This window comes from Flavobacterium quisquiliarum (assembly GCF_019308285.1).
In the GTDB taxonomy this organism is placed as follows: domain Bacteria; phylum Bacteroidota; class Bacteroidia; order Flavobacteriales; family Flavobacteriaceae; genus Flavobacterium; species Flavobacterium quisquiliarum.
In genome coordinates this window covers 1-57,671 of the sequence record NZ_WWEM01000019.1, presented here as the reverse complement: position 1 = coordinate 57,671, position 57,671 = coordinate 1, and the positions used below count along the sequence as shown (strand labels likewise).

Sequence of the window (57,671 nt, the reverse complement as noted above, 5' to 3'; positions counted from 1 at the left end):
TAATTAAGATTTAAAAAACAAAAAAGCCTTTCAACTATTTATGAAAGGCTTTTTCAAATAAATTATATCATTTTATATATAAGCCAGATCACTAAATTCCATAGCAATGTTACAGCACATCATACTGCTGCTATAATAATTCTTCATATTCTGGTTGTTATTTCTCATTGGTGCTGCAAATTTAAACAGTAATTTTCAATTTTAAAGCAAAAATCTTCAAAACTTTTATTTCCCTATCAAAATTATAGACTACTGAAATAATTGATTACCAAAATAAAAAGCTTCAGATTTCTCCGAAGCTTTTTATTTTTTATTTTATTTCAGTTAATTATTCTGTTCTGCAATTGTAGATTTATTCAGTTTTACAATTCGAATTTTCTTATTGGTATTATCCGATAGGAATAGCAAATTATTAAGCTGCGCTGTACCCACAATAGTTCCAAATGGATTTTGGCCTAAAATATCAGAAACATTTACAACCGCTTTATAATTCTGTTTAATAAATTCATCTTTTGGATACAATTTTAAATAAGAAATATTCCCAACAATTTCTGAAGTCACAGCCCATTCAGAACTGAAATTCACTGCAATTGGTTTTATATCTAAAAATTGTGTTTTCTCAGGCTCAATTGGCGTTGTCAATGATTTTGCCGCATTGGCTTTAATATTGGCAATATTGTAATACAAATAGCTTTTTGCATCTCTTCCCGCTACAACCAAATTGCCGTTATAAACATCCATTGAATATACTTCTGTATAACCATTCAATGTGTTTAATTTCGCAATGGGCTCTAAATTCCAATTGCTTGTTTCTGTAATTTGAGAAGTTTCAAAAACTTTAATTGACTTCTCTTTTTCTTTTACAAACACCAATCCGTCTTTTACGGCAACACCAAAAACGTGCACAAAAGTCTGCCACCATTGGCCGTTTCCAACCGTACTGATTCCGATGTTTGTGGTTTCATCAAAAACAAATAATCTCGATTCTGTACTTCCAACATAAATTCTTCCATTGTCAACAGCAACCGAAGTCAGACTTGTTAACGGAATTGTAGTAGAACCTTTTACATATTCTTTAATCGTTTTAAGATGAGCAAAAGTAACGGCATTAAAAACTTCCAATACATTTCCATTTATCACATACAATTTCTCTTTTGAAATGGCTATTCCTTTGGGATCAAATGCTTCCGTACTTCCCGGAATATTTTGTGCTGTCAAAGTCGCTTCCTCGGTTGGATAATAATAAGTATAATCTTTTGAAGTTATATCATCTTTACTGCAATTGGTAAAAAAGCAAAGTACAAGAATTAGGGGCAAAATATGTTTCATCACTTTTTTATATTTTAATTCCATTTTCCTTCGCCTTTATATTTCAGCAAAAATGGATTTTTCGGATTAATGGTAAATACTGGTTTTTTATAAGTTCCTTTTACATAATTGGTTTTGGCATACGTTTTTAAAACTTCTGGATCTGTAAAAGGAAGATCATTTAGGTAAATCAGATATTTATAAAAATGAGTCAGCATTTCCTGTTGTCCACCTCCTTCTCCGCTGTTAGCCAAATTACTGCTGTGATTGAAACCAATATGATGCGAATATTCATGTGACCAAACTGACATTTCACCAACCCAGTGTCCCGTTACATAACCTGATTCCCACTGCGACGCCAGATTTCCTCCACCCCAGGCAGAATCTCCTCCAACCATTGCCATCCAAACGGTTCTCTTATCCAGATAATTCCAATATATTTTTTCGATTTCTGCTTTTGATAGATAATCGTAAACTCCATTGACATCATCAGCATTTCCATGCCAGTTCAATGCTCCGTTTACCGCTGTACCAGCCAATGCAGCCTGTTCTTCTTTGAATTTATCAAAATTGGTAAAAGTGCTATAATACATTGGATGACTTAAGGCATACGAATAATTGATAATCATCGTAATTGCTTCTTTTGCCAAAGCGGGATTCATTGGCAGAAATTTACCCAGTTCATTAATATGATAACCATCGTGAAACTGAACTAAATGTGTCGATTTTATTTTTTTGAATTTTTGAAATAAAGGATCATCAGATTCTACAGAGAATTGAATAGCTCCAGACGAAAATCCTTCAATTTTATCGATTGTTACTGTATTTCCTGTTTCTAACAAATAATCGTTTTTCTTTTCTGTTAGAGGAAGTTTATGAAACGAACGATGAAATGCTGGTACTTTGGAAAAACTGTAAATCAGAAAACGTTTATCATAATTGGGTAACTTGGCATAAACTTTCACATCCGAAAGTCCAACAGGCGAATAAAGTGAAACTTGAACTGAATCTTTTCCTTTCTGAATAACCTGAAGCGGTTCGTTTACTCTAAACCATCGATCTGTTTTATCGTACATTTTCGCAGGATCTTCATTGTCTTCGAACATTGTCATCGGATGATTTTCGGTAGGTAAAGCAGTGGCATCTATACTTGGCAGGTAATTGGGTTGGTACGAATTTCCGTCGTCACTGCAACCAAAAATTATACTTGACAGAATAGCAAGTACAAAGAAGCGGGTATTTCTTCTCATTTTAAGTAGGTAGGTTTGGGGTTAAATATTACGTACAAAACTATCAATATGCTTTTTAAAAACAAGCCTATTGAAAGAAAAGTATGAAATTAAAATATACAAAAAGTAAATTTTCCCCACACAATGATACTTAAAGATCAGATTTAAAAGACTCTGCTTTGTTTTAGGATGTTAAATCTAAAGTTTCAATTTGAGATAAATCAGGATTAAATTTTACAAAAGCGGCAGGAAAACCAGCTTTAATTTTTCCCACTTTATCCTGCATTCCAATTGCAGCCGCTACTCTTGTAGTGGCCATTTTTATAGCTTCATCTACAGAAACATTCAGATGATTGTAAGCATTCTGGACCGCTTCTGTCATCGATATGGTAGCTCCAGCGAGATTACCTTCATCATTTCTATAAAAACCATTTTCTAAATGAGCATCAAAATTATCCCATTTAAATTTTTCAACCTTTCGACCTAAAAAAGTAGCATCGCTGATTAGAAAAAATTTATCTTGTTTTAATTTGTAGGCAATTTTTGCCGCAGCGTAATCACAATGTGCACCGTCAAGAATAACTGGCGCATAAACTGCTTCGTTTTCTAAAACAGCTCCAACCAGACCTGGTTCACGATGCCCAAACTGTGTCATAGCATTAAACAAATGTGTTACCAAATTAATTCCTTTTGCAAAATAAGGTTGTGCTTCTTTATGAGTAATAGTAGTATGTCCAATCGAAATGGTAATACCGCTTTCAATAAGTTTATTTAATTGTTCTTCTGTAAAACATTCTGGAGCGATTGTAATGACTTTGATGACATCTTTTCCTTTTTCGATAATCTCTTCCAATTCTTCATCAGTCGGTTTTCGCACTTGGTCAATACTGTGTGCACCACGTCGTAACGGATTTAAAAATGGTCCTTCTAAATGCATTCCAATTACTCCGTTATCATGTTTTTTCATGTAAGCTCGAACGGCTTCAATTCCTTCTAAAATGGTTTCTTTTGAAGAAGATATCAAACAAGGTAAAACATGTGTTGTACCGTATTTCAGACTGGCATCATAAATGTCTTGAATCGTTTCTTCGTTTGGAGTCTGGCTGAAATAAAGTTTTTCTCCGCCATTAATCTGAATATCAATAAATCCTGCCGAAAGATGATTTCCGCCCAAATCAATTTTTTCAATATCGCTTGGAATTTCCTTTTGCACTGAAATAATTTTTCCGTTTTCTACAATTACAACTCCGTTTTCAATTATTTCGTCGCCTGTATGTACAACAGCATTTACAATTGCTTGCTTCATGTTTTTTAATCTTTCTTTATAGGATGATTTATATTTCCAAATTTAAGATGGAAGATTGAATTAATTTATGTTCAAAGCAAAATAATTACTTTTTACATAATCTTACCTCTTTGGTGTTTGAAAAAAAATCGAAAGAAAAATTAATCTGCCCCGCCATCAACACTATCAAAGGTTTCGCGTTCTTTTGGTTTAACACTGTATTTAAGAGAAAACATTGGGCCATAATACACATCAAATTGAGTTCCGTTGGTACGTAATTGCATCTGCCCGATTACACCTGCAAGGAAATGAAGATTTGGTGTAATTCCTGCACTGTAATAAACCGACAATCTGAAAATATCGAAATGCTCATCGGCATAATCTTTAGAAGCAAATTTCAGCATCAATTCCGTGTAATAGCCAATATTGGGTGCTAAAAAAATAGGTTTCTCTTTGTTTTGTCTCAAAAAATGATTGACACCAAAACGCGCTCTTAATCTCGGTATCGTTTGATGATTTCCGTTTCGGTCATCAAAAAATTTGGTTTCAAAACGTACCTGTTCAAAAATAGATCCTTTAGGCATGTTTTGAGAAAGTGTTCCCATTATGATCAATCGGTTTTCTAAAGTTTTATAATTTCCTGCTTCTTCAACTGCATATTTCTGATTGTGTGCATATCCGAGCCATAATTTTAAATCTTTAAAACCCGAATACATCAGCCAAGGTCTAATTACTTTTCGCTGTGTGTATTCAAACGGATTGTCGTTTGTGTAAGCTCCTTGTGTAACTAACTGCACATCGACTTGACCGCTGAGATGCCATTTTTCGATTAATGGAAAAGCTACATCTACTTCTTCAATAGAAGCTGGAATAAATCCCATTGAGTATGGAGCATCCTGCGCTTTTAAAAGCGGAGATATCAATATGAATCCAAACAAAATCACACTTCGCTTAAATAAATGCATGGCATTCCTTATTTAAATTATTGATTACAAACAGAAAACGCATCAAATTTAAAGAAAGAAGCAGAAAACTATTTAAAAAAGCGGTTTCATATTATAAAATGAAACCATCTTTAAACTGTATTCCATAAAAAACAAGATTTCTTAAAAAAGAGCTCTCCTTTGCTAGCTCAGGAGAAGCGAAATATTTATAGAATAATTTACCTCGCTGGAGTTATGCAGATAATTTATTGGTCTCAAAAATAGTTTAAAACTATGCATTTAGTGCATTTCGCTTTCAGCTTCTAAAAAACTTTATAACCACAAATTGCACAAATTTTCACAAATTAATTTGCGAGAATTTGTGCAATTTGCGGTTTAATTTCAACATCGTAAACTTTCAGTCGATAGTGGTTTAGTTGTAAATATTTACACCTAATGAAAGAGGCTGTCCTTTTGAGACAGCCTCTTTAAAAAAAAATAAACTCTGAAAATTAATAGTATGCAGACTGGTACGAACTGCATATCATTTATAATTAATCTGGATTTGCCAGGATTTTATACAATTCGGCATTCGAAATATAGAACTGATTCTCTAAACTAATCTGAGATAACTTAGCGCTTACCAAATTATTTTCTCTTGAATTGATTAAGAAAATCGAACTTTCTCCAAATGAGAATAGTTTTTCTTCTGAGTTTAACATCGTCATATAATCCGTCACCAAATTATCAATTACGATTTTTTGTCTTCGTAAAGAAGCAATTTCGGTCTGCTGTGCTTTGATTTTATTTTTAAGTTCTAAACGCTGCTGACCAATATCAAACTGTAAATCCTGAATCTTTAATTTTGCCATTTTTAAGTTTCCTCTTTCTTTTCTTAAGAAAATTGGAAAGCTGAAATCGATATTGAATTTATAATCATCGGCATTAAATGTATTCCAATAATTCGGTTCAGAAATATAATTATAACCTACGTTTACTTTTGGCAAAAGCGAGTTGGCTTTCAACTGTCGGTTTACTTCCAAAATATCCATTTTGGTTTCCAAAGACTGTATTTTAGGATGTGAATCCAAAGATTCCACATCGACCATCATGGCATCCGTTCTTAACGTTTCTTCGATTGTCTGAATTAAATTCTGCTCTGGTTTTACCACATCGCCTAATTCAACTGGAACATTTTCGATCCATAAAAAATTAGACAATTTCAGTTTTGCTTTCGCTAATTTCAAATTTCCGTTCTCCACATTTAATTCTCTGTTTCTAACGGTAATTTTAGCTTCAACGCTGTCAATTGCAGCACCATCACCCGCATCAATAAGTTTTTTAACGCCTTGAAAACGAGTACTGGCAAAACCTAAATAATTTCTATACAATTCAGCTTCATTATAACTTCTTCTCCACTCAAAATACGCTTCGCTTGCCTGATACAAAACTTCGATAGCTCTTAGTTTTCGCTGTGCGTCACTTAATTTTATGTTCAGTTTTCCTTCTCTTACATCAGCCATACGCTGATTGATAAACATTCCCTGACCTAAAGCAACAGTAATTCCAAGCGAAGCTAAACCAGCTTCTGGCGTACGATTCTGCGGATTGTAATATTGTCCGTCTGTATCATCAAAACCTGCTTTGATCTCTACTCCGTACCAAGTTGGAATTTTGAAACTGCTGTTTAATAACGAATAATATTCTGTTCCTTTAAATTCTTTCTTATTGTAATCTACTTCAATTTTTGGATCAAATCCGCCTCGCGCTGCCATTAATTTAGCCTGCGCATTGGTCACTTCAAGATTGGCTTGTTTTACCAGCGGATGGTATTTTTTGACATATCCCAAAAACTCGCTGAAAGTAAGTTCTTCTTGATTAAAGTTCTGACTTTGAAGCGAAGAAAAACTGAGCAACAATAAGAAAGAAAACAATTTTACAAGATTTCTCATTTTACTTTTTCTCCTTTCCTTTTGCTTCTTTTTCTCCTGAATTATAATAATTTGGCGGGAAACCATTTAAGTTTCGCCAAATCTCATACCATACCGAAACGGTTTCCAGCAATGCAATACTTTGCGCACCGGCACCAATACTTAGTTCTTTTGGCCAGTGACGATCTTCTCCATCCGGCGAAACTAAAATTCGGTATTTTCCATTCGAACTGATAAAGTTTTCAATTGCAACCACTTTACCACCGTAAGTTCCGTAAGATAATCCCGGCCAACCAGAAAATACAATTCGTGGCCATCCGTCAAACCAAACACGAACCTTTGCGCCTCGGTGAACTAATGGTAAATCGATAGGATCTACATAAGTTTCTACCGCAATATCATAACTTGCAGGCATGATACTTACAACTGGAGTTCCTTCTTTTATCGTTTCTCCAAGACCTGCTAATAAAGCACGGTTTACATAACCGCTTTGTGGTGCTGTAATGTAATACAAACCATTTCTTAATCTGTAGTTCGTATACTGATTTTCTAACTTATTTACCTGAGCTTCTGTATCGTATTGGGTACTTAAAGCTGTAAATTTATCACTTCTGGATTTTGAAATTTTTTCCGCATATTCAGCTGTAATTCTATTGATCTCCACTTTCGCATTGATCAATTCATTTCTGCTACTCAATAATTTATTTTCCTGCGTAATAATATACGCTTCAGATTCTTGCAATTTTAATCTTTTCTGCTCGACATCTGTCATTGGCTTTAGGCCTTCTTTATTTAAAGCTGTCGAACGATCAAATTGTGTTTGTGCAATTCGGAGCTGCGTTCTTACCGCAACCAAATCCATACTGTCGCTTTTTATTTTAAGTCTTGCTTGTTTTATTTTATTTCCAGCTTGTTCTAATTTCAATTGTCTTTCAGTATTCAGAGACTGTGCTTGAACATCAAGAGAGTTGACTTTATCGCCGTACGATTCAACTGCCATTTTTTTAGCATCAACTTGTTGTTTGGTATTTCCAACCAAATTTGGATCCAGGTAATCTTCTTTGATCTCCGAAATAAAAAGGATTGTATCTCCTTTTTTGACATAATCCCCTTCTTTTACAAACCATTTTTCAATTCGTCCTGCAATAGCATTATGAACTGTCTGTGGTCTTTGATCTGGTTTTAAAGTAGTTACAGAACCGCTTCCCGAAATATTTTGTGTCCACGGCAGAAAAAGGCAGCAAACGCAGAAGATCAAAAATCCGATTATGACTTTATTTAAAATTCTATAATGAGGTCTGCGGGCAACACTCGTAATCGATTTGTATTGACCCGGAGTTATAAGTACGTTATTATCTTTAGATATATTGAGCATGATTAAAGCTTTATGTCGTTAATAATTTTTCCGTCATCAATCGTGATCATACGACTGCATTTGCTCTTCCAAACATCACTTTTAGAAGTTACAATTACGGTCCAGTCATTTTCTTCGGAAAGTAAAAAATCAACAATTTTATTCGAAGTCAATTCATCCATTTTATCCACTGGATCTTCTAAGAATAAGATATTTGGTTTACCCACAATACTTCTTGCCAAAAGAATTTTTTGCACATCAGAAGCAGAAAGTTCACGTCCTCCCGGATGAATTTGATTTTCTAATCCATTCTCAAAAGTTTTGATGTAAGGCGTAAGCCCAACATTATCTAAAGCCCATTTTAAATCGTCGCTGTTTAAAGTTTCATTTCCAAAAACAATATTCTCGCGAATTGTTCCTGCAAATAAGGTATCGCCCTGAAGAAACGTTCCTGCCTGAGCTCTATAGGTATCTTCAGTTAAACGGTTCATATAATTGTCAGTCACATACATGGCACCACTTTCTGGTTCTAAAACTCCAGACAGAAGTCGCAATAAAGTACTTTTTCCAGCTCCATTTGTCCCCGTAAGAATGATTTTTTCTCCCTGAGAAATTTTCAGGTTAATATTCTTAAGCGACTTTTTGTTGTGATCTGGATAATTATAATTGATACTTTCGGTTTCAATGTTGATTCCTTTTTCTGTTTTTCCAGAAGTTTCTGGAATACATGAAATTTCCATATCCGTTACCTGACCAATTTTTTCAACTGAAGTTAATACATCGTAGAAAGATTCTAATCCGAAAATAATTTTTTCTACCGAGTTGATCAACAATACAATTACGATCTCAGCTGCTACGAACTGCCCTATGTTCATTTGGTGGTGAATTACCAGAAAACCACCGATCGACAATAAGGCAGCAGTAACAATAACTTTAAAAATAGTCAGCTGTATATATTGTTTTTTCATTACCTGAAAGTGCTTTTCACGGTAATTTACGTAGCTGCTTACATAGCCGTCATTTCTATCCAAAGCATAGTCAAAAGCTGCTTTTTTGCGGAAACTTTCACGGTTGCGTGCAATTTCTTGAAGCCAAGCCGCTACTTTATATTTAAACTTCGATTCGTTCAAACTGGTTTCTAAACCATCTTTATAAGAAAATTTAAAAATAACCCATAAGATAACTATGAAAAGAAGTCCGATTACCATAAAGAAAGAATGGTAGAGTACTAATAAAATAATTCCCAACCCAACTTGGAGAAATGCTGTACAGAAATCAAGCAGTAATTTTGCCGTTCCCTTCTGCACCATCAAAGTATCGAAGAAACGATTGGCTTTTTCCGGCGCATATTCCGTATACAATTCCTTAAATTTAATTAAAGGCATTCTGTAAGCAAACTCAAAAGAAGAACGCACAAAGATTCGTTGCTGCAGATTTTCTACAATACGCAATTGTAAAATAGTTAAAACCCCGCCAAAACCAACTCCAATTGTAACCAGAATTACAAGAACAATCCAGGAAACGCTAAGCTGTCCGCTTTGAATAAAATTTATAATAGCCTGAATTCCTAAAGGCAGAGAGAGGTTTACTAAACCCGCAAATGCAGCATAGAAGATAATTTGATATACATCGCGCTTATCGAGCTGCAATAAGTTGTAAAATCGTTTAAATGGTGTCATGAATTTAGATATAAATACAAGATTATTACATAGAATAAATATACGGCAAAAACCGCATTCGAGATTAAGATTTTTTCGTCTTATCCCTAAAAAACAAGTATTTATGAGTTCACCCGAGGAGGCGGTATGTCTATTTTACCATGAAAACCAAATGAGAAGTTTGTATTGTCAATATATTTTTTTCCTTTCTGTTCGATTAGAAAATACAGGTTAGGCATTAATGATTCTGCAGAAATCAAATATTCCATTGCTGGGATTCCTTTTCCTAATTTGGCCGTTTTGGTATCTTTTGTTTTGTAGTCGTCCAGTTCTTCTGGAATACCATCACATTTGAATATTTTTTTCAGAAAATTACACGTAATCCCTTTAACGGTATAGGTTTCGGCATTAGCGTTGATGATTCGGCTAACACCATTCGAGATGTTTAAACTGCTGATTAAAAAATAGCCGACTAGTAACACCTGAAGGCATTTACATAAAAAGCTATTTTTAATTTTATTCAACATACTCTAAAAGGCGGAAATTTAAATTAAACCAGTGAAATTGAATTCCAAACTCCAATGATTTAAGGCAATTATCTTGATTTTTCTGAGCGCGCAAGTTAGAGCCATTTTTTTTTTAGAACATTAAAATAACATTAGAATTTAGAATCATTCAAAACTTTACAAAGAAATTAACAAGGTATTCTTACACTACGCAGTTGTCGAAATTATATAACAACCAACCATAATTCTATAACTCATAAAGTGGATTGGATTCTACTTTTGGATATCGAAAATTCGACGAAGTATAATCCCGAAATTTAAGATAAGTGTTACCCGAAATAGAAACCCGATTTACAAACCATTTAATAGATGATCTCAATATGATTTATGCAAAAAATGATTTGACCCGATTTTTAGATGCCCAAAACAAATTGTACTTAACTGCTTATTCTGAACTTAAGAAAGGTAAAAAAGAAACCAATTGGATGTGGTTCATTTTCCCTCAAATTCAAGGTTTAGGAAAAAGTACTCTTTCTGATTATTATGCTGTAGCTAATTTAGAAGAAGCAACAGCCTACCTTAATCATCCCGTTTTAGCAAAACACTTAATTGAGATTTCGAAGTTATTACTGACTTTAAAAAAGAAGTCTGCTGAAGGAATTTTAGGTGAACTCGATGCACGAAAACTGCATTCGTCTATGAGCTTGTTTGTTCAGACAGAAAATGCCGACCCTGTATTTCAAGAGGTCTTGGATACTTTTTTCTATGGTCATTTGGATCAGATGACTTTAAATTTTACTCAAAAAACTGTTGTCCTGCCAGAGACAGTACTTTCTTAATACTCTTAGAACAAAAAAGGGAACAGCTTAAAAACTGTTCCCTTTTTTTATGCATTTCTTTCTATTTGATGCTCCAAAAAAGAGGGCTGAATAGCAAAAAACAACCCTCTGAAAATCCACTAAAAATTACATTTACTTACTAACTCAAAATAATAATGATAGGGAATAATTAAACTATTTATTAAGCTTAAATCAGAATAAACGTTTTGAATAAATAAACATATTCGAATATTTATCCTTTCAACAATTTATCCAATTGCTCTCTCAATTCAGGATTTGAAGGTCGCATGGCATCTGCACTGATTATGTTTCCATTGGTGTCAAATAACAAGAATCTTGGAATGGCATTTACATCATAATTTTTGGCAACATCTGAATTAAAATCTTTATCGGCCATTAACTGAATACCTTTTAATTGTTCTTTAGCAACATAATCTTTCCATTTTTGAGCGTCTTTTTGTTTATCTAACGAAAGGCTTATGAAAACAATGTTTTTTCCGTGATAATCTTCTTCTATTTTTTTCATGTGTGGAATTTCTGCTTTACAAGGCCCACACCAAGTTGCCCACAAATCGATATACACATATTTTCCTTTAAAATCTGAAAATGAAACCGGTTTATCATTGATATCATTGTAAGAAAAATTTATACCTTTTTGTCCCACACTTTTATGAAGATCTTTTTCATAATCTACCAAAAAAGCCTTGCTGGCATCTGAGATTAAATAAGGTCTTATTTTTGGAGCTATTTTTTCGTATTCTTCCAGTTTAAGACGAAGACTGACAATACCATCACGAAGAAAAGCATCTTTTAAAGCCGGATCTGTAATATGGTTGATTGCTTCTGGCAAAATATCTAAACGAGCTGGTGGGGTTTCTGTATTCGTAGCTTTGTAAAAGAAATAATTTGCCATCAGGGATACACCATTTCCTAGTTTCAAAATTTCCGGATTCGTAAATTTCTTGTCTGTAATCCATTGTTTTAGTACTGCTGGGCGATCATTTTTCTCAGGAAATACATTTCTTGGCATTCTGAAAAATAAATATGTTAGATCTTCAACATCAGTGGCTACAGCTAATTTTAATAAACTATTAAATGTTTTATCTTTTGTATTGATGCTGTTCTTAAATACTTCGGCTTTGGCTAAACCTCCATCAATAAAGGGATAAAAATCTAAATATGACTTTAAATTACCTATTTGAGAAAAACCAGCAAAATCATTGTAAATCTCATTTGCTTTTTGAACCAAAGCATTTTGCCCTATATTTTTACCTCCTAAAATATAATTTTCTTCACTAATTTTAAGATCAATGTCTAATTTAGGTTCCAGATACAAACGAATTAATTGTTTTTTGGCTTTAAGTTGTCCGTAATCAATATAATAAAAACCAGATGTTGTAATTGGCAATAAAAAACCAAATTCGCCCAAGGGATTCACTTTTGATGTTGCTGCTACAACCAGTTTTCCTTGTTCTACATTGTGAATAGTAATTTCTTTAATTTCAGGGATTGAAATTGTTCCATGAACAAAAGCATATTCAGTAACTCCCGAAGCAAAACTAAATTGCGCGATAAGAAAGGTTACTAAAAAAAGATAAATAGTTTGTTTTTTCATATTTTTTAAAGTTTAATTGTTTTTTTATAATGAGATACGCAGGGATTGATTATCCTGTTCAATTATCATATCTTTTTCTGTTGTATTTGATTTGAGTGTTGTAATATTTTCCTGTTTCAATAAATCTTTTGCTTCAAAATCATTGATTTGCATTACTTTGGAACCAATTTTAAGTTTTTTCAAATCTTTATTATCGGTATCAAAAATCTTTTTAATTATTAAGTTGTTTTCGCTGTCAAAATCCAATACAAGTCCTGAGATATAAAATGATGAAGGCTTTTTAAAATTTTTATTGGGTTCTAAATAAATGGTTTTATGAACTAAATCAATTGTAAAATTGAAACGTTTAATAAGATCAATTCCTAGCGAACCATCAGCTGCAGCCCATTTTTTATTGTTTTCCTGATATTCCTGCAGCGCAATTGATACATCTAGAAAATTATTTCCATCAATTGCTACATTTGGTATTGTCCCATACACAATTCCGGTACGACTTCCTAAACTATGGTTTGTAGAAGTATAATCGGTTTTTAAACTCGTTTGCAGATTATTATTGTGATTAAAAGGTCCGTAAACAATCAAATCGTAACCGGCTCCGGTGTCAAAAGTAAAATTGCCTTCGATTTTTTTATGATCAGGAAAAGTTAAATTAACCTTTACTATTGGCACACCGGCTTTGTAATCGAAAATTAGTGGTTTTGCTTTTCCATCATAGACATAATTTCCAAAATTGTACAAATCGATCGTTTGAGTATCAAAGTTTACTTTTGTGATATACTTACGAAGTAAATTGGCTCCGAACAAACCATCGTAAGCACTGTTTTTTGGAAAAACAACCAATCCCTGATTTTTTATAACCTGATTGCCAATATAAATGGTATTGTCTGCAGCATATTGTACTTCCTGGTTTCCTCCTACTACTGATGCTGATTTGGTTTTTGTAACTACAACTCCTGCTTTGTATGCACTATCTGGATTTAATGCCATCCCATCTGCTCCCGTGTCGAATAACATTACAAAATCTCGGTCACTTTTATTAAGTTTTATTTTAACGGCAATTTGGTTTTCCAGAATTTCAAACGGAATACTGGCGACTTTTTTAACTTCGGCATTTCGATCAACATTATATAATCGATCAAATGAGGTCACATAAAGCATTTTATTGTCCTGATCAAATACTATTTCAGACGGTTCTTTTTCTCCTCCTTTAAAAAAGAAATTTACGGCTGCACGTTTTTCAGTTTTAGTCTTTGCAATTTTTCCAATCTGTAAGGAATCTAAAGCAGGAAAAGCATTAAAAATGGTCGTCAAGTAAAACTCATTTGAGGATGAATCCCCATAGCCAACAGTAAATTGCGAAGCCAAAAGATCTTTAAGAGAATTATAATCTTTATTCTGAAAAGATTTTTCGAAGGTTTTAATCGTTTCCTGAATACTTTTCTTTTGAGCATTTAAAATACATGCAAAAAACAACATTGATAAGACCAATATCTTTTTCATATTGAATTATTTTATATTGTTTAGGGATTTGATATTTTTGTACCACCAAAGTCTTTTAGTAAAACATCCGAATATCTGGCCCATTCTTCTGGCGTATAAAATTCTTTTGCGTCCTCTAATAATTTTTTGAATGCAACTAAATCATTTGTTTTTTCAAATTCTTTTTTCTTACGTTGTAAAATGGTAAAAATATGGTTTACAACACTTGATCTTCCATAATCTAAAGCTAATTTCTTGCTAGAGAAAAGGAAAGCATCATCGTATTGTTTGCCTGCTTTTAATCCTGTTATGATTACAAAAGAAACTTCCTCAGATATCGATTTAGATTTTAAATAAGTATCTATCACTTCAATAGGAACATTTCTTTTATTTGCCATGTAAGCCTGAACATAAAATTCCGGATAGTCTTTTTCATTAATTTGCGGACTGTATTTTTTAAAAATTCCTTTTGCCGCTGCTTCTTTTGCATTTTGAAGCAATCCTGTAAATTGATCCACTGACTTAAAACCAGAGGCAATATCAATGACTTTTCCATCAGAATTCAAAAATAAAAATGTTGGAAAACCGGTTACACCATATTTCATGCTTAACTTTTTACCAATTTCTTCTTTCATAATATCTGATTTGAAAGTGATAAAATTCGCGCTTAAAAATGATGCTACTTTTGGGTCTGGAAATATTTCTTTGTCCATTTCTGCACAAGGAGCACAACCTGTAAAATACAAATCGACAAAAATCAATTTATGCTCTGCAGCAGCTTGTTTTTTAACTGATTCCCAACTTTCATCTGCAGATAATGTTTGTGCGCTTGTAACAGATACTGAAGCAAGCATCAAAAATGTGATTATAATTTGAAAAATGAATTTCATAAAGTACTTTTTATAAGCCGAATGAATAGTAAATATTCATTCGGCTTTTGTTTTTAAACTTTTAATTATCGAAGACGATAGGCTACATCTACAATTTTACACAAACCAGGATAAGAATTAGTCAAAACTAAATCACCGTTAACAGGAGGTACTGTATAGAGTTCAAGTTTACCAGTTGTACCATAGCTTCCTACAATTAATTTCTTGGCAAAGGTTTTTGAGTTAGCGTTGAAGTTAAGGTAAGTTATTTCATCTGTTCCTTTGTCAATCATCAATTTTGCTGATTGAATTCCGCTGTCATATTCATATACTTTACCTCCAACTGAATAGAATAAATATCCAGAATCTGGGCTCACAGCAAAGTGGGTCGCTTTATTAAAATCGGGTGCATTAAGAATTTCTTTATAATAAGTTTGAATAACTGCTCTGCTAAATCGCAACAAATAGTATTTACCACTTGTATTGTTTTTTAAGACGGCGAAATTTTCACCTACATTAAATGCAGAAGTAACCATATAAATCAAATCAGAATTAGTATTATTCCAATCCAATACAGTGTCTGATCCTACAACTGATGGCATTGCTGAACATACTGCTCCTGTAGTGCTATAACGAACAAAACGGTGCAAATCTTTATCAAAAAGGACAGGCATCCCTTTACTTCCAAAGTTCTCAGCAATAAATGGTGCCGCATAAAATGTCTTAGTTTCTGTGTCGAGCTTGTTTTGAGGAAGCCCATATTTATACTGAAAAATTTTAAGATAGGAATAAATATTGCCTTTACTGTATATCAAATTTTCACCTGCGTCGGCAGATTTCATAAAATCTACTCCAAAATTAGTTGGCAAAGCACCTCCAACAGATTCATACGCAATATTTTGCGATTGTGTCCATGCAAATGAGTTTTCTTCAATTCTTGCTGTACCAGATTCTGAGGCTGTAACATAAATTCCGTACATCAAGGGTGTATTTACCGGATTTTTAAAACAATATACATTTACTGCTTTACCTTTTAATTTTAATGCTGAACCTGATGCATCCAGAACATCATTAATAATACGTGGTTCCGCCACACCCGGAATGATAGAAACCATATCTAGCCGTGCTTTTCCATCGACATCACCAATTACCAGCCAGCCTTCATAAATGGCTGAAACTACATTTAATACAAAAGGCTTTTGCTGCCAGCTGACTCCTGTAACTTTATCCTTGACAGAATAATAGATATTATATTGTGCAGGTGGCAATTTCAAAATTATATCCAAATTTTTTGTGTTGGCTATTACTGTCTTAGGATTTGCGACTCCTAGTATTGGGTTAAAAGCCATCCATTCATAAGTATAACGATCTGGATCACTACCATTATCTAGTGTAGCATTTAAAGTAGGTGTAATTTTAAATTTATCTCCTGTATAAACCGTATAATTTTCTTCTATACCTGTTGCTTTTATTTCATTAATTGCTTTATAATTATAATTCCCTTCATCTGTATTACAGCTCCAGTTTAAAAGAAGGAACATCGAAAAAACCAATTGTATCTTTATATTTTTTAACATTGTTATCTTTTTTTAAGTTAGAATTAAGGAAAGAACATTTCTGTCCCGTCGTCTTCGTAAATTGTATTTCCTGAAGCCTTTTGATCGGCCAAATAACGTTTCATAAAACTATTGCAATATGAGATATCGGCTATTGCTAATTGTTTTGTAAAAATTTCGGGATTAAGCTGCATCACATCACATATTAAAAACAATTTTTTAGAAGTAAATTTTCCTAAAATAGGTTCATACCACCCTAGTGGCTGTGATAAATTATCGTTAAAGCTTAACTTAAAACGAGCGAAATTCATTGTTTTACCAGTTAAAACATTGGTAACTACAGTCTGCATTTTGGTTGTAAAAAATTCATTTTCTTCCAAATTCAACACCAATGTAAAAGTTTTAGTTTTCAAAGATGGAGCTCTTAAAACTGTTACTGCAAATGTGTCGACAACCTTGCCTGCATGCAAAGTGATATTTTCTGGTAATGTAAAATGAGTTCCTGCAACAGCGGTACTCGACGGATCTACAGAAACTTTTACTTTTCTATCGACATTACTCATTTTTCCTTGTACACGAAAAGGAATTTTAAAAATTCTTTGCGTAACTACTTCTTTATCAAAAGCAAAACTAAATCCGGTGCTGTCAATTAACGGAGCACCTGCACCATTTGACGGGTATACGGCATTAGAAAAATAGATGTTATCAGTACCACTATATGTTTCAATTGCTTCCTGATTACATGATGCAATTCCTAAAAAGGATAAAATGACAACACATAAAATCAATATTTTTTTCATCTTTATTTATATTAAATTATTGAAAATTAATTTCAGAATCTGGCAGTGGCACCACATACTGAAGTGGTCCCATTGTAATATTTCCTGATGCAGCTGATCCATTGGGAATTGCGGTTATGTTGTTTCTCTTATAATAAAAAAACAATTGACCTTCGCCTATAAACTCTTTTTTATACTCTTTGGCTATTTCAGTTGTCAAAACTGCCGATGTTGACAAATTAACCAGACCTCTATTAAAACGTAACGTATTCAATAAGGCAATACCGTCTGCAGGCACTGTAGAAGTCTCTGCTGCAATTAAATACATTTCTGAAAGTTTAAGGATTGGAATTTGTAAACGAAAAACTTTAGCCTTATTAGGAACGTCTTCATATTTAAAAAAAGTCTTCATGGTTTTACCACCTGTAATTGGAACCTTCCAGCTTGGCAAGCTTCTGTAATCATTATCATTGGATTCAAAAACAGCATTCAACCTGCTTAACAATGGAGCATATATGCTTAGATTATCTAAACTGGAGTCAAATAATTGTTGCTGTTTTTGGTACAAAGTATAATCACTGAGAGAAAAGAAATTTTCTGAAGAAAAAGTACGATCAGGACTTTCTGAATTTGTGGCTTCGAGATAAGAAGTCCACGGAAAAAAACTGGTTGTTTTTGTAAAAGCAATCACTTCGTTTGCCACAGTTGATGCCCCTACTTTATCGCCAGCATATAAAAGAACACGTGCTTTCAAACATTTTACCGCCAAATAATTTAGTCGTTGACCTCGGTTTGCAGAATAATAAGGATTCCCATCAAACGCAGTTGTAGCCTTATATTTTCCTGAAGTAAGTATTGGGTCATTTTTTAAGAGCGTCAAAGATAAATCCAAATCAGCAAGTACTTTCGTTATTACCTCTTTTGCCGGTAAAATAGGATTGGCTTTTGTTGTAGCAATATCATAATAAGGCACAGCAGGATTTGAAGGTGCCACTTTATAAATGGGACCAAACAATCTTAACATATCAAAATGCAACATAGCACGAATCGCTATGGTCTCACCTTTTAACTCATTCATTTTTTCAGTAGAAACAACACCTGGATATTTATCTACACTTTCTAAAAATCTATTGCAACCCAAAATAGTGGTATAGGCTTTTTCCCAAATAGCAGTAATAGTTTGTTTTGGCACTGCTTCACTATAGGCATAGCTCGCCATTTTATTTTGTATATAAGATGTTGGCATATTATATTGTTGTCCCAAAACTTCAACAGCATCCATAGTGAGCTGTCTGCCATAAAGTTCGTTGGCCGTTAATTGAAGATAAAGACCGTTATGTGCATTTTGAATTCCTGCCTCATTACTGTAGGTTTGATCTTCTAGAATTTTATCTTGTGGTACTACATCCAAAAAATCGCTGCAGCTAATAGCTGTAACCGATATAAGGAGAACCAAAATAATTTTGTATAAATAGGTTTTCATGATGACGATATTAAAATGATAGGTTTAAACTAAATGAGTAAATTCTTGAAAATGGATAATCAATTCCTCGTTCTGCTTTCATAGTAGATACACGAAAAAATTCATTTGCCAACGCATTAAAGCCCAATGCAGTTAATCCAGCTTTTTTTAACCACATTCTGTCTGTTATCTTGTATCCTAAACGGATAGATTCGCCAGACAAATAATCGTCTTTTTGAATAAATCGTGATGAAATAGGAGTTGTCTCTTTTGTACTGATTGCCTTAAATTCTGCCAATTGACCTGGTGTAGTCCAACGATCTGTCAAGGCTCTGACATCCTGATTGTCAAATATCGATGTAGAGGTAATATTTTCTACTTTATTATATAAAGCGCTATTAAATCTGTCTGCACCAAAACTGTAACGAACATATAACCCAAAACTAAAACCTTTGTAGTTTAAGTTCGTAGAGACAACTCCAGTTGCTGTTTCTCTAGAGTTCCCCATTATGACTTCATCTTTTTTATCAAAAATAAAAGTCGTTTGACCGTCTTTCTTTAAAAAGACTTCCCTTCCTGATGCAGGATCAATTCCTAGAGAGGGTACTGCCCAAAGGTCATTACTGCTAGCTCCATCATAATACCTGGTTAAACTTCCTGAATTTTGCGCAGCAGTATTTAAAGATGATAATGCATTACTAAAACCTCCCAGTTTGTTGCCATTTGATGTAGAGGTTAAGCCAATGCCCCAAATAAAGTTTTCTTTTAAATTATAAATAAAATTATAATTCATTTTCAGTTCCAAACCTTTTGTGGTCAGGTAACCAATGTTTAGAGGATATGAATTGACACCTGTAGAAGCAGCAAGATCGATTGCTACAATTTGTGGTGTAGTTTCACGTTGGTAAGCCCCAAACGTAAACGTTAGTCTGTTGTTGAACATAGCCAGATCCAATCCTAAAGAGACATCTTTGGTTCTTTGTGCTTCTAAATTTGGATTTGCAAGTTGAGAAATACCTAAACCAACACCAAAAATATTAGTATTTGGATTATACCCATAGACATCGTAAGAAGCAAAACCTACTAAATTTTGATTTCCTGTCTGACCAACATTGGCACGTATTTTAAAAACGTTGACAATATCCTCGTTCATTTTGAATTCGTTGTTTAAATTCCACCCAAAACCAACTCCCCAGTACGGAGAATACTTTTTATTTGTTCCAAAATTGGTAGCTCCGGAAATAGTTTGTGTAAAGTCAAATAAAAATCGTCTGTCGTATGCATAGTTGATTTGGTTGGTTAGATCAACACTTCGAATAAGTTGTGTAAAAACATTAGGTTTTGAATAAGGATCGTATCCAAATGCAAATGCAGGATTTCCATCTACTCCAAGTGGAAACCCTCTCAATGTAGTACCATAAGAATTGTTTTTTGTTTCTAAAGCAGATGCTCTAATCGTGTAATTGAAAGAATGGAGCTTATTAAAAACATTAGAATAAGTACCGCCAATATTGGCATTCCATTTATCTGTTATATCTTCATTGTTGTAATAAATTCCTTTTTCAGTTGGAATGTTCGTCATAAAACGAGTATCACCTGGCGAAACAAATATTGTCGAATAATCATTTATTCTCGAAACTGATAGTGCTCCAGTTGTTTTAATATGAGGACTCACATCATAATTTAGTGCAAAATTATTGGTGAAATTATAGTTTTTCCCTTTATTGTAACTAGGCAGAAAAACGTTGTACAAAGGATTTGGCAACTGATTTATAACGCGTTCAGTATCCAGTGCTGGTATAAATGTACCATCTAAATAAGGGGTTATAATACCATTTTCATTATGTTTAGGATAGTAAGGACTTGTTTTAGCCCAGGTCGAAAAAGAACCATAAGGAGATTCCTGATTGTTTCCACCTGATATAAAGAAATTATTACTGATGTTTAACTTGTTTTTTCTATAAGTCAAACTAGCATTATAGCCCCAGGTATTATGCTCAGATCCCTTCATTGTTCCGGTTAAAGTCTTATAATTTCCGGTCATATTAAACCTGAATTCATCTGTTCCTCCCCCAAGTGACAAGCTGTGTCCTGATGTAATTCCTACCTGAATTGGTTCTTTTAACCAATAAGTATTTACACCTCTGCGCACATCGGCCAAATGATTATTATAAGCTTTATCCCATTTAAACTGCATTTCACTATTTCCAGCACCAAGCTGAAAAGCATTCGAAAGTCTTTCAAATTCCAATTTTTGTTCCGCATTCATTAAATTATAAACGCTTAGATCTGCTGCCTCAAAAGCAGAATTATAAACATAAGAAAATTGTAATTTCCCTGCAGTTGGCTTAATAGTTTCAATAACTACAACTCCATTGGCAGAACGAGAACCATACAATGCTGTAGAAGCTGCATCTTTTAATAAAGTGATATTGCCAATTCTATTAATATCTAAATCTACAACCTGCTGTAAAGTGGTTGGAAAACCATCCAAAATAAATAAAGGCTGATTTGGATCATCCTGAAATTGGCTCTGTACCTGATTGGTAGTTAAACTGGTCTGTCCTCTTACCTCAATCGTTGGCAGTACATTTGGGTTTGATCCTGCAATATTATTATTCACAACAATAAAAGACGGATCTAATGTTTTTAATGCCTGAACAACGTTTTGAGTCGAAATTTGTCTTAACTCTTCTCCTTTATATATTGATACGGCACCAGTGATTAATTCTTTTTTCCTTACCGTAATTCCAGTATTTACAACAATTTCTGTCAACTCTTTTGTTTCCTCTTTTAAGGTCATGTTAATTACTCGTCTGTTATTAACAGATACCTCTTCAGGTTTATAACCTAGATAGGTAAATAAGAGAGTCCCATCATTTGGAGCTGTAATTGTATATTTCCCATCATAATCTGTCTGAACGGCAACTTTTAATCCTTTAACAATTAAATTAACTCCAGGCAGAGGTTCTTTTTTCTCATTGGTTACTACTCCTTTTATTTCTATAGATTTTGACTGTTCGGTTATTGCCGCTTTTTGTTTTACCACAATAGTATTATTGTTCGTAAAACTAAAATTGAAATCTTTTTCAGGAACACTTTTTTCCAAAAGCTCGCCTACCTTTATTGTACCTTTTTTTAAGTATACTTTGGGCAGTTCTTTAAATAAATCTTCCTGATAAATAAAAGTATATTTAGTTTGTTGCTTAATCATATCAAAGACTTCGTCAACAGTGACCATTTTATCAGCAGGAATTACAATTTTTGCATTTTGTGAAAAACACTAGCAGGCGAAAAACCAAAAATTGTGGTGCAGAACAAGAAGATAAAGGTTCTCATGACAGTAATAATTAGTCTTTTTCTAAAATAGAAAAGAACGTCGGTTAATTTAAATTTCATAGATTTACATGTTAGTTGGTTGGTTAATTTTTAGAATTAATTAATAGGCTCGCATTACAAAAAGGGATAAAGTGCAGTACGGTGAGAGGTCTAAACTTTATTCCCTTTTCTTTTTTACTTAATGATTATGGTCTTGTCTTTTATTTCATAGGCATTAATAAAATTACTGTTCTTGATTGTGGCTACTATTTCTTCGAGTTTCTGGTTTTTATTTAAAACTCCGTTAAACTTTACATTTCCTAGTTCTGGATTCGCAAAAACAATATCGGCATCATACCATCTTGACAATACTTTTGCGATTTCTTTCAATGGCATTCCTTTGAAAACAAAAAGTCCTTTTCGCCATGAAATCACATTATCTACATCTACTTTTGAAATAAGAATATCTGTATTATCTTTCCTAATTACTGACTGTTCATTTGGCATCAAGAATTCTTTTGCTTTTGCATTATCTATGGCTACCTTTCCTTTTACAAGAGTGGTATAAATGGTATTTTCGTCTTTATAAGCTTTAATATTAAATTCTGTTCCTAGAACTTCAACATGCTGCATTTGCATTTTAACATTAAATTTTGCTCCTTTATGTTTGGTGCTTGGCGATACTTCAAAATAAGCTTCTCCGTAAATCAATTCTACTTGCCTTGTCTGTCCGTCAGTAAAAGCAACCGGATATTTTAATTGCGATTCAGAGTTCAGCCAAACTTTTGTACTGTCTGCCAATTGCACAAAAAACTGACCGCCTCTTGGTATTGTCAATATGTTGTTGGCTATTTTCTCCGATTTACTTTTTGCATCATAAACCAGTTTTTCTCCATTGCTCGAAACATTTCCTTTGCTATAGGCTTTTCCTTTTTCAAGGGCTACAACAGACCCATCTTCTAAAGTCAATGTAGCTTTGTCGCTTCCTATCGAAATGTTTTGGACTGCTACTGCTGGTAAAGTCTCTGGTATATCTCTTTTTTGAGTTTCGTTTTTAAATAGCGAAGCAATAGAAATCAATAACACTACAGCCGCTGCAGCGGTAATTTTGAAAATGGTTCTAGAATAAAATGGCTTGAACGATATAACTTTATCTTCTTCGGCTTTTAAACTCTCTTGAAGTCTTAACAGCATTCTGTTTTCCAGCTCCTCTTTTGAACCTAATGATTCATCCCACTCGTCATTTGTTTGAAAACTTTCATAATAATTCAATAATTTTTTATACTCTTTGCTATTGGTTTCACCAGAATTAAATCTTTGCAGCAATACCAAAAATTTGTCTTTTTTCATTTTGTCTTGTTCGTTAATTGGGGGCTATTTTAAGTAAGTGTAAAAAACACCTCTTATCCCCTAGTGGAGATGGCACTTTTTTTATTTTTATTTTTGAGAGAATTAAAAAAATAATATGTAAAGCCTGCTATTCTTAAGAATAACAGGCTTTTTCTTCTATTAATTTAAAGGCGTGTAAAAGAGTAATCTTACTTAAAAAGATTTTTGGAAAGCCAAAAAACCATTGCCACACTAGTACTAGTTCCCATTGATAAACGAATGGCATGAAGCGCTTTTGTAACATGATTTTCGACTGTTTTTGCAGAAATACCTAATCGCTCAGCTATTTCTTTGTGACTAAGCTGTTCTTCTCGACTCAGCTTATAGACCAATTGGCATTTTTCAGGAAGATTGTTTACAACCATATTAATATGCTGTACCAATTCGTCATGCATCAATTGCGTCTCGGGTGTGGTATTTTGAAAACGGGTATTTAAATCTTCAAAAAGTGCAACGCGAATTTTGTCCTTGTTCTTTTTGATTTGATTAAAAACCTGATATCGGGCACAAGCATACAAATAACTTTTCAGCGAAGTATGAATTTCCAGTTTTTCGCGATTGTGCCAAATATTCATAAAAACGTCCTGAATAACGTCTTCACTTAATTCTTTATCTTTTAAAACATTGTAGGAAGCCATAAATAAAGGTTGCCAGAAATTAGTATACAATTCTGTCAAAGCAGATTCATCACTATTTTTCAGACGATTAAGTATAAGAATATCTTGATTTAGGTCCTGTTCTAACAATTTACTTCAATTTTAAATAAGTATAAAGTCACGGAATTTGCCAATATTTCGAACCCGTTAAGATTCAGCATAACAGTGTCTAAACTATTTACAAATTATGTCTGTCGTGACTAAAAACACAATTGATTCTAAAGAATATACATTTTATAATTCTTAAAGCTATTTTTTCTTTATATTTTAAAACATTAAAAATCAATTATTTACGATACGAAATTACACCAAGCTCGCTTATGAGATATTCCGTAAAAGTTTAAAAAACAATAAAATAAGTTTTATTTTTCAAGGAATTAGTATTGAATTGTTCGGTAAAAAATTTAAATTTGGACTACCAAGAAATTATTTTAAATCCAAAATAACCAGTCCAGATGCTTCGTCCTTGGCCCTTAGAAATTCAGCTTGACAAAAAAACAGATAAAGCGATTTACCTTCAAATTGCCGATGCGGTAATTGATGCCGTAAAAACTGGAAAGTTAATTGGAGGAAATGCTCTTCCCGGAAGCAGACAGCTTGCCGAATTACTAAAAGTCAATCGAAATACTGTAGTGGAAGCTTTAGACGTTTTAATTGCCGAAGGCTGGCTAATCTCGGTTGACCGAAAAGGAACTTTTGTAACGCATTCACTTCCTAAATTTTCGCTTCTTTCTGAAAACAAAAAAGAACAAAAAACTGTTATTGAAGAATCTAAAAGTTATTTAGTTTTTGATGACGGACTTCCCGACAGCCGTCTTGCGCCAATGAATGATCTCGCGAGAGCCTACAGAGAATTATTCAGCCGAAAATCACGCTGGCAGATTATGGGTTACAGCAGTGAATTAGGAAATCCCGAATTCAGAAAAGCGATTGCCCAAATGCTGAATTTTAAACGAGGTATGAGCATTTCTCACGATCAAATCTGTATTACGCGCGGCAGCCAGATGGCTATGTATCTTGCTTCGCATTGCATTTTAAAATCGGGAGATTTTGTGTTAGTTGAAAATCCTGGCTACAAACCTGCTTGGGAAACTTTTGAAAATGCTGGGGCAAAACTACTTCCAGTAGACTTAGAGGCTGACGGATTAAATATCAATCAGGTTGAAGAATATCTGCGAAAGCATCAAAACATAAAAGCGATTTATGTAACACCTCATCATCAGTTTCCTACTACCGTGACTTTATCTTTAGGAAAGAGGTTAAGGTTGATCGAATTATCCAATCAATATGGTTTTACAATTATTGAAGACGATTATGATAATGAGTTTCATTTTGGCCAGCGTCCTATTTTACCTCTTTCCAGTTATTCAGCTCTGCAAAACTATATTTACATTGGAACTTTCAGTAAAATTGTGGCGCCGGCGCTTCGTATTGGTTATCTGGCAAGCTCTTCTGAAAATATTCAAAAAATAGCAAAACACCGAAAAATTATTGATGTTCAAGGTGATAATATAATGGAAGAAGCGGTTTTAAACCTCATCAATGAAGGGAAAATAAAACGTCATCTTAAAAAAGCTAATCTGGTTTACAAAAGCAAAAGAGATTATTTTGAAAATCTCTTAAACCAATATCTCCAAAATAAAATTACTTTCATAAAACCCGAAGGCGGATTAGCATTTTGGATTGTTCCTAATGCCGAAATTAATGTTTTACAGGTTTATGAAAAACTAAAATTACAGGGCATTCAGATTATGAGTCCAGAAAAATTTAGCTTTAGCGAAACCATAAAAGGATTTCGTTTGGGTTATGCTTCCCTTTCAGAAAAACAAATGGAAGAAGGGATTAGGGCGCTTGCCAAGCTTTTGTAAAACTCTAAAAAAGTAGACGCAGATTTTACTGATTTGCTATCGCAAAGACACGGAAAATTACGGATTTTAAATCTGTATCAATCAGCGTTTTCGCGATAGCGAATCCGTTTTATCCGCGTTCCATTAATTACAGTTTTCCATTTCAATAATAGAAAACCCATTTTCTCGAATTTGGTTTTCAACCTCAATCGGTGCTTTATCAATGTGGCAGAAACTGCATTCTTTAGACGATAAAGTCTGTCCTTCCTGTGCTACACTTTTTAGGTATTTTTTACCGTATTCATACACTTGTTCGGCATCATTGACATTTTCATCAACCAAAATATCAAAGTGCATTATTTTTCCGTCTTTGCGCGTTACATAAGTATCCCAAACTGCTATTTTCATTTTTTTATTTTTTAAAGATTCTAAGCGACTATCCCGATAACTATCGGGACTAAGTTTTTACTCTGCAAATTTAGATTGGTTTTGAAATTGCGAAATCATCCAGTTTTTTCATTTTTTGAAATATACTGGTCCAGTAAAATTTTCATGCTTAAACCTAATTTTACAGCATGAAAAACGAAATCATTTTTAATTTACTAAAGGTGCATCAACGGATTGAAAATGCCTGCATAGCTTCTGGAAGAAATCCGGCTGATGTCCAGCTTTTACTGGCTACAAAAACAGTTCCGGCAGACCAAATCAAAATTGCCATTGAAGCTGGAGAAACTTTAATGGGCGAAAACAAAATGCAGGAATTAAGAGACAAAGATGCTGAATTGAAACATCTTCCTCTCGAACGTCACTTTATTGGGCATCTTCAAACGAATAAAGTAAAAGATGTTTTGAAATATGTGAATTGTATTCAATCTCTCGACCGTTTAAATCTAGCAACAGAATTAAACAAACAGCTTCTGAATCAAAATAGAAAACTGGATGTTTTCGTACAGGTGAATACTTCTTATGAAGAGAGTAAATTTGGTTTAGCTCCTGAAAACGTTCTGGATTTCATTAAACAAATACGATCATATGAAACTTTACATATTAAAGGCCTAATGACCATTGGTTTATTGGATGTTGAAAAAGAAAAGATGATTCCATCTTTAAGACTTTTAAGAACGATTCGGGACGAAATTTATAAAGAAGGAATTGAAGGTCTACAAGATTTAAAACTCTCGATGGGAATGTCTCAGGATTTGGAACTAGCTATTGCCGAAGGTTCTAATATGGTTAGGATTGGCACTTCAATCTTTGGAAACCGCTTTCTGGGAAAAGAAATCTGGAATGAAAACATTGCAGAATAAAACTTAATTTTGCCACAAATTAAAAAGAAGATGAACCTGAATGATCTTACCGTAAACGATACCGAAAAAATTGGTTTAGACGATTTATTCTTTAGCAATGAAAATAAAGCTGCTTTATTACAGATTATCAAAGAACACCAATATATAGAAGAACTTAAAAAGTATAATCTTAAAGTCGATAATAAAATTCTACTGCACGGAAGTTCCGGCTGCGGGAAAACGACAACGGCAAAAGCAATTGCCCATACGCTAAACAAAAAGATTATTATTGTCAACCTCAGCACCATAATCGACTCTAGAATTGGTGAAACTTCTAAAAATCTTAAAGCAATTTTTGATAAGGCCATTCGCGAAAGAGCTGTTTTATTTTTGGACGAATTTGATCAAATCGGAAAAAGCCGTGACAGCGATGATAAAGATGTGGGAGAAATGCGTCGTTTGGTAAATACCATTATTCAGCTTTTTGATTATTTCCCTACTGATAGTTTATTGATTTGTGCTACCAATCATTATGAAATAATTGACAACGCTTTGCTTCGAAGATTCCAGCTTCGCTTGAAATATGAAATGCCGACAAACGATCAACTGAATGTTTATTATGATAAAATTTTAAGTGAATTTCCGTCCGAATATCAAAACATCGAAAGGCATTATACAATCTCTTATGCCGAAGCTATGGATTATATTCATACCACAATGAAAAAGCAGATTATTGCATCATTAGAATCCAGATAAAAGCTGGCAGGTTTACTCCGCTTTTTTATTTGCCACGAATTACACAAATCTCCACTAATTAATTTGTGAAAATTTGTGCAATTTGCGGCTAAAAATAATTCACACCGAAGGAACACATTTAAAACAAAAAACCCGCTGTAAAAATTTTACAACGGGTAATTTTCTTGGGTGGAGTTTTATATAGAAATATAGTGTACAAATTTATAAGCCTCTTGTCAACCAGCCTCTTTTATTAGCTGTTGCAATGGCATAAGGCGCAATCCAGAATAAACTGAAAGTGTAGAAAACACTGTATGAATACGCCCAGAAAGACTCAGCCAAATTGTATCGTTTTGCATAGAACAACATTGAAAAACTTGAGAAAATTAAAATTGCCAGGAATGTTGAACTTATAAATAATATTGGATGAACTGCAATAAAATAGAACATAAACAAGATAAAAGGATATGTCATTGCGATTTTAAAGAACTGGTTTAAGAATAACATTCTTGCTCCAAATTTTGATCCTTTTCTAAAATCTTTGAAAACATATTTTGCCATCATTAGGTTTTCACGAACGTTACTTCTCGCCCATCTAATGAACATTTTATATAATCCTTTATATTCTTCAGGAACATTTGTCAATACCACTGCGTTTCTTTGGAATTTAACTTCAAAACCTTGTTTCAAAATCATATTAGTCAAAGCACGATCTTCTCCAATATCTGATGGCTCGCCCATAAAAGTCTGGTTGATCCATTCTGGAAGACAGTTGAAAACTGCATCTCTTTTATACGCTGCCAAAGCTCCTGGCGTACATAATACAGATCCTAATTCGCTTTCCGCAGAACGTTGGAATTCAAAACTCATTACAAAACTCACATTCAGCATTTTTGGTAAAATAGCCGATTTGTTGTTTAAAACCTGAACGTTTCCTGCAACAGCTCCGCATTTTTTGTTTACCACAAACGGACTAACTAAGTTTCTCAAAGTATCTTTTTTCACAATAGAATCACTGTCAACCGTTACAAAGATTTCTCCTGTTCCTAGTTTAAATCCTCTATATAATGCCTGACGTTTTCCTTGGTTTTTTGGCTGCTGGAAAATCGTTACACGATCTCCTAATTTTGCTTTTGCTTCCTGCATCCAGTACCAAGTATCATCTTTACTTCCATCGTCAATAGCTAGAAGCTGTAATTTTTCTGCTGGATAATCACTGTCTGCAAGACTTAATAAAGTATCCCAAACTAATTTTCCTTCGTTGTAAGCCGGAACGATAATCGTACAAGTCGGCAATAAATCGTCTGAAACAGATTCGATTGGTTTGTATCTTAAATACAAATAAGAGCTGTACAAGAAAACTCCTGTTTGATAAAAGAACAAAATGGTTGTAATGATTAAAAATGGTAGTCCCCAAGTCGAAGCGATTCTTTCAAAATGAAATTGTTCAAAATCATCTTGCAGTAGATATACTGCATATACTCCTGCAAGCATTAGGACAAATGTTCCAATAAGAACAGCTAATCCAAACGGACTTGTAGGTCTTTCTACGTGTACTTTTTGCGCTTTTTCTTTAGTTCCAAAAAAAGAACCTTTTAATGCTTTTTCGCTGATAACCGAACTATTGTTCGAGTAAAATTGTTCTGAGATAATTGTTCTGCTTTCCATGCTTATACTCCTTATTTGATTGCTTAATTGGGCTTTTAGTAAAATCTTTTCTTTTCTGATTTATTTGTGGCTCGTATGAAGAGAAACAATAAAAAAACAAACACATCAAAGATTTAGACATAAACACAATTTGCAAGCGGCGTGCCAATACGGTTTAAAGCTGGTATAGAGCGTTTTATAAAAAAGCAATCCGAAAATAGTGTATAATTATTTTACACTTTGTGGATACAGTAAACAATAAACTTGTAAAATTGGAGAGAAAAAAGCAGTGTTTTTGGGAGTTACAAGAGATAGGATTCTCTATTCTGTAATTTATTTATCAAAATGCCTCAAGACTATTTATAACGTAAATTGTAAAACAAAATTGTGTTGGACAGATAAAAAAATGTAATACACTTCCTTATTTTTTAATTTCAGACAAACATTCTTCATAAAAAATCGGGAAATCTGAACGAAAAAAGTTAAATTTAACCAAAGATATTTTAACCCTAAAATTGAAAGAATAAAAAAATGAATACAGAGCGCTATAATCTTTTATTAGCTGATGATGATGATGATGACTGTCTTTTCTTTAAAGAAGCTCTCGACGAAACTTCAATTAATGCTGCTCTTTCTATAGTGCATGATGGCGTACAATTGATGGATTTTTTAAAAACAAACACTCCTAATAATTTCCCTGATGTACTTTTTCTTGATTTAAATATGCCTAGAAAAAATGGTTTAGAATGCTTGGCAGAAATAAAGGCAGATGAAAAATTAAAGAAACTGCCCGTTATTATTTTTTCGACTTCACTAGACAGCGAAATTGTAAACAACTTATACAAAAATGGTGCTTCGTATTATATTCGAAAACCAGGCGATTTTTCTAAATTGAAAAAGGTGATCGAAATTGCCCTGACTACAGCATCTGAGAATAATTTCAGACAGCCCGAAAGAGCTCATTTTATCCTCCAACCCTAAATTTCCCTGTAATGAACCGCAGCAAAAAGGAACATTATTTTCTTTCCGAAGGAGGAGAAATGGGAAATTTAATACGTTCCGCAGATTGGAGCAAAACTCCTTTGGGTAATCCAGAAAAATGGTCCCAAAGTCTAAAAACCATGACCGCAATGATACTTGGCAATCCTTTTGGAATGTACATTGCGTGGGGCAAAAATTATACGCAGTTATACAATGATGCTTTCCGGCCTATTTTGGGTGCTACAAAACATCCTGAAGCTTTAGGTGGCAATTCTCAAAATACATTTGCAGAAATCTGGGATACTATTGGTCCAATGTTCGCCGATGTTATGAAAGGCAAAGCGTTAAGCTTTCCTGATTTTAAAGTTCCTCTTCACCGAAACGGATATACTGAAGATTGTTTTTTTGATTTTTCGTACAGTCCCATAAAAATAGAAGATGGTTCTGTAGGCGGTATTTTAGTTACCGTAATTGAAACCACAGAAAAGAAAATTGTTTCTGATGCTTTGCAAGAAAGTAATGCTAGATTTGTAAACAACATTATGCAGGCTCCAGTTGCCATGTGTATTTTTAAAGGCGAAAATCATATTGTTGAAATTGCCAATGAACAAATGATCCAGCTTTGGGGAACAACTGAAACCAAAATTATCAATAAACCTATTTTTGAAACGCTGCCTGAATTAAAACAACAAGGTTTAGATACTATTCTGCATAGCGTTTTTGTAAGCGGTAAAAAAATTACAACCGACGAAAACTTTGTTGAATTAAGTAGAAATGGACAAACCGAAAATACTTATGTCAATTTTGTTTATGAAGCGATTAGAGAGGCTGACGGAACAATTTCTGGTGTTGCAGCAATTGCTACCGAAGTTACTGCGCAGGTTCTAGCACGATCTAAAGTAGAAGAAAGCGAACAAAAAATACGTCAACTGGTAGAAAATGCACCTTTTCCTATTGGTGTTTATGTGGGGAAAGAAATGCGTATCGAATTGGCCAATGATTCTATCATAAAAGTTTGGGGGAAAGGTTCTGATGTGATTGGAAAAACATACAGGGAGATTTTACCCGAATTACAAAATCAGTCCATATTTGAACAAGTTGAAATGGTATTTGAAACGGGACAATCTTTTCATTCCAGAAATTCACGCGTTGATATTGTTATAGACAATGTGTTACAGTCATTCTATTTTAATTACAGCTTTACACCACTATATGACTTACAGGGTAAAGTTTATGCCGTAATGAATACTGCTGTAGAAATTACCGATTTATATTTGGCCAAACAAAAAATTGAAGAAAGCGATAAACGTTTCCGTGATACTGTAAGACAAGCTCCGGTAGGAATTACGATTCTTCGTGGACCAGAATATGTGGTAGAAATGGCAAACGAAGCCTATCTAAAACTTGTGGATCGCGAAGAAGAGACTTTTGTTGGCAGACCTTTATACCATTCGCTTCCAGAAGTAAAAGATACTGTAAGCACCTTGCTTGATGGTGTTTTAAATACCGGAATTCCGTTTCATGGAAATGAAGTTCCAGTTCCTTTAAACCGTTACGGAAAAATAGAAATTTCTTATTTCGATTTCCTTTATCATCCATTGAAAGAAGAAAACGGAACCATTTCTGGAATTTTAGTAACCGTTACTGAAGTAAGTGAAAAAGTAGAAGCCCGTAAAAAAATTGAGCTTAACGAAGACCGTCTTAAAATTGTAGTAGAAGCCAGCGAATTGGGAACTTGGGAATTAAATGTAAAAACCAGAAATCCGATTTATTCTAAAAGATATCTCGAAATTATTGGAGGTTATACCGAAGATGTTTCTCTAACACACGAAGAATTACTGGCACATCTTCATCCTGATGATTTACACGTTAGAAATAAAAGTTTTAAAGAAGCTTTAACTTCTGGATTTCTACATTATGAAGCGCGTGTAATCTGGAAAGACAAATCAATACATTGGGTAGAAGGAAAAGGCAAAGTTTTTTATGACGAAAATAACGAACCTGCAAAACTCATTGGAACCGTTAGAGATATCACAGAGGAAAAAAAATACAAGCAAAAAATCGAAGAAAGCGAGAAAAAACTACGCAATCTTATTATGCAGTCGCCTGTGCCAAAAGCAATTTTACGTGGTAATGATTTTACGATTGAAATGGCCAATTTTGTGCTTTTAAATAATATCTGGAAAAAAGAAGAAACCGATGTACAGGGTAAAAAACTATTAGAATTATTTCCTGAATTAGAAAAACAGAAATACGCCAAATTACTCCAACAGGTTTATGAAACTGGAAAAGTGTATACAGAATCCGAATCACTTCTTTATATTGAAGATAAAAATGACAGCAATCAATTTTATGTAGATTTTGAATTTGCCCCACTTCGTGAAAGTGACGATTCTATTTCGGGAGTAAGAATGACTCTGATTGATGTTACGGAAAAAGTAGAAACCCGAAAAAAAATCGAAGAAAGCGAAATGAGATTCCGTTCTCTTACCGAAAGTATTCCGCAATTAATTTGGGAAACAGATGCCGAAGGAAATGCTTTATTTACTTCTGGAAAATGGCTGGAATATACCGGAATTCAACCTGGTGTTGAAGGTTCTTGGGAAGCCATGATTCATCCAGATGATTTTCAAGAAAATATCAGAATCTGGCAGAATGCACTTGAAACTGGCGAAATGTATCGATGTGATGTGAGAATGCGCAGAAGAGACGGTAGTTACCGTTGGCATACCGTCATTGGAGAACCTGTTTACAATATTGAAAATAAAATTATAAAATGGGTTGGTGCCTTTACGGATATTCATACCGAAAAAGCTTTTACACACGAATTGGAACAACAAGTTACAGCTCGAACAAGAGAATTAATCCAGATCAATGAATCGCTCCGAAAAAGTGAAGAGCGCTATCATTTAATGGTTGAAGAGATTCAGGAATATGCTATCATATACCTCAACCGAGATGGTATAATTGAAAACTGGAATGTTGGAGCCGAAAAAATAAAAGGTTATAAAGCAGACGAAATTATCGGGAAATACTTTGCTGTTTTTTATACTAATGAAGATCAAAAAAATAATCTTCCACATACGCTTTTACAGCGCGCAAGAGACAATGGAAAAGCAATTCATGAAGGCTGGCGTACCCGTAAAAACGGAAATTTATTTTGGGCAAGTGTTGTCATTACCGCTGTTCATAATAAACAAGGAGAAGTAATTGGTTTTTCAAAAGTGACTCACGATTTAACCGATAAAAAAAGAGCAGACGATACTCTAAAATTGAATGCAATGGAGCTCGAGCAAAAAAACAATGAGCTGGAAGAAATGAATAAAGAACTCCAGTCCTTTGCTTATATTTCCAGTCATGATTTACAGGAACCACTCCGAAAAATACAGACTTTTGCCTCACAGATTATCGAAAAAGAAGCCACTAATTTATCTGAAAATGGTTTAGATAAATTTAGAAGAATGCAAAACGCCGCACAACGAATGCAGACTTTAATCAACGATTTACTTTCATATTCGAGAACCAATGTTCAAGAACGTATTTTCGTAAAAACAGATCTTGCTGAAATTATCGAAGAAGTAAAAGAGGATCTGAAAGAAGAATTGGAACAAAAAAGTGCTGTTATTGAAGTAGAAAAAACATCTGAAGTTGATGTCATTCCGTTTCAGTTCAAGCAATTATTGTACAATCTGATCAGCAATTCATTAAAATTCTCCGATCCTAATGTTCCGATTAAAATCAAAATCACAAGTAAAATAGTGAATGGAAAAGATTTAAATATTGAAAAATTAATTTCCTATAAAAATTACTGCCATATTCAAGTTTCAGACAACGGAATTGGTTTTGAATCGCAATACAATAAAAAGATATTTGAAGTTTTCCAGCGTTTACACGGAAGAGACCGCTATAACGGAACTGGAATTGGTCTTGCAATCGTAAAGAAAATTGTAGAAAACCATAACGGAGTAATCACAGCATCGGGCGTTATGAACGAAGGTGCTTCATTTGATATTTATATTCCGGTTAATTAAAAAATTCAAAATCCAATAAAAAAACGGAAATAACTTTAAAGCTATTTCCGTTTTTATTTTTCAAGAAAAACTAATTATCTAGAGTAAACAGTAATTACCCCAGTTGTTTTGTCTTTGATTTTAAGTTCTTTATTAGTAAGATTCATAATATCACTAACAGAACTTACATTTCCTATTGTTAGTGTTAAATCATTATGAGATCTTACATAAGTCCCTGTCGTTTCTGTCAAAGCACACTCTTCTCCATCATAATCACCTATAACTGCTGCATTGCTTATTCTCAAATCCAAATAATCCATTGGACATCCACTTTGATTTGCTGGAGCATCAATTAAAACTTCTTGCCCATTCACGATTGTTCCTGTCTGTCTCAAGTTGTATTTCCCTTGAATTGGAACAATTGTCTCTCCTTCGTTATCGTCATTGCTACATGATGCGGCAAATAATCCTAAACTTAAGGCTGATACTAATAATAATCTTGTAGTTTTCATGTTGATTTGTTTTTTATTGATATAATTTAATAATGCTAAATTAAATGTATATCCTTACAAAAAATTTCATGATTTAAAGAAATTATTACATAAATCGCATTTTAACGAAATTTTATTTTCTTACATATTTATTAATAATATAAGAGGTAATTGGTTTTAATGCTCTTCCAGTTTCGGGATGCATTCCATGTGTATTAAAAAACTGAATACTATCTCCCACTTTAGCATACCATATAATAGCTTTTTCATTTCTAAAAAATGTTGTGGTATCGCTAACTTTAATTCTTCTAAGATTAATGATTCTTTCATCATAAGGTTCGGGTGAATTAAATGTACCTATTCCTTGTATTTTCAAATCACAGCTGACTTCTTCATAATGATTTCCAGACCATTGTATACATTCCTTCTTCGATAAGTTAAAATAAGTGATTAAACCTAATCCAAAGAGAACAGCTATAATGGCAAAATATTTCCATTTATTTGGTTTTGGGTTATCGTCTATAGGAAAAGAAGGTGATATAGTCATTGCTGTAGGTTTTGGTTCTTCATCTTGAATTGTTTCCGATTCCTCACTTAGAATTGGTTCGGGTTCTTGAGCATCAAAAGTTTCTTTTGAATCTGTCGAATTTTCAATTTTCACCTCATCAACTAAATCACCAGAAGAAACTATTTGATTGGGAACATTCCTATTCGTCAATTCATTATACATTGACATATCTTCTTCATCAATTTGTTTTCTAAACTTGTTAAAAGGTCTTGGCTGAAGATCTACAAGTATTGCAGCCAATTGAATAGTATCTTCTGCCGGTTTTTCTGTCTTACCTAAAAGAAAGCGTTTGACTGCTTGTAATTTATTCATCTCATCATCTCCAAACAAGTTCTTTTTATCCTTATCGAATGGAAAATCAAAAAAAGATTCGAAAGCATTTAAGTCATCTTTATTATTATTTGATTGAAATCTTTTAATACATAGTTTTTTAAGATTCGCAGGTGTTGGTGAACTTAAATTAGTAGAATACTCTCCATCGATTTCTACTTCATATTTAGCTTTAATAGCATTTTTATAATCTTCAAAAGTATAGTTTGACATAGGCATTTTTGAACTTTTTAAAACTTTTCTAAAGTACTTTATTCTACTTTTTATGACTTCTTCGAACTTATTCAAACTTTAGAAAAATAAATTAAACTTTCCCGACTTTCTGAGCAATGCAGCCTCAGAACCGTTGTTACTTTGCCTCAACAAAATTAGTTAACGTTTTGATCTGCAGGTCAAAAACAAATGTACAAAACTAGTTAAGTAACCAAGTGTGGAAAACCGTAAAACGGAGTTTATCCGGGAAGTATAAATAAAGTTTTATAGTTCTACGCACTTCACTTCCCAAACAAGTTGGCAATGCCATAACAAAGTTCAGAACCTTTCTGAGCGGCAAAGCCCTTTTACTAAATCTTAAATCATTAAAAAAATGAAAACACTATTTACATTGGGAGCGTGCGCGCTATTGAGTTTGACAATTTTTTCCTGCACTGCTGAAGAATTTGAAACTGAAGCTAAAAAATCGGAAATACAAAAGGTAATTCCATCAAATGTTCAAGCAATCGAAACTGGACCTGGAGATGATCCTGTTAATCTTCCGCCACCTCCACCTCCAAAAAAATAACAAATAAAATTTGTTGTTTTCAATAAATTATTAAATTCGGGGAAAGTAATATATATGTTACAATCCCCGTTTTTTTATTTTTTAGTTTTCCTTCTTTTTATTTCCTGCGAGGAGAAAACGGACGCATTACTAAAACGCGATACTAATATAAAAGAAGCCGTAAAACTACAGCAAAAAGCCACAGAAGAATTTAAAAAAAGTAATTACAATAGTTCTTTTTACTACTTCAACAAATCAAAAATTGCATTTGAACATTTGAAAGACAGTGCAAATGTTACCTACAATTTGATTCAAATGGCGAACATACAACAAATAAATGGTGACTATTACGGAAGTAAAGAGACATTAACAGAATCACTGCCTTATGTAAGAAATGATTATAATTTTAAGTCTGCAATTAATAATTTCTTCGGAATTGCAGACAAAGAACTTGCAATTTATGATGACGCAATATTTTATTATAATCAGGCAATAAAAGATTCTAAAAATCAGCTTACCAAACAATCTCCTCTAAACAATATTGCTGTTGTTTACATCAAACAAAAAAAATATGATGATGCTATTACAATTCTCGAAGAAATCTTAAAAACTAAAGAATTCGATAGATTTGAAAAAAGCAAAGCAAGAGTAATTGACAATCTTGGATTTGCCTACTTTAAAAAAGGCTCAAATGAAAAAGGACTTCAACTCATGCTGGAAAGTCTAAAATTGAGAAAACATATTAGCGATTCATATGGAAGCATAGAAAGTTATACTCACTTAGCAGAATATTATTCAAAAACCGATATTACCAAATCGAATGAATATGCAAAAAATGCTTATGCAATAGCAACCCAATTTAATAGTGTCGACGAAAGATTGAAAGCACTGTCTCTTTTAATTTCAAATAATGCTGGACTGCAATATGCACAAAACTATTTAAGTATAAATGACAGCATAATTAAAATTAGAAACAACTTTAAAAACAAATTTGCTAAAATAAAGTACGATTCCAAAAAAGAAAAAGAGGAGAATCAGAAACTTCGTCTAAAAAATGCTGAAAACCAGCTGTCGATTCAACGCGCGCAATATCAGCAGTATTTATTCGTCACAATTTCTCTTTTTTTAGCTGTACTAATTTTTTATTTAATAAAATATTACAGAAATAAAAACCGTACTGAAAAATTACAAACAGCTTACGACACCGAAACAAGAATTGCAAAAGATATTCATGATGAACTGGCAAATGATGTCTTCAACACAATCACATTTACTCAGACTCAGTCGCTAACATCTGAAAATAATAAAGAAACCTTATTACAAAAACTAAATCATATTTATACTCGCGTTCGAGGTATATCAAGAGAAAACAATGATATAGACACTGGGATAAATTATTCCGACAACTTAAAAGAAATGCTTTCTACTTATAATAACAACAATACAAATGTTCTAATTAATGGTATAGAAAAAATAAACTGGGAACTAATTGAGGAATTAAAAAAGATAACCATTCACAGGGTTTTGCAAGAACTAATGGTCAACATGAAAAAACATAGTGAAGCTTCGGTCGTCGTCCTAAAGTTTGAGACAGACAACAAAATCTTTATAAGTTATAGTGACAATGGAAAAGGCTGTGAAAAATCAACAATTATAAAAAATGGTTTACAAAATATGGAAAACCGTATTCTAGCCATAAAAGGAACTATTACTTTTGAAACTGAACCTAATAAAGGTTTTAAAGTCAAAATAACAATGCCTAAATAAAAGCCTATGTTTAAAAAAGTAATAATTGCCGAAGATCTTGATGCAATGAATTTAGGAATTCAACAAGTTTTAAAAGATTTAAACATTGCAGATTTTCAACATTCAAAATTTTGCGATGACACGTTTCTAAAAATCCGAAGAGCTATTCAAGATAATGAGCCGTACGATTTGTTAATTAGTGATCTTTCTTTTAAAATAGATCATCGTGAAGTAAAAATTGTAAATGGCGACGAATTAATTCAAAAAGTTCGTGAACTGCAACCTAATATCAAAATTATTGCTTATTCGGTTGAAGATAAAAGCTATCGTATCAAATCACTTTTTGAAGAGGCTCAAATTGATGCTTTCGTATTGAAAGGCTTAAACAGTATCGAAGAATTGAAAAAAGCGATTCATTTAATTTCAAGTTCTGATCAAAAATTTATTTCCCCAGAAGTCGCTTCTGCACTTCAGGAAAAAGGTAATTATGAAATAGACGATGTCGATATTAAAATCCTGAAATATTTAGCTGCAGGAACTTCACAAGACGAAATCATAGATATTTTTAAAAATACAGATATTAAACCCAATAGCAAAAGTGCTATGGAAAAAAGATTAGCAAAACTGAAAGACTTTTTCAAGGCTAATAATACTGTTCATTTGGTCTCTATTGTAAAAGATATGGGAATAATCTAAATTCCCATATCTCCATTTTTTTAAAGCTCCTTCGGGAGCTTTTTTTATTTCTTCTATTTGATTTTTATGGATTATGGATTTCCGTAAAATACTGGTTTTGATTGGGGTTACTTTTGGATTATTAAATCAATTTAAAAATTAAAATCATGAAAAAATTAGCTGTTCTATTTAGTTTATTCTTCCTAATTCTAGGAAGTAGCATTGAAGCTCAAAGCGGGCATTACAAAGGAGAAAAAGGTAGCTCTCATAAAGAAGGAAAATATAAAAACTCCAGTACTCATAATCACTACAAAAAAAGAAAATAATACTCCAAACTTCAATTGATACTAAACTAGGAATAAGTCAAGAGGAGTTTATATAATCAGAAAACTTTAACTAACCAAACCTTATAATTATGGGCTTTCGATTTCAAAAGAGAATTAAACTTGGAGGCGGACTTGGATTAAATATAAACAATTCGGGAATCTCTCCAAGCTTTAGGACAAAGATGGGAACATTTAGTAAAAATGGTTATTCTACAAAAACTGGCATTCCTGGTATTAGGTATCAAAGTGGATGTCTCGTACTATTTGTTTTTACTGGACTTCTAACATTTTTAATTTATACACTTAAACTTTAAAAAATATGGGATATCGAAAAGGATATTATAAAAAAAATGGAACTTATGTTCAAGGACATTTTACGAATAACAGGTCTAAATCTTTTTCAAACAGAAATAACGGATGCATGATTATTGTTTTGGCTCTTTTTGCTTTTAGTTCAATAATTTCTTGCTCAGAATCAACTGATTCTACAGAAAATATTACAAACTCAAATTCAGGCTCAGGGTCTAGCACAAATTCAAATTGTCCAACCAAAACTTGTGCAGACTTTAAAACTCAGGCCGAAGCCCAAACTACTTATAACAGCAACAGAAAATGTTATAAAAATTTAGATGGTAATGGTGATGGCAAAGCATGTGAATCTTTAAAATAAAAACTATAAACCATGATAACACTAGAACTTAAAAGCCATTTTCTAAGATTATATCAAATGGCATTATCTGATGATCAATTTGATGTATTAGAACTCCAAATGCTGTATCACTTTGCAGATGAAAGAGGAATTCCAAAAGAAGAACTAGATAAACTTTTTCTAAATCCAATTAGTACAGAGTTTATAGTACCAGAGAGTTTAAATACAAAAATTGAATATCTGTATGATCTAACTCGAATTATTTGGGCAGACGGAAAAATAACCGACGACGAATTAAATATGCTTAGAAAGTATTGCCGAAAATTTGATTTTGTTGAAGAAAACATTAATGATTTATCCGATTACCTCATTGAGTGTGTTCAGAAAAACATCGGCAAAGAAGAAATTATTAGTCAACTAAACACTTAAATTATGAAACCACTATCACAATTATTTAGTTTAAAAAAATCTGAAGATTCTTCTTTTAAAATTTTAGAAGAAAATGAAGAAGACAGAGAACAAATTAGAATTACTTATTATCAAAGCGGTTTTACTGCCTCGGTAAAAGCTACAGGAAAGCCTATTGTTCTCAAAGCATGCTTGCAAAATTTATACATGAGTTTTGAAGACCAGTGCCGAAAACAAAAAATGGAACAAGATAAACTGAAACAGCCTTATCGAGAAGAGCAGGAAAAAAACAGAACTGAACTCAAAAAATCTGAAGCTGCAATAGGTATTTTCGAGAAAAAGGAACAAGATATCAATGAAAATATCGATCAGATTAAAAATGAAATTATTGAAGTAAAACGTAATCCTGACAAATACGGAATTGAAGAAGGAAAAGGTCTAAAAGCACAATTTTATATTGGGTTAATTCTTTTACTTCCTATTACACTCTATGTTTTGGTATTTTATATTTCAGCTTCTTATTCTGCTTTTTTCAAAGAATTTTCAAATGATAGTTTAACAGCTGCGATTTTTGATGCCGACGCTTTTACTAATGCTTTTAAAGCAAGCTGGCTGGAAGGTGTTTTGGTTACAACTATTCCTTTTGTTTTTATGGGATTGGGCTATGTCATTCACATGGTGCAAAAAGGAAAAGGAATCAAAAATATTTTTAGACTTGCATCACTTTTTACTATTACATTTTTATTTGACGGCCTTTTGGCTTACATCATTGAGAAAAAAATATACGAGTTTAATAAAACTACAGAATCTTCTCCATACAATTTAAATATTGCTCTACGTGAACCTGAATTTTGGATGATCATATTTGCGGGATTCGTAGTATATATTATCTGGGGACTTGTATTTGATTTTGTTATGAAAGAATTTGAAAACATCGATAAAATTCGAGCTTTTATACGAGGAAAAAAAGAAAACTTGTTAAATCTGGAAAAGCTCAAAGCTGATTATATTAATAAAATCAACGGCTTTAAAGAACAGATTGTTACAATAAATGGTAAAATTTCAGAACTTCAATTAAAAATTGATGGTTTTGTTTTTCCAGTAAAAGAATATCTGCATTACCATCATCAATATAAAGAAGGTTGGTTTCAAGCTATAAACACTGAAATTGCTTTACCTCATAAAGAGAAAGTTGAATTACTAGAAAACTGCGAAAATTTATCTGAAGAGCATCTTGGAAGATTAAATTTAGTTGATCCCGATTTTCAGCATTTAGTATATTTTAAAAACTGAGATTATGAAAAATACTTTACTCAAAATTTCAATGTCTCTTTTACTTGTTTTATTTTTTTCATGTAAAGAAGAAAACAAAAAAGAAGCTAAAGAAACGGCAGTTAAAAATTCTGTTTCAGAAAATTATAACATTAGTATTTTAGTTGATTTATCAGATCGAATAAGCCTCAAAAAAAATCCAAATCCTACAATGGAAATTTATCAACGGGATTTAGGCTATATAAAATCTGTTTCGGAAGCTTTTACAGAGCATTTAAAATCAAAAAGAATGAGGCAGATTAATGACAAAATGCAATTATTCTTTAATCCAGAACCTGAAAATCCAGAAATTAATTCTATTTCTAAAGAATTGAGAATTTCGGTTGACAAAGACAATGCCTCTAAAAAATTATTGAATTCTATCAATGATACTTATTCTTCAAAAACAGCTTCAATTTATGAATCAGCGATTAAAGATGATAAATATATTGGTTCAGATATCTGGAACTTTTTCGATAGCAAAGTAAAAGACCAATGTATTGATCAGGATTTTAGAAATATCTTAATTATTTTGACCGATGGATATATCTTTTATGAAGGAACACAAATCAAAGAAGGAAATTTATCTAGTTATTTAACACCTCAACTAATTAAACAGAATATTTTAAATACAAATGATTGGCAGAAAAAATTTGAAAAAGAAAACTTTGGTTTCATTCCAATCAATACTGATTTATCTAATCTCGAAGTTTTAGTTTTAGGAATAAATCCGAGCAAAAACAATCCGTTTGAGGAAAAAGTTATAAAAGCTTACTGGACTAAATGGCTTTTGGAAATGAAAATAAAACATTTCGAAATCAAAAATGCTGATCTGCCTTCAAACATGGACAAAATAATTAAGGATTTTATTTTAAAAAAGGAATAAAAACCACACTTACGCTTTTTAAAGAGGAATTTTATATCCTCTTTTTTCTGTTTAAAGACTTTTTACCAAAAACTTCTTTTAAAATTTCTATTGTATTACGGATTTCCATAAAATATTGATTTTGATTGGTTTTACATTTGAATCAATAATTTAAACTACAAACCAATGGAAATGAATATTCAACTAAAATCGCTAGCAGATAAAATAAATCAGCTGAAAAGTAAAATTGAAACAGAGGAATCTACTAAACATGCTTTTGTACTGCCTTTTATAAATATTTTAGGTTATGATGCTTTTAATCCTTTAGAAGTGGTTCCAGAATTTACTGCAGATCTTGGTTTAAAAAAAGGAGAAAAAGTAGATTATGCCATTTTTCAGGATGGGGAACCAATTATTATTGTAGAATGCAAAAGCTGGAAAGAAAAACTTACCGTTCATAATTCACAATTGTTCCGTTACTTTCATGTTACAAAAACCCGTTTTGCACTTTTAACTAATGGCATAAATTACCAATTCTTTACCGATTTAGATGATCAGAATAAGATGGATGAAAAGCCGTTTCTAGAATTTGATATTTGTAATTTAAAAGAAAACACTATTCATGAAATTGCTAAATTTCATAAAGCCAATTTCGATGTAAATAATATTGTAAGTAACGCCAGTTCTTTAAAATACATCAAAGAAATTAAAAAACTTATCAAAGCTGAATTAGAAAATCCATCAAACGATTTTACTAAAGTATTTGCTAGTAAAATATATACTGGAAGATTGACTGAAAAAGTTATTGATGAATTTAAAGATTTAGTACAGAAATCAGTTAGTCAATTTATAAATGACAAAATTAATGATCGGCTTAATGCTGCTTTAACCAAAGAAACAATTAAGCAGCAAGACGAGGAAATTTCGATAGTTGAAGAGGATAATAAAATTAATACTACTGAAGAAGAACTTGAAGCTTATCGCATTGTTGTAGCAATTTTACGCAGAAAATTACCAACAAGCAGAATTGTCCACCGTGACACACAATCTTATTTCGGAATTCTACTTGACGATAATAATCGTAAACCATTATGCAGGCTTCATTTAAATGGAAGTAAGAAATACATAAGTCTATTTAATGATAATAAAACTGAATCAAAAATTTCTATTTCATCAATTGATGATATTTATCAATTTGAAAAAGAGTTATTAGATACAGTTGCTCTTTACGAAACCGAATAAATCAAACCTAAAAAATTTAAAATTATGGAATACAAAGTAGTCCCATTCGTAGCTTCAATCGATCCTAAAAAAGGAACTTCAGATCATGTAGCTGAACAACTTGAAAGTTTAATAAAAAATTTTACCAATCAAGGCTGGAAATATGTACGTTTAGAAAGTGTATCAACATTCGTTCATCCTGACGATGGATGTTTTGGATTTGGAGCCAAACCTGGTTACACAACAAATAGTCAAATGGTTGTTTTTCAAAAATAAATGAAATATTTCATCTTATTAACTATTCGATTGTATTGGATTTTAATTCCTCAATCTAAAAGGAGGAAATGCATTTTTAAAAAATCCTGCTCAAATCATGTGTTTGAAATAACTCAAAAAGAAGGTTTTATAAATGGATTAAAAGCATTTCGATTTAGATATAATAATTGCCGAAATGGTTTTCAAGTTTTTAAAAATCCTGTTACTAATAAAATCCAAATAATTCTTCCTTCTCTTGTTATAGTGGAGAAGGAAGAAATTGCTGAAAGATTAATCGAAAATCAAGTATAATTACGTATTCCCCAAAAGAGCTTTCTAACTAGATTTATCCTCAATATTATATTTTAAAATAGTAGTATCCCAACTCTAACCAAATACCACAACCGCCTGTGCAAAAAAACTACCTCAGCTTATTTTTTGTATTTCTTTTTTTATCCTGTAAACATGTAGATGCTCCTCCGCCTCTAGCAGAAATAAATTCATTTTATAAACCTGTAATTACTGCAGATGATCGGAAAACAATAACGCCCGAAGAAGCCAAAACCTATCATGTAAATACAACTTATAAGTACAAATACAGAACTGGAAATCCTGGACGCTACAAATACAATTATGATGTAAAAGGAATAAATACAACTGGAGACTCAGTTTTTGGGAATATAATTGTTCAAGGAAAATATGGAGCTGGAGTTTTAATTGATAGTATTGCCGAAACAGAAATAAATACCGAATGGATTGCTCACGGAAAACTAAAAGCTCTTGACAAACATGGAAATGAATACCATTTAATTGTTAAATAAAATTATCTAATGAAATATATCTTACTCTTATTTTTTGTTTTCGTAACTTCATTTTGTCCACCCGAAACCACAGTCTACATCTGCGGTTCGGCTGGTGCAAAAAAGTATCATTACAATGAAAATTGTCGTGGACTTCGTTCTTGTCGCAGCGAAATTGTAAAAACATCACTCAAACAAGCTAAAGGTTTGGGTTTATCAATTTGTGGATGGGAAGATTAAAATCTTCCCATTTTAAATTTTTAATTATTTGATAATAATTGCTTTACAATAAATTCACATTAGTTTTATTAATTTGATTAAAACTAATCGTTATGAAACTATTTAATCTAAATTTTCTGGTATCATTCAAAGAATGGCTTTTTTTAAGAGCTATGCAATCTTCTTTCCTACACTAATAGAAACGTTAAAAAAACAAAGGAAAGTCTTACTGAATGAATAAAATTGAAAACTCATTTTTGAACAAAAACCAATTTGGGGCAGATTTCTTGTGGGGTGTTTCAACCGCCGCTTTCCAAATTGAGGGCGCACATGATTCTGACGGAAAAGGTTCTTCTATCTGGGATGTTTTTACGTCTCAAAAAGGAAAAATAAAAAACGGGCATCATGCCATAACTGCCTGTGACTTTTACAACTCTTATCAAGATGATATCGATCTGATTCGGGAACTAAATATCCCAAATTTCAGGTTCTCTATTAGCTGGCCTAGAATTATGCCAACCGGAATCCATCCTATAAATCAGGCCGGAATTGATTACTACAATAAAATCATAGATTCTCTTCTTGCTTCGGGAATCGAACCTTGGATAACACTTTATCATTGGGACTTACCGCACGAACTAGAATTAAAAGGAGGCTGGACGAACCGAGAATCGGTTTCCTGGTTCTCAGAATATGTAGAAGTTTGTGTACAGCATTTTGGCGACCGTGTCAAAAACTGGATGGTAATCAATGAACCTTCTGTGTTTACTGGTGCTGGTTATTTTCTAGGCATTCATGCACCTGGAAAAAAAGGAATTACCAATTACTTAAAAGCCATGCACCACGTAACTTTAGCAACAGCAGCAGGTGCAAAAATTATCCGAAACAGAATTCCGCAGGCTAATATTGGAACTACTTTTTCTTGCACGCATATCGAACCTGCAACGGAAAGCGCGAAAGATGTTGAAGCTGCAAAACGAGTAGATACTTTATTGAACAGAACTTTTATAGAACCTATTTTAGGATTGGGCTATCCGCAGAAAGATCTTCCTGTTCTTAAAAAACTCAATAATTATATTATAGGAGACGATTTAGACAATCTTGCATTCAATTTTGATTTTATTGGGCTTCAATGTTATACGCGTGAAGTAGTAAAATCAGCAATGTTGATTCCGTATATTGGCGCCGAATTGGTAAGCGCCGAAAAACGGAATGTAATTTCTACAGAAATGGGCTGGGAAGTCTATCCGCCAGCATTATATCATGTGCTTAAAAAATTCAATGAATACGAAGGAATTCGAAAAATTATAATCACTGAAAATGGCGCCGCTTTTCCAGATACAGTAACCAACGGAAAAGTATTTGACATTAAAAGAACCCATTATATTCAGGATCACTTAGAACAGATTTTAAAAGCCAGAAATGAAGGCTTAAATGTTGAAGGTTACTTTGTCTGGAGTCTAACCGATAACTTCGAATGGGCAGAAGGTTATAATGCCCGTTTTGGATTAATTCATGTGGATTTTGAAACACAAAAACGAACTATTAAAAATTCAGGATTGTGGTTTAAGGACTTTTTATCTTAAAACTAATTCCTAACATTATAAAAGCCTTTCACGTTTTAGTTGTGAAAGGCTTTTTTTTGAATCCAAACAGCATCAAATCGATTAACGTAGTCTGTATTTATAATTTTGCTTTAAAATCCCAATATGAACTTTACCATTATTTTTTAAATGAGCAGTTACAAGGACATATTTTTCTTCGGGATATTTAATATCATAGCTAAATGTAGTGTCTTTCACTTTTATTTGAAGCGTGTGTTTTCCATCATCTGATACTGACAATGCTGTTGTTTCATAAGTAGGCATTGCTTCTGTTGCTTTTAAATTGATATCCTTTACTTTTTTGTTATCCAAAAGTATTTCGAGTTTTAAGTTGTCTAATTTCATGTCCGTTGGCTGTTCAAAAGACACTACATATTTTTTACATCCGAAAATGCAAAAAACGATCAATAGAGATAAAAGCTTTTTCATAAAAAGTGGTTTTTATTTTTATAAATATAAATAATTTTATTTCATCAATGCAATCTAAATCCTTGCTAAATTTTCTTCAGAATCCGATTCAAAACACCGGCAAATTCCAAGAAAAAAAATCAGTGTTTTTAGTAAAAAAAATCGATTATTTCGTTGATTTTATTAGGTTTAACGGTATTTTTTTCTTATCTTTATAGTGTAAATAACAGTAAATATATGCCGAAAACTACACTTTTTAAAAGCCAAAATTACACGTCAAAAAATGATTCTTTTTACCACTTCAAACATTTCATTTTTTCAAATGCTTCTTCATTTCATTTCGAAATTATTCAACCTAATCTTTTTTCTGCACAAAGTATAAACAAGCAGAAGAAACTAGAGCAACCGCTCCAATTGCAATCGTAATTATTTTACGAGGATATATTTTCTGAACCATTTTTTTAGAAAATAAGTCTTTAAAATTAAATGAAAGATTTTCTTTTTTGGAAAATTCTTTTGACTCTTCATGTTCAGTATTCACCAAAACTCTTTTTTCTATGTCATTATTTTCAATTTCAAAATTTAAATTTTCATTGACACTTTCAATTTGTTTTGCTAAATCAATTCTGCACTTTTCATTAAATTTTTTAAAAGGCCGAGGTTGAAAATCGACTATAACTGCTGCAAGATTTATAGCATCAATATTTGAAGGGTCTGTTTCGCCTTTAAAGAAAGTTTCAATCGGTCTAAATTTATCTTTTTGCTCTTTAAACTTATTCTTTTTAGTGTGATCGAAATCTAAACATAATAGATTTTTAAAAACATTCAAATCGTCTTGAGTTGGGTTATTTTCATAAATAAGCCAGCATAAATCTCGGAGTTTTCCGCGGGAAGGGCTTTGCAAATAATCAAAGTATTCTCCTTCTCTTTCGAGTTCGTATTTAATTTTAATTGCCTTTTTATATTCTTCTAATGTGTTATTCATCTTCGCTTTTTTAGGAACCACTTTGAACTGTCTATTTTTCTTTTTAACAAAACACTTTTATATGCCATCAAACACTTTCAAGTTTTATTCCAATTTCTATTTTATTTCAACATTTTTTTCAAACTCTTCAGCCAACTTTTCACGGGCTTTTTGCATCTATAATATTAGAAGGATTCGTCTAAAATTAAATAGCATCTAATAAAAAATAGGCATTGCATTTTTACATTATTGGGAATTCGCGGGAATCTCAGGAAAACGCGGGAATTCTGGGAATTCCTTATCTACAGTGGTCTAAAAGTGCCTTTCCTTTGCATCAGAAATTAGTTCAAGTTTTGTCTGCAGACTAAAACAAATATATAAAACTAGTTCTAATTCACATTGTGGAAAACCGTAAGACCGAGTTTATTCGGGAAGTATAAATTACGTCTTACAGTTCTACACAGTCACTTCCCCAAAAACAATTTGGTGTCGCCAAAATAAACTCTGGATCATTCCGGACAGCCACACCTATGTCTAATTTCTAAATCAAATCAAAATGAAAAAATTAATACTATTTATCGCTTTTGCGTTATTGTTCACTATATTTTCTTGTACTCCGGATGAGTACGAGACTCAAACAACAAAAAAGGTAGAAATACCAATTAATAAGATAAAGGCTGTTCCTGGTGATGGTCCTGGTGATGACAAAACTCCACCGCCACCGCCACCACCAACACTACCATAATAAAAAAATAAATAGTATTTAATTAATTACTATTTTCGGGGAAAGTAAATTTATATGTTACGGTCCCCGTTTTTTTATTTTATAATAGCTCTTTTTCTTTTTTCTTGTGAAGAAAAAAAAATCGTTGACTCTGAAACCAAATCTATGCAAAAAGAGGCTTTTGCATTGCGAGATGAAGCTATTAAAAATATTGACAACGAAAACTTTAATACTGCTTTTTATCAGTTCAACAAGTCAAAGGCTCTTTATGAAACTCTAAAAGACAGCGCCAATATTGCATATATCCTTATTAGAATTGCAGATATTCAACAAATCTACGGAGATTACTATGGAAGTAAAGAAACAGTAACCGAGGCACTATCTTATATTAAAAAAAAAGGAGATTATACTTCAAGTATAAATAATACTTTAGGAATTGCAGACAAAGAACTTTCTCTTTATGATGATGCCATTTTTTATTATACCCAATCTGCAAATGAGTCTGCGACTCCTCACGAAAAACATAGCCCTTTACAAAATATTGCTGTAGTTTATATTTTACAAAAAAAATACGATAAAGCGATCTTATTGTTAGAATCTCTTTTAAAATCTTTTCCTAATGACGATTTGAAGAGCAAGAGTGGGTTAATGAGTAAATCTATACTTCTTGATAATTTGGGATACGCCTACTTTAAGAAAGGAATGGATGAGAAAGGATTTAACCTAATGACCAAAGGACTTCAGATAAGAATTGAAAATAATGATACTTACAGAAGTATTGAAAGCTATCTTCATTTTGCCGATTATTATTCGAAAAAAAATCTTCAAAAATCTGATGAAAATGCTCTTTTGGCGTATAATGCAGCTACAAAACACAATAGTATTGACGAAAGATTGGAAGCGCTTCAAATTTTAATTTCAAATGATAATAGTCCCCGCACATCTTCATACGTACAAAAGTATTTTACCTTAAATGACAGCATCATAAAAGTTAGAAACAACTTCAAAAATAAGTTTGCCAAAATCAAATACGATTCCAAAAAAGAAAAAGACGAAAACGAAAAACTTCGTTTAGAAAAAGCTGAAAACGAATTGTCGTTACAAAAAGCGAGTTATATGCGTATTGTATTTGTTATTGTTTTTGTTTTTTTAGTGGTTTTAATTGCGATTCTAATTCGTTATTATAAAAACAAAAACAAGGCTATAGAATTAAAAACGTCATACGATACCGAAACCCGAATTGCAAAAAAAATCCACGATGAATTAGCCAATGATGTATTTAATGTAATTGCCTTTGCCGAATCCCAGCCTTTAAGCGCCGAAAACTCCAAAGAGAATCTGCTGCAAAAACTAGATGACATTTACGGCCGTGTGAGAGGAATTTCTAGAGAAAACAACAGTATCGATACTGGCATAAATTTTACACGAAGCATCAAAGAGATGCTTTCTGTTTACAATACCCGCGAAAGAAACATTATCGTAACCAATTTAGAAGAAATAAACTGGGAATCTATTGATGATATGAAAAAGATTACCATCAGCCGAATTTTACAGGAACTAATGGTAAACATGAAAAAACACAGCAAAGCAAACCTTGTGGTCATAAAATTTGAAAGTGATCTAAAATCAATTTTCATAAATTATATGGACAATGGTGTAGGCTGCGAAAAAAGCACGATTGTAAAAAATGGTCTTCAAAACATGGTAAACCGTATTCTGGCAGTAAACGGAACTATCGATATCGACACGGAACCTGAAAAAGGATTTAGAGTGAAAATAATTATGCCAGAGCAAACACAGATTAAAGTTTAAATTAAAAAGCCTTTCAGAATCTTCCGAAAGGCTTTTCTCTTCAAAAAAACAATAAAATTATAACCTTTTTAAGCTTATAATGTTTCGTTTAAAACCGCAACAGCTTCTTTCCAATTATTGACTCTTAAATGATGCGTTTTATTTATATTATGAAATGCTGTAAACATAATCGGTTTCCCAATACAATAATCTAGATTTTTACAATGGTCATCAATCAGATAATCTGTTTTAATGATTCTTTTACTGCCACATAAAACAATATTTTCCCATTTAATAAAAGGAAAATGTTCTGCGAGCCACGCTACTTTTTCGGCAAGTGAGACTGGAAATTCTGTGGCTGCCGAAACAATAAAAATCTCAAAGTTCTTTTGTAATTCACGTACACTTTCGATTGCATCGGGCATTACAGGAAGAGACCTGAAAAAATTATCTTTATTTAAAACTTTGACTAATAAATCTCTATCCTTAAAAGCCTCATCTTCACTTAATCCTTGAATACTCTCTTTTGTTAAACTAGTTCCATACGCGGTATTATAATGCTCTAGTAGTTGAGATTCAAAATCGGCCAATACGCCATCCATATCGATTGCAATTGTTTTCTTATTCATTGTAAAAATTATTTTGCGGTAAAATTATGCAAAAATTGCAATATATTGCAATTTTTAATTTATTTTTGCAATATAAAACCGCAATTAAAATGAAAAAGGAAGAACGTCAAAAAGCAATTTTAGAATATTTAGCCAAAGAACATCGCGTAACCTCCATAGAACTAAGCGAATACCTCAGCGTTTCTGAAGATACAATAAGACGCGATTTAAAAGAACTTTCAGATCAGGGACTTTTAAAAGCCGTTCGTGGTGGTGCGGTTGCTCCTTCTCCTATTCCCTTACATTACAGAAAAAGAGAAAAACACGATATCGAAAACAAAAAGATTATAGCCCAAAAAGCAATTTCGTATTTAAAAGACGGACAAGTCGTTTTTATTGATGGAGGAACAACTTCTCTGGCTTTAGTAGCAAGTTTCCCTTACGATTTAAAATTAACGGTCATTACCAATAGTTTTCCTGTTGCTTCTTTAGTCGAAGATTTACCGAATATCGATTTAATTTTTGCGGGCGGTAAAATGTGTAAAACTTCGTTTACAACTTCAAGCATGGAAACAATGGATTTCTTTAGAAATTTCAGAGCCGATATCTGTATTCTGGGAATCTGCAGTATTCATCACGAAAGAGGCATTACAGGAATTTTATACGATGATTCGATGCTGAAGAAGAATATGGTACAGAATTCTAATTTTGTAATTGCCCTAAGTTCAATCGAAAAAGTAGAAACTGCCGAATCGTATTTTGTCTGTCCGATAAACGATATTAATGTTTTGGTGACGAATGTTTCGCCTGAAGAGGAGATTTTGAAAGCATATAAAAATACTGGATTGACGGTTCTTTAATTTCATCACTTTTTGTTTCAATTTATAAATCAGTAGTACTGAATTTATAAATCCGTACCGATTAAGATATTACCAATCATAGCTTTGTGAAAAATTAATTTTCAAAAAGTCTATGAAAAAAATTATCTATTTTATCGGTTTATTATTTTTACCAGCTTGCTTATTGGCACAAACGGAAGAGGCATTAGTCAAAAAATGTATTCAAAATTACATTGACGGCACTTCTTACAACAAACCTGACAACATCGAAAAGGCATTTTATCCTGAAGCCAATCTGTTTTTGAGTAATAAAGATAAAGAACTCTGGATTGTACCTGCCAGCGAATATACTAAATGGTTTAAAAAAGACAACGAAGGACAGTTTAATGGGCGAATCGGTAGAATAATCTCAATTGATGTGTATAACAATATAGCCTCGGCTAAGGCAGAAATACTAATTCCTGACAAAAAAATAGAATTTATTGATTTGTTCTTGCTCAAAAAAATTCAAGGCGAATGGAAAATAATCAGTAAATCGGCAAGCAGTTTAAATTCAAATAAATCAGGACAGTGTATTTTATTTATAGTTTCTAATGCCAATCATTATGGTAAATCAACTATAGCTACTGGCAATAGTTTTTCTGAAATAGTAAATGCTTATGATACTTTTAAAAAAGCGGGATATACCGTCGATTTTGTAAGTCCAGATGGAGGAAGTATTCCATTAGCTTATATTAACACATCTGACAGTTTACAAAAACAATATTTATTTGATTCCGATTTTATGTATGCAATAAAAAACACAAAAAAACCCAACGAAATTGATTCAAAAATTTACAAAGCCGTTCACTACATTGGTGGTGGATCTGCTATGTATGATGTTCCTGAAAATAAAGAAATTCAAACTATTTCCTTAAAAGTCTACGAAAAAAATAAGGGCATTATCTCTTCTGTTTGCCATGGAACGGCTGGAATTGTAAACTTAAAAACAAATGATGGTAAATATTTAGTTGCAGGAAGAAAAATTAGCGGTTATCCAGATTCATTCGAAAAACAAGACGGGGAATATTTTAAATACTTTCCATTCTTAATTCAGAAAACAATTGAAGAAAGAGGAGGGACTTTCAAATTTTCTGCCCGTAATGTCTCACATGTAGAAACAGACGGAAGAATCGTTACGGGTCAAAATTTTCAATCGTCAAGCAGTGTGGCATTAAAGATTATAGAATTAATAAATGATACAAAAAGTGAGTAATAATTTAAAAACAAACCTTTACAACATTGTCTTTTGTACTTTTTTCATCAACCAAACAAAAAAGCCTTTCAGAATTTTACTCCTGAAAGGCTTTCTTTCTACAAATTAACAGGCAATATTATTTCCATCCACCACCTAGGTCTCTATAAACATGGACAGCAGCATTAAGTTGTTCTTTTTTAGTATCGATTAATTCTAATTTTGCTTCCAAAGCATCTCTCTGCGTCATTAAAACCTCAAAATAATCGACTCTAGCCGATTTAAACAAATCGTTTGAAACATCAATAGAAGTATTTAAAGCGTCTACTTGTTTTGATTTCAAATCGTAACCTTTTTGAAGATTTTCCCCGCTCCCGCACGAATCCTTTCGTGTGGTAAGTTTCCGCTTAATCTAAATTTTTACTGTTTTATAAATTAAAGTTTAATAAAGAAAATTAGACTTGACCTGCATACCTCCACACGAAAGGATTCGTGCGGGAGCGGGGGGATGTATACGTTGATGACCTTTTCCCAGTCTTCATTTAGATCTACACTAAACTTTATTGGAACATTAGTTGCTCTTTCTTCTTTTATTGTAATTGGTTTTTTAAAATAATTCCACATTATTACAATTAAAAAGCAAGTTATAATAGTGATAAAAGTCTTTTTGTATTTTTTCATATCTACCAATTGATTTTTTTATCTAGAAAGAAAAAATATTTCTCACCTCTAGTTACCTTAAAACTAATAGAGTCATTAATCTTAGTGATATTTTTAATTATTTCTTTATTCTCTTTTTTGAATTTATCATAAGTTGTCAGTTTTATAGTATCACCAAACTTTAAATTGTCTAAAGACCTATTGATATGGTATTTTTTTAATAATTCTTTAGCCTCTTTTTTTGAAATCAGATGGTTTCTTTCTTTCAGAATTATATTAATTATTTTCCTGCTGTGTGATAAATCATTAGCATTTAAATTAGATATGGGATGTGTCTTATTTCGCTTGTTATAAACCTGATAATCAAAAGTATCATCATATTGACTTTTGCCATTAACTATATAATTCCAAGTTATATAAGAGACTTTCGAGGAGTTTATGTGAATTTCCAGTTCTATTGGAATACTCAAAGAAAGACTATCTTTTATTAAAGGGTTTTTAAGACTTGGTAAAATAGTTACTGCCTCTTGAGAATCAATTTGCTTAACATCGATTGGTGCTCTTGAGTTACAGGAAAAAAGTATAATAATTAACAGTGTAAATATAAGTTGTTTCATATTTTTAAAATTATTCATTTATAAAAATGGAATCTATGTAAGTAGTTAGCTCTTTAGTCTTTTCGTCTTCTTTTGTAAAATGCAAGATTGTATATATTAATATTGATTTGTCATAGTTACTTTTTATTAATCGAATTTCTTGCATATTTTTTAACTCCTGTAAAGTTTTAATTTCTCCTTTTAATAGCTTATTTAATATTTCCTGGTCGATAACGCTATATTCATAGTTCCCATATTTTTCCTCATTAAATAATTTTCCCTTTGCCAATTCATAAATTCCTCTAAGCCCATTGTCTTTTGCTTGTTCAACGTCATGAACCACAATATTGTCCCATACTTCTTCAATAGGCTTGCTAATACTTGGATAAACCACCGCATTCAAAAAATCTAAAGGAACAAACATCGTTATGAGAGTTTCCGTTTTACCAATTAATTTTTTTCTCTACATAAAAAAAACTACCGTCCTTTTTCATGGCTCTAAAATGAATAGAATCACTAATCTTATTAAGCTCTTGAATGATTAGCTTGTTTTCTTTTCTAAACTTATCATAAGCTACCAATTTTATCGTTTCAGTAGGTTTTAAATTGTCTAGTGATTTATTAATGTGGTATTTTTTCAATACCTGTTGAGCATCTTTTCTGGAAATTAAATGATTTCTTTCTTTTACAATGATATCTATTGATGCACTTTTGACTGTTTTATCAAAATCTAATTGGCGTATTGACTTTGTCTTGTTATGCTTATTATAAACTTCATAATCGAAATAATCTTTGTCAAGAGTTTTATTATTAACGCGGTAAATCCATGCAATATATTCAATTGAAGAATTAATTTCTATTTTAAATTCTATCGGAAAACTAATCCGAACACTATCTTTTATTTGTTTACGATCCATAAAATTATCTTCAAATGTTACCATTTCTTTAGAAGTAGTTTGTTTAATCTCAATTGGCTTTTTAGATTCACATGAAAAAAATAATAGAGAAATTATAATAATGATATAGGTATGTTTCATAATTGAATTAGTTTATAAAAATGGTCTCTATATATGTTATCCTTTCATCAATTTCCACGTTTTTTTTCGTATAATAAAAAACAGTATAAATTAAACTAGTTTGATAATCATAATTATTAATTGATTTTCTAAAATTTTCTAGATTATCTTCTAAATCTTTTAATGTCTTATATTTTCCTTTAAATAAATTATTCAATATATCTTGGTTTATTTTAATATATTGATAATCACCATATGTATCTCTACTAAACCATTTTGCTAGAGCTAGATCAGATATGCCTCTAAGACCATTGTCTTTAGCTTGTTCAACAGCGTCTACAACCATTCCATCCCATACTTCTTCAATAGGCTTGCTAATACTTGGATAAACCACTGCATTCAAAAAGTCTAAAGGAACAAACATCGTTGTAAGGGTTTCCATTTTTCCATCCATACCAAATTTAACAGTATCTATAGCGTTGATAATGAAGTTCAATTTTTCAGCATTTTTTAATAATGCATTACGAACTCCAACCTGTTTAAAATAATCTAATTGGCTTATTCCTTTAGTAGTTACAACTTTACCTTCTTTTTTATAACCAAAATTGACTGCTTGGGTAATTTCATACAATTTGCCTTCATTATCAAATACGGGTTTAGTGTAAATTCTGCGACTGTATTCTAATTTACCCATATTATTTACAAGATTTCCTTTTTTAAGTTGCTTTATAGCAATAGAATACCTTAGTTTATCACTATACTTAACCATCTCTTCCCGCAAGTCGAACATCGCATTGTTTTTTATATTTTCACAAATCTTGTCCATTACATTCTCAAGTTCCCTTGATGGCTCTTCAGTAGCTACTATACCTGCTGAGAAGACTATTATCTCTCCATCTGCAGACCTGATTTCCGGAAAACCATAACCTTCATAAGCTGGCTTTATAAACAAAGTAGTTTTAGAACGATATACATCAAGTATATTGTTGTTAGATTTCCAGTAAGTATTATGATATTTCCAAGTCCAATAAAATTCAAGACAGCTGTTAATGCTTCCTTTTTCATCTTTTTTAATTTCAATGTGCCATTTTGGGTTCAAATACAATTCTATTGTTATTCTGTGCTGCCCGTTTACTTCTCTAACCATAACGGTTTTGAAAACCATTTGTCCATCAAATTTTGGATTGTCAAAGATGGTCAGGCCTTTAAAAGGAGTGTTTTTATCCCAAAGCTGAAAGGTTATGCTTGTTCCAACAGGGATGCTTTCACTTACATTTAATTGAAAATAAACCGTTTCTTCCAAATAGGCTTTTGGCCAATTGGAGTCTTGTTCTGGTATATTTCTCATTCCTTCATAATCGGGGCTCCACCAGCCTGAGAAAGCTTTTTCTGGTTCTTCTCTAACTGGTCTGGGTTCTGGTTCTCCATAAGTATATTCTTGAGCATAATAATCAATACGCCCGTTTGAGTTTATTTCTATTTCGTTGGCAAATTCTCTTGTTGTTCCTCTTACAATATAAGTGGCATTGCCACCGACATATCTAGTCTTAGTCATAACTTTTAGTTATTAGCGTCCTGTTAATTAGTTTTGTGTTGTATCTTCAGAACTATTATTTTTTATAGTTGTATCAGAATGAAATTCATGTCCATTTTCACTTTGATGCTTATTTTTTCCTGCAACTGTATAGTTTTTATCCTTTTTTATATCTGAATTTAAATCACCTTCTATATTTTCATCGTGATTACCGCCAACATAAAACATACTATCGCCAGTAACATTTGTATGTAGCATTCCTCCAACTATTGTAGATTTATCTACTGTAGCATTTTCAGAAATATTTACTCCTGCATCAGATGTTATATTTCCACCAGCTTTCATAATAATATCTTCACCAGCTTCCAATTCAATATTTTTAGGCGCTTTAAATCTTATATTACCAT

General features: G+C 32.4%; 52 protein-coding genes and 2 pseudogenes. 24 read left to right on the top strand and 30 right to left on the bottom strand.

Annotated features, from left to right (window positions below; genetic code table 11):
- Positions 1-324: 324 nt before the first annotated feature.
- The 8 genes from GSY47_RS07745 to GSY47_RS07710 all read right to left on the bottom strand — a co-directional run bounded on the left by GSY47_RS07745 (position 325) and on the right by GSY47_RS07710 (position 10,170).
- Positions 325-1,353, bottom strand: a complete 1,029-nt coding sequence (locus GSY47_RS07745; protein ID WP_179002717.1) for an NHL repeat-containing protein — start codon at positions 1,351-1,353, stop codon at positions 325-327.
- Entirely contained in the window at positions 1,344-2,558 is a 1,215-nt protein-coding gene (locus tag GSY47_RS07740) for a hypothetical protein (RefSeq protein WP_179002716.1), read from the bottom strand. Before GSY47_RS07740 ends, GSY47_RS07745 begins: the two co-directional genes overlap by 10 nt.
- A 163-nt stretch (positions 2,559-2,721) precedes the next feature.
- Positions 2,722-3,843, bottom strand: coding sequence for an N-acetylglucosamine-6-phosphate deacetylase (gene nagA, locus GSY47_RS07735; protein WP_179002715.1), 1,122 nt, complete (start codon positions 3,841-3,843; stop codon positions 2,722-2,724).
- A gap of 140 nt (positions 3,844-3,983) precedes the next feature.
- Complete coding sequence (locus tag GSY47_RS07730; RefSeq protein ID WP_179002714.1) at positions 3,984-4,787, bottom strand: DUF2490 domain-containing protein; 804 nt, start codon at positions 4,785-4,787, stop codon at positions 3,984-3,986.
- Positions 4,788-5,299: 512 nt separating this feature from the next.
- Positions 5,300-6,697, bottom strand: coding sequence for a TolC family protein (locus GSY47_RS07725; RefSeq protein WP_179002713.1), 1,398 nt, complete (start codon positions 6,695-6,697; stop codon positions 5,300-5,302).
- A gap of 1 nt (position 6,698) precedes the next feature.
- Positions 6,699-8,051: an HlyD family secretion protein gene (locus tag GSY47_RS07720; protein WP_179002712.1), complete on the bottom strand. Its 1,353-nt coding sequence runs from the start codon at positions 8,049-8,051 to the stop codon at positions 6,699-6,701.
- A 2-nt stretch (positions 8,052-8,053) separates the two neighbouring features.
- Positions 8,054-9,709, bottom strand: coding sequence for a peptidase domain-containing ABC transporter (locus GSY47_RS07715; RefSeq protein ID WP_179002711.1), 1,656 nt, complete (start codon positions 9,707-9,709; stop codon positions 8,054-8,056).
- Between the two features lie 101 nt (positions 9,710-9,810).
- A complete protein-coding gene (locus GSY47_RS07710) occupies positions 9,811-10,170 on the bottom strand; it encodes a hypothetical protein (RefSeq protein WP_317197914.1) in 360 nt (119 codons plus the stop codon).
- Positions 10,171-10,574: 404 nt separating this feature from the next.
- On the opposite strand from GSY47_RS07710, the gene GSY47_RS07705 reads away from it, so the two are divergent.
- Entirely contained in the window at positions 10,575-11,033 is a 459-nt protein-coding gene (locus GSY47_RS07705) for a DUF1810 domain-containing protein (RefSeq protein WP_179002944.1), read from the top strand.
- A gap of 232 nt (positions 11,034-11,265) precedes the next feature.
- On the opposite strand, the gene GSY47_RS26145 is transcribed toward GSY47_RS07705, so the two are convergent.
- The 9 genes from GSY47_RS26145 to GSY47_RS07660 form a co-directional block, all read right to left on the bottom strand.
- Entirely contained in the window at positions 11,266-12,648 is a 1,383-nt protein-coding gene (locus GSY47_RS26145; RefSeq protein WP_246611286.1) for a TlpA family protein disulfide reductase, read from the bottom strand.
- A 24-nt stretch (positions 12,649-12,672) separates the two neighbouring features.
- Positions 12,673-14,148 carry a retropepsin-like aspartic protease gene (locus GSY47_RS07695; RefSeq protein WP_179002709.1) on the bottom strand — a complete coding sequence of 492 codons (1,476 nt, stop codon included), beginning with the start codon at positions 14,146-14,148 and terminating at the stop codon, positions 12,673-12,675.
- Positions 14,149-14,168: 20 nt separating this feature from the next.
- Positions 14,169-15,017 (bottom strand): thioredoxin family protein, encoded by an 849-nt coding sequence (locus GSY47_RS07690; RefSeq protein ID WP_179002708.1) that lies wholly within the window; start codon positions 15,015-15,017, stop codon positions 14,169-14,171.
- A gap of 65 nt (positions 15,018-15,082) precedes the next feature.
- Positions 15,083-16,573: a PKD-like family lipoprotein gene (locus GSY47_RS07685; RefSeq protein ID WP_179002707.1), complete on the bottom strand. Its 1,491-nt coding sequence runs from the start codon at positions 16,571-16,573 to the stop codon at positions 15,083-15,085.
- A 23-nt stretch (positions 16,574-16,596) separates the two neighbouring features.
- Positions 16,597-17,352 (bottom strand): DUF4843 domain-containing protein, encoded by a 756-nt coding sequence (locus GSY47_RS07680; RefSeq protein WP_179002706.1) that lies wholly within the window; start codon positions 17,350-17,352, stop codon positions 16,597-16,599.
- A gap of 16 nt (positions 17,353-17,368) precedes the next feature.
- Positions 17,369-18,814 (bottom strand): RagB/SusD family nutrient uptake outer membrane protein, encoded by a 1,446-nt coding sequence (locus tag GSY47_RS07675; RefSeq protein WP_179002705.1) that lies wholly within the window; start codon positions 18,812-18,814, stop codon positions 17,369-17,371.
- Between the two features lie 10 nt (positions 18,815-18,824).
- Positions 18,825-22,007, bottom strand: a complete 3,183-nt coding sequence (locus GSY47_RS07670; RefSeq protein WP_219071224.1) for a SusC/RagA family TonB-linked outer membrane protein — start codon at positions 22,005-22,007, stop codon at positions 18,825-18,827.
- 299 nt (positions 22,008-22,306) lie between these two features.
- Entirely contained in the window at positions 22,307-23,461 is a 1,155-nt protein-coding gene (locus GSY47_RS07665; protein ID WP_179002703.1) for a FecR family protein, read from the bottom strand.
- 188 nt (positions 23,462-23,649) lie between these two features.
- Positions 23,650-24,246 (bottom strand): RNA polymerase sigma-70 factor, encoded by a 597-nt coding sequence (locus GSY47_RS07660; protein ID WP_179002702.1) that lies wholly within the window; start codon positions 24,244-24,246, stop codon positions 23,650-23,652.
- 365 nt (positions 24,247-24,611) lie between these two features.
- On the opposite strand from GSY47_RS07660, the gene pdxR reads away from it, so the two are divergent.
- On the top strand, positions 24,612-26,024 hold the full coding sequence (pdxR, locus tag GSY47_RS07655) for a MocR-like pyridoxine biosynthesis transcription factor PdxR (protein ID WP_219071223.1): 1,413 nt from the start codon (positions 24,612-24,614) through the stop codon (positions 26,022-26,024).
- Between the two features lie 123 nt (positions 26,025-26,147).
- Here pdxR and GSY47_RS07650 read toward each other — a convergent pair whose 3' ends face one another.
- A complete protein-coding gene (locus GSY47_RS07650; protein WP_179002700.1) occupies positions 26,148-26,411 on the bottom strand; it encodes a DUF2024 family protein in 264 nt (87 codons plus the stop codon).
- Between the two features lie 167 nt (positions 26,412-26,578).
- Here GSY47_RS07650 and GSY47_RS07645 point away from each other — a divergent pair, with 167 nt between their 5' ends.
- Both GSY47_RS07645 and GSY47_RS07640 read left to right on the top strand, forming a co-directional pair.
- The gene (locus GSY47_RS07645; RefSeq protein ID WP_179002699.1) at positions 26,579-27,310 is read left to right on the top strand and encodes a YggS family pyridoxal phosphate-dependent enzyme; all 732 of its coding nucleotides are present in this window, start codon (positions 26,579-26,581) and stop codon (positions 27,308-27,310) included.
- Between the two features lie 30 nt (positions 27,311-27,340).
- Positions 27,341-28,045 (top strand): AAA family ATPase, encoded by a 705-nt coding sequence (locus GSY47_RS07640; RefSeq protein WP_179002698.1) that lies wholly within the window; start codon positions 27,341-27,343, stop codon positions 28,043-28,045.
- 201 nt (positions 28,046-28,246) lie between these two features.
- On the opposite strand, the gene GSY47_RS07635 is transcribed toward GSY47_RS07640, so the two are convergent.
- Positions 28,247-29,692: a glycosyltransferase gene (locus GSY47_RS07635; protein WP_179002697.1), complete on the bottom strand. Its 1,446-nt coding sequence runs from the start codon at positions 29,690-29,692 to the stop codon at positions 28,247-28,249.
- Between the two features lie 510 nt (positions 29,693-30,202).
- Here GSY47_RS07635 and GSY47_RS07630 point away from each other — a divergent pair.
- Entirely contained in the window at positions 30,203-30,652 is a 450-nt protein-coding gene (locus GSY47_RS07630; RefSeq protein ID WP_179002696.1) for a response regulator, read from the top strand.
- An 11-nt stretch (positions 30,653-30,663) separates the two neighbouring features.
- Entirely contained in the window at positions 30,664-34,683 is a 4,020-nt protein-coding gene (locus GSY47_RS07625; RefSeq protein ID WP_219071222.1) for a PAS domain S-box protein, read from the top strand.
- A gap of 74 nt (positions 34,684-34,757) precedes the next feature.
- Here GSY47_RS07625 and GSY47_RS07620 read toward each other — a convergent pair whose 3' ends face one another.
- Complete coding sequence (locus GSY47_RS07620; protein ID WP_179002694.1) at positions 34,758-35,174, bottom strand: lipocalin family protein; 417 nt, start codon at positions 35,172-35,174, stop codon at positions 34,758-34,760.
- Between the two features lie 112 nt (positions 35,175-35,286).
- Entirely contained in the window at positions 35,287-36,270 is a 984-nt protein-coding gene (locus GSY47_RS07615) for a hypothetical protein (RefSeq protein WP_179002693.1), read from the bottom strand.
- A 367-nt stretch (positions 36,271-36,637) separates the two neighbouring features.
- On the opposite strand from GSY47_RS07615, the gene GSY47_RS07610 reads away from it, so the two are divergent.
- The 14 genes from GSY47_RS07610 (at position 36,638) to GSY47_RS07545 (ending at position 46,872) form a co-directional block, all read left to right on the top strand.
- Positions 36,638-36,832, top strand: a complete 195-nt coding sequence (locus GSY47_RS07610; protein ID WP_179002692.1) for a hypothetical protein — start codon at positions 36,638-36,640, stop codon at positions 36,830-36,832.
- 54 nt (positions 36,833-36,886) lie between these two features.
- Positions 36,887-38,578, top strand: coding sequence for a tetratricopeptide repeat-containing sensor histidine kinase (locus tag GSY47_RS07605; protein ID WP_219071221.1), 1,692 nt, complete (start codon positions 36,887-36,889; stop codon positions 38,576-38,578).
- A gap of 6 nt (positions 38,579-38,584) precedes the next feature.
- Positions 38,585-39,253, top strand: a complete 669-nt coding sequence (locus GSY47_RS07600) for a response regulator transcription factor (protein ID WP_179002690.1) — start codon at positions 38,585-38,587, stop codon at positions 39,251-39,253.
- A gap of 146 nt (positions 39,254-39,399) precedes the next feature.
- Positions 39,400-39,558 (top strand): hypothetical protein, encoded by a 159-nt coding sequence (locus tag GSY47_RS07595; protein ID WP_179002689.1) that lies wholly within the window; start codon positions 39,400-39,402, stop codon positions 39,556-39,558.
- Positions 39,559-39,647: 89 nt separating this feature from the next.
- Complete coding sequence (locus GSY47_RS26410; protein WP_179002688.1) at positions 39,648-39,872, top strand: DUF4236 domain-containing protein; 225 nt, start codon at positions 39,648-39,650, stop codon at positions 39,870-39,872.
- Positions 39,873-39,877: 5 nt separating this feature from the next.
- Positions 39,878-40,228, top strand: a complete 351-nt coding sequence (locus GSY47_RS07585) for an excalibur calcium-binding domain-containing protein (RefSeq protein WP_246611285.1) — start codon at positions 39,878-39,880, stop codon at positions 40,226-40,228.
- A gap of 12 nt (positions 40,229-40,240) precedes the next feature.
- Positions 40,241-40,636, top strand: a complete 396-nt coding sequence (locus GSY47_RS07580; RefSeq protein ID WP_179002687.1) for a tellurite resistance TerB family protein — start codon at positions 40,241-40,243, stop codon at positions 40,634-40,636.
- Positions 40,637-40,639: 3 nt separating this feature from the next.
- The gene (locus GSY47_RS07575) at positions 40,640-41,908 is read left to right on the top strand and encodes an ABC transporter permease (RefSeq protein WP_179002686.1); all 1,269 of its coding nucleotides are present in this window, start codon (positions 40,640-40,642) and stop codon (positions 41,906-41,908) included.
- Positions 41,909-41,912: 4 nt separating this feature from the next.
- Positions 41,913-42,812 carry a hypothetical protein gene (locus GSY47_RS07570; RefSeq protein WP_179002685.1) on the top strand — a complete coding sequence of 300 codons (900 nt, stop codon included), beginning with the start codon at positions 41,913-41,915 and terminating at the stop codon, positions 42,810-42,812.
- 165 nt (positions 42,813-42,977) lie between these two features.
- Positions 42,978-44,033, top strand: coding sequence for a type I restriction endonuclease (locus GSY47_RS07565; RefSeq protein ID WP_179002684.1), 1,056 nt, complete (start codon positions 42,978-42,980; stop codon positions 44,031-44,033).
- Between the two features lie 24 nt (positions 44,034-44,057).
- On the top strand, positions 44,058-44,288 hold the full coding sequence (locus GSY47_RS07560; RefSeq protein WP_179002683.1) for a hypothetical protein: 231 nt from the start codon (positions 44,058-44,060) through the stop codon (positions 44,286-44,288).
- Positions 44,289-44,579 carry a membrane protein insertion efficiency factor YidD gene (yidD, locus tag GSY47_RS07555; protein WP_179002682.1) on the top strand — a complete coding sequence of 97 codons (291 nt, stop codon included), beginning with the start codon at positions 44,289-44,291 and terminating at the stop codon, positions 44,577-44,579.
- A gap of 98 nt (positions 44,580-44,677) precedes the next feature.
- Entirely contained in the window at positions 44,678-45,088 is a 411-nt protein-coding gene (locus GSY47_RS07550; protein ID WP_179002681.1) for a hypothetical protein, read from the top strand.
- Between the two features lie 431 nt (positions 45,089-45,519).
- Positions 45,520-46,872, top strand: a complete 1,353-nt coding sequence (locus tag GSY47_RS07545) for a GH1 family beta-glucosidase (protein WP_179002680.1) — start codon at positions 45,520-45,522, stop codon at positions 46,870-46,872.
- Between the two features lie 81 nt (positions 46,873-46,953).
- Here the strand turns inward: GSY47_RS07545 and GSY47_RS07540 are convergent, their stop codons facing one another.
- Complete coding sequence (locus GSY47_RS07540; RefSeq protein ID WP_179002679.1) at positions 46,954-47,319, bottom strand: hypothetical protein; 366 nt, start codon at positions 47,317-47,319, stop codon at positions 46,954-46,956.
- 334 nt (positions 47,320-47,653) lie between these two features.
- On the bottom strand, positions 47,654-48,304 hold the full coding sequence (locus GSY47_RS07535; RefSeq protein ID WP_317197913.1) for a hypothetical protein: 651 nt from the start codon (positions 48,302-48,304) through the stop codon (positions 47,654-47,656).
- Positions 48,305-48,818: 514 nt separating this feature from the next.
- Here GSY47_RS07535 and GSY47_RS07530 point away from each other — a divergent pair.
- Positions 48,819-49,007 (top strand): hypothetical protein, encoded by a 189-nt coding sequence (locus GSY47_RS07530; protein ID WP_179002677.1) that lies wholly within the window; start codon positions 48,819-48,821, stop codon positions 49,005-49,007.
- 144 nt (positions 49,008-49,151) lie between these two features.
- On the top strand, positions 49,152-50,798 hold the full coding sequence (locus tag GSY47_RS07525) for a tetratricopeptide repeat-containing sensor histidine kinase (RefSeq protein WP_317197912.1): 1,647 nt from the start codon (positions 49,152-49,154) through the stop codon (positions 50,796-50,798).
- Positions 50,799-50,872: 74 nt separating this feature from the next.
- Here the strand turns inward: GSY47_RS07525 and GSY47_RS07520 are convergent, their stop codons facing one another.
- Complete coding sequence (locus tag GSY47_RS07520) at positions 50,873-51,406, bottom strand: 5' nucleotidase, NT5C type (protein WP_179002675.1); 534 nt, start codon at positions 51,404-51,406, stop codon at positions 50,873-50,875.
- Between the two features lie 89 nt (positions 51,407-51,495).
- Here GSY47_RS07520 and GSY47_RS07515 point away from each other — a divergent pair, with 89 nt between their 5' ends.
- Together GSY47_RS07515 and GSY47_RS07510 are read left to right on the top strand one after the other, a co-directional pair.
- Entirely contained in the window at positions 51,496-52,245 is a 750-nt protein-coding gene (locus tag GSY47_RS07515) for a DeoR/GlpR family DNA-binding transcription regulator (protein WP_179002674.1), read from the top strand.
- A gap of 112 nt (positions 52,246-52,357) precedes the next feature.
- Complete coding sequence (locus GSY47_RS07510; RefSeq protein WP_179002673.1) at positions 52,358-53,479, top strand: nuclear transport factor 2 family protein; 1,122 nt, start codon at positions 52,358-52,360, stop codon at positions 53,477-53,479.
- 118 nt (positions 53,480-53,597) lie between these two features.
- On the opposite strand, the pseudogene GSY47_RS07505 reads toward GSY47_RS07510, so the two are convergent.
- The 6 genes and pseudogenes from GSY47_RS07505 to GSY47_RS07480 all read right to left on the bottom strand — a co-directional run.
- A pseudogene (locus tag GSY47_RS07505) lies at positions 53,598-53,825 on the bottom strand (TolC family protein); the annotation flags it as partial.
- A gap of 316 nt (positions 53,826-54,141) precedes the next feature.
- Positions 54,142-54,735, bottom strand: a complete 594-nt coding sequence (locus GSY47_RS07500; RefSeq protein ID WP_146194636.1) for a hypothetical protein — start codon at positions 54,733-54,735, stop codon at positions 54,142-54,144.
- Positions 54,736-54,745: 10 nt separating this feature from the next.
- Entirely contained in the window at positions 54,746-55,138 is a 393-nt protein-coding gene (locus GSY47_RS07495) for a hypothetical protein (RefSeq protein WP_179002672.1), read from the bottom strand.
- Between the two features lie 19 nt (positions 55,139-55,157).
- Complete coding sequence (locus GSY47_RS07490) at positions 55,158-55,751, bottom strand: hypothetical protein (RefSeq protein WP_179002671.1); 594 nt, start codon at positions 55,749-55,751, stop codon at positions 55,158-55,160.
- 7 nt (positions 55,752-55,758) lie between these two features.
- Positions 55,759-57,285, bottom strand: a complete 1,527-nt coding sequence (locus GSY47_RS07485) for a hypothetical protein (RefSeq protein ID WP_179002670.1) — start codon at positions 57,283-57,285, stop codon at positions 55,759-55,761.
- A gap of 27 nt (positions 57,286-57,312) precedes the next feature.
- A pseudogene (locus GSY47_RS07480) lies at positions 57,313-57,671 on the bottom strand (type VI secretion system Vgr family protein); the annotation flags it as partial.

Excerpts from the sequence above, each read along its gene's own strand:
- GSY47_RS07745 (WP_179002717.1), bottom strand. The coding sequence starts at position 1,353 with ATGGAATTAAAATATAAAAAAGTGATGAAACATATTTTGCCCCTAATT.
- GSY47_RS07740 (WP_179002716.1), bottom strand. The coding sequence starts at position 2,558 with ATGAGAAGAAATACCCGCTTCTTTGTACTTGCTATTCTGTCAAGTATA.
- nagA (WP_179002715.1), bottom strand. The coding sequence starts at position 3,843 with ATGAAGCAAGCAATTGTAAATGCTGTTGTACATACAGGCGACGAAATA.
- GSY47_RS07730 (WP_179002714.1), bottom strand. The coding sequence starts at position 4,787 with ATGCATTTATTTAAGCGAAGTGTGATTTTGTTTGGATTCATATTGATA.
- GSY47_RS07725 (WP_179002713.1), bottom strand. The coding sequence starts at position 6,697 with ATGAGAAATCTTGTAAAATTGTTTTCTTTCTTATTGTTGCTCAGTTTT.
- GSY47_RS07720 (WP_179002712.1), bottom strand. The coding sequence starts at position 8,051 with ATGCTCAATATATCTAAAGATAATAACGTACTTATAACTCCGGGTCAA.
- GSY47_RS07715 (WP_179002711.1), bottom strand. The coding sequence starts at position 9,709 with ATGACACCATTTAAACGATTTTACAACTTATTGCAGCTCGATAAGCGC.
- GSY47_RS07705 (WP_179002944.1), top strand. The coding sequence starts at position 10,575 with ATGATTTATGCAAAAAATGATTTGACCCGATTTTTAGATGCCCAAAAC.
- GSY47_RS26145 (WP_246611286.1), bottom strand. The coding sequence starts at position 12,648 with ATGAAAAAACAAACTATTTATCTTTTTTTAGTAACCTTTCTTATCGCG.
- GSY47_RS07695 (WP_179002709.1), bottom strand. The coding sequence starts at position 14,148 with ATGAAAAAGATATTGGTCTTATCAATGTTGTTTTTTGCATGTATTTTA.
- GSY47_RS07690 (WP_179002708.1), bottom strand. The coding sequence starts at position 15,017 with ATGAAATTCATTTTTCAAATTATAATCACATTTTTGATGCTTGCTTCA.
- GSY47_RS07685 (WP_179002707.1), bottom strand. The coding sequence starts at position 16,573 with ATGTTAAAAAATATAAAGATACAATTGGTTTTTTCGATGTTCCTTCTT.
- GSY47_RS07680 (WP_179002706.1), bottom strand. The coding sequence starts at position 17,352 with ATGAAAAAAATATTGATTTTATGTGTTGTCATTTTATCCTTTTTAGGA.
- GSY47_RS07675 (WP_179002705.1), bottom strand. The coding sequence starts at position 18,814 with ATGAAAACCTATTTATACAAAATTATTTTGGTTCTCCTTATATCGGTT.
- GSY47_RS07670 (WP_219071224.1), bottom strand. The coding sequence starts at position 22,007 with ATGATTAAGCAACAAACTAAATATACTTTTATTTATCAGGAAGATTTA.
- GSY47_RS07665 (WP_179002703.1), bottom strand. The coding sequence starts at position 23,461 with ATGAAAAAAGACAAATTTTTGGTATTGCTGCAAAGATTTAATTCTGGT.
- pdxR (WP_219071223.1), top strand. The coding sequence starts at position 24,612 with ATGCTTCGTCCTTGGCCCTTAGAAATTCAGCTTGACAAAAAAACAGAT.
- GSY47_RS07650 (WP_179002700.1), bottom strand. The coding sequence starts at position 26,411 with ATGAAAATAGCAGTTTGGGATACTTATGTAACGCGCAAAGACGGAAAA.
- GSY47_RS07645 (WP_179002699.1), top strand. The coding sequence starts at position 26,579 with ATGAAAAACGAAATCATTTTTAATTTACTAAAGGTGCATCAACGGATT.
- GSY47_RS07640 (WP_179002698.1), top strand. The coding sequence starts at position 27,341 with ATGAACCTGAATGATCTTACCGTAAACGATACCGAAAAAATTGGTTTA.
- GSY47_RS07635 (WP_179002697.1), bottom strand. The coding sequence starts at position 29,692 with ATGGAAAGCAGAACAATTATCTCAGAACAATTTTACTCGAACAATAGT.
- GSY47_RS07630 (WP_179002696.1), top strand. The coding sequence starts at position 30,203 with ATGAATACAGAGCGCTATAATCTTTTATTAGCTGATGATGATGATGAT.
- GSY47_RS07625 (WP_219071222.1), top strand. The coding sequence starts at position 30,664 with ATGAACCGCAGCAAAAAGGAACATTATTTTCTTTCCGAAGGAGGAGAA.
- GSY47_RS07620 (WP_179002694.1), bottom strand. The coding sequence starts at position 35,174 with ATGAAAACTACAAGATTATTATTAGTATCAGCCTTAAGTTTAGGATTA.
- GSY47_RS07615 (WP_179002693.1), bottom strand. The coding sequence starts at position 36,270 with ATGCCTATGTCAAACTATACTTTTGAAGATTATAAAAATGCTATTAAA.
- GSY47_RS07610 (WP_179002692.1), top strand. The coding sequence starts at position 36,638 with ATGAAAACACTATTTACATTGGGAGCGTGCGCGCTATTGAGTTTGACA.
- GSY47_RS07605 (WP_219071221.1), top strand. The coding sequence starts at position 36,887 with ATGTTACAATCCCCGTTTTTTTATTTTTTAGTTTTCCTTCTTTTTATT.
- GSY47_RS07600 (WP_179002690.1), top strand. The coding sequence starts at position 38,585 with ATGTTTAAAAAAGTAATAATTGCCGAAGATCTTGATGCAATGAATTTA.
- GSY47_RS07595 (WP_179002689.1), top strand. The coding sequence starts at position 39,400 with ATGAAAAAATTAGCTGTTCTATTTAGTTTATTCTTCCTAATTCTAGGA.
- GSY47_RS26410 (WP_179002688.1), top strand. The coding sequence starts at position 39,648 with ATGGGCTTTCGATTTCAAAAGAGAATTAAACTTGGAGGCGGACTTGGA.
- GSY47_RS07585 (WP_246611285.1), top strand. The coding sequence starts at position 39,878 with ATGGGATATCGAAAAGGATATTATAAAAAAAATGGAACTTATGTTCAA.
- GSY47_RS07580 (WP_179002687.1), top strand. The coding sequence starts at position 40,241 with ATGATAACACTAGAACTTAAAAGCCATTTTCTAAGATTATATCAAATG.
- GSY47_RS07575 (WP_179002686.1), top strand. The coding sequence starts at position 40,640 with ATGAAACCACTATCACAATTATTTAGTTTAAAAAAATCTGAAGATTCT.
- GSY47_RS07570 (WP_179002685.1), top strand. The coding sequence starts at position 41,913 with ATGAAAAATACTTTACTCAAAATTTCAATGTCTCTTTTACTTGTTTTA.
- GSY47_RS07565 (WP_179002684.1), top strand. The coding sequence starts at position 42,978 with ATGGAAATGAATATTCAACTAAAATCGCTAGCAGATAAAATAAATCAG.
- GSY47_RS07560 (WP_179002683.1), top strand. The coding sequence starts at position 44,058 with ATGGAATACAAAGTAGTCCCATTCGTAGCTTCAATCGATCCTAAAAAA.
- yidD (WP_179002682.1), top strand. The coding sequence starts at position 44,289 with ATGAAATATTTCATCTTATTAACTATTCGATTGTATTGGATTTTAATT.
- GSY47_RS07545 (WP_179002680.1), top strand. The coding sequence starts at position 45,520 with ATGAATAAAATTGAAAACTCATTTTTGAACAAAAACCAATTTGGGGCA.
- GSY47_RS07540 (WP_179002679.1), bottom strand. The coding sequence starts at position 47,319 with ATGAAAAAGCTTTTATCTCTATTGATCGTTTTTTGCATTTTCGGATGT.
- GSY47_RS07530 (WP_179002677.1), top strand. The coding sequence starts at position 48,819 with ATGAAAAAATTAATACTATTTATCGCTTTTGCGTTATTGTTCACTATA.
- GSY47_RS07525 (WP_317197912.1), top strand. The coding sequence starts at position 49,152 with ATGCAAAAAGAGGCTTTTGCATTGCGAGATGAAGCTATTAAAAATATT.
- GSY47_RS07520 (WP_179002675.1), bottom strand. The coding sequence starts at position 51,406 with ATGAATAAGAAAACAATTGCAATCGATATGGATGGCGTATTGGCCGAT.
- GSY47_RS07515 (WP_179002674.1), top strand. The coding sequence starts at position 51,496 with ATGAAAAAGGAAGAACGTCAAAAAGCAATTTTAGAATATTTAGCCAAA.
- GSY47_RS07510 (WP_179002673.1), top strand. The coding sequence starts at position 52,358 with ATGAAAAAAATTATCTATTTTATCGGTTTATTATTTTTACCAGCTTGC.
- GSY47_RS07500 (WP_146194636.1), bottom strand. The coding sequence starts at position 54,735 with ATGAAACAACTTATATTTACACTGTTAATTATTATACTTTTTTCCTGT.
- GSY47_RS07495 (WP_179002672.1), bottom strand. The coding sequence starts at position 55,138 with ATGTTTGTTCCTTTAGATTTTTTGAATGCGGTGGTTTATCCAAGTATT.
- GSY47_RS07490 (WP_179002671.1), bottom strand. The coding sequence starts at position 55,751 with ATGAAACATACCTATATCATTATTATAATTTCTCTATTATTTTTTTCA.
- GSY47_RS07485 (WP_179002670.1), bottom strand. The coding sequence starts at position 57,285 with ATGACTAAGACTAGATATGTCGGTGGCAATGCCACTTATATTGTAAGA.